The 55,347-nt window shown below is 66.6% G+C and carries 55 protein-coding genes (1 of these 55 running past the window's edge); 37 read left to right on the top strand and 18 right to left on the bottom strand.

What is annotated here, in order from left to right:
• From ACMZPQ_RS11170 to ACMZPQ_RS11130, 9 genes are all read left to right on the top strand, one after another.
• Positions 1–49: the final stretch of a hypothetical protein gene (locus ACMZPQ_RS11170; protein WP_197580922.1), read on the top strand. It extends 317 nt beyond the left edge of the window; the window shows 49 of its 366 coding nt (coding positions 318–366); its start codon lies beyond the left edge, outside the window; its stop codon occupies positions 47–49.
• A 30-nt stretch (positions 50–79) separates the two neighbouring features.
• Positions 80–880, top strand: a complete 801-nt coding sequence (atpB, locus tag ACMZPQ_RS11165) for a F0F1 ATP synthase subunit A (RefSeq protein ID WP_197580921.1) — start codon at positions 80–82, stop codon at positions 878–880.
• Positions 881–953: 73 nt separating this feature from the next.
• On the top strand, positions 954–1,259 hold the full coding sequence (gene atpE, locus ACMZPQ_RS11160) for a F0F1 ATP synthase subunit C (RefSeq protein ID WP_005411133.1): 306 nt from the start codon (positions 954–956) through the stop codon (positions 1,257–1,259).
• Positions 1,260–1,365: 106 nt separating this feature from the next.
• Positions 1,366–1,836, top strand: coding sequence for a F0F1 ATP synthase subunit B (locus ACMZPQ_RS11155; protein WP_005419512.1), 471 nt, complete (start codon positions 1,366–1,368; stop codon positions 1,834–1,836).
• Positions 1,837–1,838: 2 nt separating this feature from the next.
• Positions 1,839–2,366: a F0F1 ATP synthase subunit delta gene (locus ACMZPQ_RS11150; protein ID WP_197580920.1), complete on the top strand. Its 528-nt coding sequence runs from the start codon at positions 1,839–1,841 to the stop codon at positions 2,364–2,366.
• Between the two features lie 44 nt (positions 2,367–2,410).
• Entirely contained in the window at positions 2,411–3,958 is a 1,548-nt protein-coding gene (atpA, locus tag ACMZPQ_RS11145) for a F0F1 ATP synthase subunit alpha (protein WP_005411130.1), read from the top strand.
• 97 nt (positions 3,959–4,055) lie between these two features.
• Positions 4,056–4,919 (top strand): F0F1 ATP synthase subunit gamma, encoded by an 864-nt coding sequence (gene atpG / locus ACMZPQ_RS11140; protein WP_006471334.1) that lies wholly within the window; start codon positions 4,056–4,058, stop codon positions 4,917–4,919.
• Between the two features lie 37 nt (positions 4,920–4,956).
• Positions 4,957–6,363 (top strand): F0F1 ATP synthase subunit beta, encoded by a 1,407-nt coding sequence (gene atpD / locus ACMZPQ_RS11135; protein ID WP_010481327.1) that lies wholly within the window; start codon positions 4,957–4,959, stop codon positions 6,361–6,363.
• A gap of 113 nt (positions 6,364–6,476) precedes the next feature.
• Complete coding sequence (locus tag ACMZPQ_RS11130; protein WP_005411127.1) at positions 6,477–6,899, top strand: F0F1 ATP synthase subunit epsilon; 423 nt, start codon at positions 6,477–6,479, stop codon at positions 6,897–6,899.
• A 174-nt stretch (positions 6,900–7,073) separates the two neighbouring features.
• Here the strand turns inward: ACMZPQ_RS11130 and ACMZPQ_RS11125 are convergent, their stop codons facing one another.
• Complete coding sequence (locus ACMZPQ_RS11125; protein WP_197580919.1) at positions 7,074–7,457, bottom strand: GtrA family protein; 384 nt, start codon at positions 7,455–7,457, stop codon at positions 7,074–7,076.
• Positions 7,458–7,540: 83 nt separating this feature from the next.
• Here ACMZPQ_RS11125 and glmU point away from each other — a divergent pair, with 83 nt between their 5' ends.
• Positions 7,541–8,908, top strand: a complete 1,368-nt coding sequence (gene glmU / locus ACMZPQ_RS11120) for a bifunctional UDP-N-acetylglucosamine diphosphorylase/glucosamine-1-phosphate N-acetyltransferase GlmU (RefSeq protein ID WP_197580918.1) — start codon at positions 7,541–7,543, stop codon at positions 8,906–8,908.
• On the top strand, positions 8,877–9,410 hold the full coding sequence (locus tag ACMZPQ_RS11115; RefSeq protein ID WP_197580917.1) for a GNAT family N-acetyltransferase: 534 nt from the start codon (positions 8,877–8,879) through the stop codon (positions 9,408–9,410). The genes glmU and ACMZPQ_RS11115 overlap by 32 nt, the downstream gene beginning before the upstream one ends.
• A 56-nt stretch (positions 9,411–9,466) precedes the next feature.
• On the opposite strand, the gene ACMZPQ_RS11110 is transcribed toward ACMZPQ_RS11115, so the two are convergent.
• The 7 genes from ACMZPQ_RS11110 to ACMZPQ_RS11080 all read right to left on the bottom strand — a co-directional run bounded on the left by ACMZPQ_RS11110 (position 9,467) and on the right by ACMZPQ_RS11080 (position 17,265).
• Positions 9,467–10,819 (bottom strand): sensor histidine kinase, encoded by a 1,353-nt coding sequence (locus ACMZPQ_RS11110; RefSeq protein WP_107231937.1) that lies wholly within the window; start codon positions 10,817–10,819, stop codon positions 9,467–9,469.
• Positions 10,816–12,162 carry a sigma-54-dependent transcriptional regulator gene (locus tag ACMZPQ_RS11105; RefSeq protein WP_197580916.1) on the bottom strand — a complete coding sequence of 449 codons (1,347 nt, stop codon included), beginning with the start codon at positions 12,160–12,162 and terminating at the stop codon, positions 10,816–10,818. The genes ACMZPQ_RS11110 and ACMZPQ_RS11105 overlap by 4 nt, the downstream gene beginning before the upstream one ends.
• 123 nt (positions 12,163–12,285) lie before the next feature.
• Positions 12,286–12,681: a PDZ domain-containing protein gene (locus tag ACMZPQ_RS11100; RefSeq protein ID WP_197580915.1), complete on the bottom strand. Its 396-nt coding sequence runs from the start codon at positions 12,679–12,681 to the stop codon at positions 12,286–12,288.
• Between the two features lies 1 nt (position 12,682).
• Positions 12,683–13,900: an FtsX-like permease family protein gene (locus ACMZPQ_RS11095; protein ID WP_197580914.1), complete on the bottom strand. Its 1,218-nt coding sequence runs from the start codon at positions 13,898–13,900 to the stop codon at positions 12,683–12,685.
• 20 nt (positions 13,901–13,920) lie between these two features.
• Complete coding sequence (locus ACMZPQ_RS11090) at positions 13,921–15,219, bottom strand: ABC transporter permease (protein ID WP_197580913.1); 1,299 nt, start codon at positions 15,217–15,219, stop codon at positions 13,921–13,923.
• A gap of 10 nt (positions 15,220–15,229) precedes the next feature.
• Entirely contained in the window at positions 15,230–15,952 is a 723-nt protein-coding gene (locus ACMZPQ_RS11085) for an ABC transporter ATP-binding protein (RefSeq protein WP_197580912.1), read from the bottom strand.
• 35 nt (positions 15,953–15,987) lie between these two features.
• Complete coding sequence (locus tag ACMZPQ_RS11080; protein WP_197580911.1) at positions 15,988–17,265, bottom strand: efflux RND transporter periplasmic adaptor subunit; 1,278 nt, start codon at positions 17,263–17,265, stop codon at positions 15,988–15,990.
• Positions 17,266–17,468: 203 nt separating this feature from the next.
• On the opposite strand from ACMZPQ_RS11080, the gene glmS reads away from it, so the two are divergent.
• Positions 17,469–19,307 (top strand): glutamine--fructose-6-phosphate transaminase (isomerizing), encoded by a 1,839-nt coding sequence (gene glmS / locus ACMZPQ_RS11075; RefSeq protein ID WP_197580910.1) that lies wholly within the window; start codon positions 17,469–17,471, stop codon positions 19,305–19,307.
• Positions 19,308–19,757: 450 nt separating this feature from the next.
• Positions 19,758–20,189 carry a CBS domain-containing protein gene (locus tag ACMZPQ_RS11070; protein WP_107231946.1) on the top strand — a complete coding sequence of 144 codons (432 nt, stop codon included), beginning with the start codon at positions 19,758–19,760 and terminating at the stop codon, positions 20,187–20,189.
• Between the two features lie 67 nt (positions 20,190–20,256).
• Here the strand turns inward: ACMZPQ_RS11070 and ACMZPQ_RS11065 are convergent, their stop codons facing one another.
• Positions 20,257–20,685 carry a VOC family protein gene (locus ACMZPQ_RS11065; RefSeq protein ID WP_197580909.1) on the bottom strand — a complete coding sequence of 143 codons (429 nt, stop codon included), beginning with the start codon at positions 20,683–20,685 and terminating at the stop codon, positions 20,257–20,259.
• 124 nt (positions 20,686–20,809) lie between these two features.
• A complete protein-coding gene (gloA, locus tag ACMZPQ_RS11060; protein ID WP_197580908.1) occupies positions 20,810–21,325 on the bottom strand; it encodes a lactoylglutathione lyase in 516 nt (171 codons plus the stop codon).
• 125 nt (positions 21,326–21,450) lie between these two features.
• On the opposite strand from gloA, the gene ACMZPQ_RS11055 reads away from it, so the two are divergent.
• A complete protein-coding gene (locus ACMZPQ_RS11055) occupies positions 21,451–22,563 on the top strand; it encodes a PLP-dependent cysteine synthase family protein (protein WP_197580907.1) in 1,113 nt (370 codons plus the stop codon).
• Between the two features lie 103 nt (positions 22,564–22,666).
• Here the strand turns inward: ACMZPQ_RS11055 and ACMZPQ_RS11050 are convergent, their stop codons facing one another.
• Positions 22,667–23,071, bottom strand: coding sequence for a hypothetical protein (locus ACMZPQ_RS11050; RefSeq protein WP_197580906.1), 405 nt, complete (start codon positions 23,069–23,071; stop codon positions 22,667–22,669).
• A 170-nt stretch (positions 23,072–23,241) separates the two neighbouring features.
• Here ACMZPQ_RS11050 and ACMZPQ_RS11045 point away from each other — a divergent pair, with 170 nt between their 5' ends.
• Positions 23,242–25,272, top strand: coding sequence for a M3 family metallopeptidase (locus tag ACMZPQ_RS11045; protein ID WP_197580905.1), 2,031 nt, complete (start codon positions 23,242–23,244; stop codon positions 25,270–25,272).
• A gap of 81 nt (positions 25,273–25,353) precedes the next feature.
• Here ACMZPQ_RS11045 and ACMZPQ_RS11040 read toward each other — a convergent pair whose 3' ends face one another.
• Both ACMZPQ_RS11040 and ACMZPQ_RS11035 read right to left on the bottom strand, forming a co-directional pair.
• Positions 25,354–26,157: an SDR family oxidoreductase gene (locus tag ACMZPQ_RS11040; protein WP_197580904.1), complete on the bottom strand. Its 804-nt coding sequence runs from the start codon at positions 26,155–26,157 to the stop codon at positions 25,354–25,356.
• A complete protein-coding gene (locus ACMZPQ_RS11035; protein ID WP_197580903.1) occupies positions 26,154–26,720 on the bottom strand; it encodes a DUF1415 family protein in 567 nt (188 codons plus the stop codon). Before ACMZPQ_RS11035 ends, ACMZPQ_RS11040 begins: the two co-directional genes overlap by 4 nt.
• Positions 26,721–26,914: 194 nt before the next feature.
• Here ACMZPQ_RS11035 and ACMZPQ_RS11030 point away from each other — a divergent pair, with 194 nt between their 5' ends.
• From ACMZPQ_RS11030 to ACMZPQ_RS11020, 3 genes are all read left to right on the top strand, one after another.
• The gene (locus tag ACMZPQ_RS11030) at positions 26,915–28,381 is read left to right on the top strand and encodes a benzaldehyde dehydrogenase (protein WP_197580902.1); all 1,467 of its coding nucleotides are present in this window, start codon (positions 26,915–26,917) and stop codon (positions 28,379–28,381) included.
• A 16-nt stretch (positions 28,382–28,397) separates the two neighbouring features.
• On the top strand, positions 28,398–29,525 hold the full coding sequence (locus ACMZPQ_RS11025; RefSeq protein WP_197580901.1) for a zinc-binding dehydrogenase: 1,128 nt from the start codon (positions 28,398–28,400) through the stop codon (positions 29,523–29,525).
• Between the two features lie 164 nt (positions 29,526–29,689).
• Positions 29,690–30,787, top strand: coding sequence for a helix-turn-helix domain-containing protein (locus ACMZPQ_RS11020; protein ID WP_197580900.1), 1,098 nt, complete (start codon positions 29,690–29,692; stop codon positions 30,785–30,787).
• Positions 30,788–30,823: 36 nt separating this feature from the next.
• On the opposite strand, the gene ACMZPQ_RS11015 is transcribed toward ACMZPQ_RS11020, so the two are convergent.
• Positions 30,824–31,306, bottom strand: coding sequence for a YajQ family cyclic di-GMP-binding protein (locus ACMZPQ_RS11015; RefSeq protein WP_197580899.1), 483 nt, complete (start codon positions 31,304–31,306; stop codon positions 30,824–30,826).
• 114 nt (positions 31,307–31,420) lie between these two features.
• Between ACMZPQ_RS11015 and ACMZPQ_RS11010 the strand changes: the two genes are divergently transcribed.
• From ACMZPQ_RS11010 to ACMZPQ_RS10990, 5 genes are all read left to right on the top strand, one after another.
• Positions 31,421–32,317, top strand: coding sequence for a DMT family transporter (locus ACMZPQ_RS11010; RefSeq protein ID WP_106550936.1), 897 nt, complete (start codon positions 31,421–31,423; stop codon positions 32,315–32,317).
• Between the two features lie 215 nt (positions 32,318–32,532).
• On the top strand, positions 32,533–33,540 hold the full coding sequence (locus ACMZPQ_RS11005) for a methionine ABC transporter ATP-binding protein (RefSeq protein ID WP_197580898.1): 1,008 nt from the start codon (positions 32,533–32,535) through the stop codon (positions 33,538–33,540).
• Positions 33,537–34,226 (top strand): methionine ABC transporter permease, encoded by a 690-nt coding sequence (locus tag ACMZPQ_RS11000; protein ID WP_197580897.1) that lies wholly within the window; start codon positions 33,537–33,539, stop codon positions 34,224–34,226. Before ACMZPQ_RS11005 ends, ACMZPQ_RS11000 begins: the two co-directional genes overlap by 4 nt.
• Positions 34,227–34,425: 199 nt before the next feature.
• A complete protein-coding gene (locus ACMZPQ_RS10995) occupies positions 34,426–34,704 on the top strand; it encodes a type II toxin-antitoxin system RelE/ParE family toxin (RefSeq protein ID WP_053450845.1) in 279 nt (92 codons plus the stop codon).
• A 10-nt stretch (positions 34,705–34,714) separates the two neighbouring features.
• Complete coding sequence (locus ACMZPQ_RS10990) at positions 34,715–35,014, top strand: HigA family addiction module antitoxin (RefSeq protein ID WP_006471116.1); 300 nt, start codon at positions 34,715–34,717, stop codon at positions 35,012–35,014.
• A gap of 39 nt (positions 35,015–35,053) precedes the next feature.
• Here the strand turns inward: ACMZPQ_RS10990 and ACMZPQ_RS10985 are convergent, their stop codons facing one another.
• Positions 35,054–35,656, bottom strand: a complete 603-nt coding sequence (locus ACMZPQ_RS10985; protein ID WP_197580896.1) for a lipocalin family protein — start codon at positions 35,654–35,656, stop codon at positions 35,054–35,056.
• Between the two features lie 127 nt (positions 35,657–35,783).
• Here ACMZPQ_RS10985 and ACMZPQ_RS10980 point away from each other — a divergent pair, with 127 nt between their 5' ends.
• Positions 35,784–36,110 carry a hypothetical protein gene (locus ACMZPQ_RS10980; RefSeq protein WP_197580895.1) on the top strand — a complete coding sequence of 109 codons (327 nt, stop codon included), beginning with the start codon at positions 35,784–35,786 and terminating at the stop codon, positions 36,108–36,110.
• A gap of 69 nt (positions 36,111–36,179) precedes the next feature.
• Positions 36,180–38,276 (top strand): prolyl oligopeptidase family serine peptidase, encoded by a 2,097-nt coding sequence (locus ACMZPQ_RS10975; RefSeq protein ID WP_197580894.1) that lies wholly within the window; start codon positions 36,180–36,182, stop codon positions 38,274–38,276.
• A gap of 135 nt (positions 38,277–38,411) precedes the next feature.
• On the opposite strand, the gene ACMZPQ_RS10970 is transcribed toward ACMZPQ_RS10975, so the two are convergent.
• Positions 38,412–39,599 carry a pyridoxal phosphate-dependent aminotransferase gene (locus tag ACMZPQ_RS10970; protein ID WP_197580893.1) on the bottom strand — a complete coding sequence of 396 codons (1,188 nt, stop codon included), beginning with the start codon at positions 39,597–39,599 and terminating at the stop codon, positions 38,412–38,414.
• 183 nt (positions 39,600–39,782) lie between these two features.
• On the opposite strand from ACMZPQ_RS10970, the gene ACMZPQ_RS10965 reads away from it, so the two are divergent.
• The 9 genes from ACMZPQ_RS10965 to hslU all read left to right on the top strand — a co-directional run bounded on the left by ACMZPQ_RS10965 (position 39,783) and on the right by hslU (position 47,514).
• On the top strand, positions 39,783–41,894 hold the full coding sequence (locus ACMZPQ_RS10965; protein ID WP_197583377.1) for a prolyl oligopeptidase family serine peptidase: 2,112 nt from the start codon (positions 39,783–39,785) through the stop codon (positions 41,892–41,894).
• A 54-nt stretch (positions 41,895–41,948) separates the two neighbouring features.
• Positions 41,949–42,374, top strand: a complete 426-nt coding sequence (locus tag ACMZPQ_RS10960) for a YbaN family protein (protein ID WP_197583378.1) — start codon at positions 41,949–41,951, stop codon at positions 42,372–42,374.
• Between the two features lie 82 nt (positions 42,375–42,456).
• Positions 42,457–42,708 carry an LPS translocon maturation chaperone LptM gene (lptM, locus tag ACMZPQ_RS10955; RefSeq protein ID WP_197583379.1) on the top strand — a complete coding sequence of 84 codons (252 nt, stop codon included), beginning with the start codon at positions 42,457–42,459 and terminating at the stop codon, positions 42,706–42,708.
• On the top strand, positions 42,701–43,552 hold the full coding sequence (gene dapF, locus ACMZPQ_RS10950) for a diaminopimelate epimerase (RefSeq protein ID WP_197583380.1): 852 nt from the start codon (positions 42,701–42,703) through the stop codon (positions 43,550–43,552). The genes lptM and dapF overlap by 8 nt, the downstream gene beginning before the upstream one ends.
• A complete protein-coding gene (locus tag ACMZPQ_RS10945; protein ID WP_197583381.1) occupies positions 43,549–44,223 on the top strand; it encodes a DUF484 family protein in 675 nt (224 codons plus the stop codon). The genes dapF and ACMZPQ_RS10945 overlap by 4 nt, the downstream gene beginning before the upstream one ends.
• A 16-nt stretch (positions 44,224–44,239) precedes the next feature.
• Positions 44,240–45,130, top strand: coding sequence for a tyrosine recombinase XerC (xerC, locus tag ACMZPQ_RS10940; RefSeq protein ID WP_197583382.1), 891 nt, complete (start codon positions 44,240–44,242; stop codon positions 45,128–45,130).
• Positions 45,131–45,207: 77 nt separating this feature from the next.
• A complete protein-coding gene (locus ACMZPQ_RS10935) occupies positions 45,208–45,408 on the top strand; it encodes a DUF3079 domain-containing protein (protein ID WP_197583383.1) in 201 nt (66 codons plus the stop codon).
• 74 nt (positions 45,409–45,482) lie between these two features.
• Entirely contained in the window at positions 45,483–46,034 is a 552-nt protein-coding gene (gene hslV, locus ACMZPQ_RS10930; RefSeq protein ID WP_005411093.1) for an ATP-dependent protease subunit HslV, read from the top strand.
• A gap of 106 nt (positions 46,035–46,140) precedes the next feature.
• Entirely contained in the window at positions 46,141–47,514 is a 1,374-nt protein-coding gene (gene hslU, locus ACMZPQ_RS10925) for an ATP-dependent protease ATPase subunit HslU (protein WP_197583384.1), read from the top strand.
• A gap of 64 nt (positions 47,515–47,578) precedes the next feature.
• Here hslU and ACMZPQ_RS10920 read toward each other — a convergent pair whose 3' ends face one another.
• Positions 47,579–48,565, bottom strand: a complete 987-nt coding sequence (locus ACMZPQ_RS10920) for a Gfo/Idh/MocA family protein (protein ID WP_197583385.1) — start codon at positions 48,563–48,565, stop codon at positions 47,579–47,581.
• A gap of 44 nt (positions 48,566–48,609) precedes the next feature.
• A complete protein-coding gene (smeT, locus tag ACMZPQ_RS10915) occupies positions 48,610–49,269 on the bottom strand; it encodes an efflux transporter SmeDEF transcriptional repressor SmeT (RefSeq protein ID WP_414485972.1) in 660 nt (219 codons plus the stop codon).
• Between the two features lie 209 nt (positions 49,270–49,478).
• Between smeT and smeD the strand changes: the two genes are divergently transcribed.
• From smeD to smeF, 3 genes are all read left to right on the top strand, one after another.
• Positions 49,479–50,663, top strand: coding sequence for a multidrug efflux RND transporter periplasmic adaptor subunit SmeD (gene smeD, locus ACMZPQ_RS10910; protein WP_197583387.1), 1,185 nt, complete (start codon positions 49,479–49,481; stop codon positions 50,661–50,663).
• Between the two features lie 12 nt (positions 50,664–50,675).
• Positions 50,676–53,798: a multidrug efflux RND transporter permease subunit SmeE gene (gene smeE / locus ACMZPQ_RS10905; protein ID WP_197583388.1), complete on the top strand. Its 3,123-nt coding sequence runs from the start codon at positions 50,676–50,678 to the stop codon at positions 53,796–53,798.
• 91 nt (positions 53,799–53,889) lie between these two features.
• A complete protein-coding gene (smeF, locus tag ACMZPQ_RS10900; RefSeq protein ID WP_197583389.1) occupies positions 53,890–55,290 on the top strand; it encodes an efflux transporter outer membrane subunit in 1,401 nt (466 codons plus the stop codon).
• The last annotated feature ends 57 nt before the right edge of the window (positions 55,291–55,347 follow it).

Here is a 55,347-nt window from a genome sequence, read left to right as displayed (position 1 = left end):
TATCGCCGTCGGCTTGATGTTCCAGGTCCTGGCCATGGCCAGGCGTTGACAGAATTCAATTAACTAAGGTTCCGGACACATGGCGGGCGAGGCTCTAACCCCTACCAGCTACATCCAGCATCACTTGCAGAACCTGACCGCACCGGTCGGCAAGGGCGAGGGGATGTTCTGGCATATCCACGTCGATACCTTCCTCACCGCGGTCCTGATGGGCCTGGTGATCGTGGTCGCGTTCTGGCTGGGTACCCGCAAGGCCACCGCCGGCGTGCCGGGCAAGTGGCAGGCCTTCGTCGAGATCTGCCTGGAGTTCGTCGACCGCCAGGCCAAGGACACTTACCACGGCAAGAGCAAGCTGGTCACGCCGATCGCCATCACGATCTTCTTCTGGATTCTGCTGATGAATCTGCTGAAGATGATCCCGGCCGATTTCATCGCCAAGCCGCTGGAATGGGCGGGCGTGCACTACTGGAAGCCGGTGCCGACCGCTGACGTCAATGCCACCCTGGGCATGGCCATCAGCGTGTTCTTCCTGATGCTGTTCTTCGCGCTCAAGTCCAAGGGCCTGGGCGGCTTCATCAAGGAATTCCTGACGGCGCCGTTCGGCAAGTGGATGATGCCGTTCAACCTGATTCTCAACATCGTCGAGTGGCTGAGCAAGCCGATCTCGCTGGCGATGCGACTGTTCGGCAACATGTTCGGCGGCGAAATCGTGTTCCTGCTGATCTGGGTGCTGGGTGGTGCCGGTTTCTTCGGTGCCATTGCCGGTGGTGCGTTCGGCCTTGGCTGGATGCTGTTCCACCTGCTGGTGATCCCGCTGCAGGCCTTCATCTTCATGATGCTGTCGATCGTGTACCTGAGCCTGTCGGAAGACGCTCACTGAGTTTCAAGCTTCAACGCGTTTCAACCTTCATCCGTTTCATCACCCTTAGCAACTTAAGTTCCTGGAGATAACCATGTACTTCGCCGTCCTGACCAACTTCGCGCAGATTCAGAGCTCCACCGCCCTTGCCGTCGGCATCATGATCGGCCTGGCCGCGCTGGGCGCCGGTCTGGGTCTGGCCATCATGGCTGGTAAGTTCCTGGAGTCGGCCGCCCGCCAGCCGGAACTGATCCCGGTCCTGCAGGTCCGCATGTTCATCACCGCCGGCCTGATCGACGCCGCGTTCATCATCTCGGTCGCCGTCGGCCTGCTGCTGGCCTTCGCCAACCCGCTGTCGGCTGCCTTCGCTGGCGCCGTCACCAAGGCTCTGGCCGGCTGATACAGCGGTTTGAGACGACCGGGTGCTGATGCACCCGGTTTCGGATGAAGGCCGGATGTGCCGCTTCGGCGGCACGTCCACCCCGAAACCAGCGATCGAGCTAACCATGAATATCAATTTCACCCTTCTCGCGCAGGCGCTCGCCTTCGCTGGTCTGATCTGGATCATCGCGACCAAGATCTGGCCGCCGCTGATGAACGCGATCGAAGAGCGCCAGCAGAAGATTGCTGAAGGCCTCGCTGCTGCCGACCGCAGCCAGAAAGATCTGGCCCAGGCGCAGGAGAAGGTCAACGAAGCGCTGAAAGAAGCACGCACCAAGGCCAACGAGATCATCGACCAGGCCCACGCGCGCGCCAACCAGATCGTTGATGCTGCCCGTAACGAAGCGATCACCGAAGCCACCCGTCAGAAGGAACTGGCCCAGGCTGAAATCGACGCCGCCGCCAACCGTGCCCGTGAAGATCTGCGCAAGCAGGTGTCCGCGCTGGCCGTGACCGGTGCCGAAAAGCTGCTCAAGCGCGAAATCGACGCCAACGCCCACAAGGCGCTGCTCGACGAGCTGGCCTCGGAGATCTAAGGATGAGCCAGGCCCTCACGCTTGCCCGCCCGTACGCCCGCGCCGCGTTCGCGACCGCGCGCGACGAAGGCGCGTTCGCGCCGTGGTCGGACGCCCTGGCGTTCTCCGCCCACGTCGCCGCCGACCCGCGCGTGGCGGCCCTGCTCGCCAACCCGGAGCTGGGTCGCGACGCTGCCGTCGCACTGCTGGCGCCGGAAACCCACGGTGAGACCTACTCGCGTTTCCTGGCCGTGCTGGCCGACTCGCATCGTCTGCCGCTGCTGCCGGAAATCGCTGGCATGTTCGACGCCCTGCGCGCCGAAGCCGAGCACGTGGTCAAGGCCACGGTGACCTCGGCGGCCGAACTGTCGGCCGGTGAGCTGGATGCGATCAAGGTCGCGCTGCGCAAGCGCTTCAACCGCGAGGTCGACGTGACCACCGCGGTCGATGCCTCGCTGATCGGCGGCGCCGTGATCGACGCCGGCGACGTGGTCATCGATGGTTCGCTGAAGGGCAAGCTGGCCCGTCTGCAGACCGCGCTCGCTAACTGAATTCATTTAACGTCCGGCCCCGCTGCCGGCACTAGGACTTGACGATGGCAACCACGCTCAACCCCTCCGAAATCAGCGAACTGATCAAGAACCGCATCGAGAAGGTCAAGCTGGCCGCGGAATCGCGCAACGAAGGCACCGTGACCAGCGTGTCCGACGGCATCGTGCGCATCTTCGGTCTGGCCGACGTGATGCAGGGCGAAATGATCGAACTGCCGAACAACACCTTCGCCCTGGCCCTGAACCTGGAGCGCGACTCGGTCGGCGCCGTGGTGCTGGGTGACTACGAGCACCTGCGCGAAGGCGACGTCGCCAAGACCACCGGCCGCATCCTGGAAGTGCCGGTCGGTCCGGAACTGCTGGGCCGCGTCGTGAACGCGCTGGGCGAGCCGATCGACGGCAAGGGCCCGCTGGGCACCGACCTGACCGCTCCGGTGGAGCGCGTTGCTCCGGGCGTGATCTGGCGCAAGTCGGTCGACCAGCCGGTGCAGACCGGTTACAAGTCGGTCGACTCGATGATCCCGATCGGCCGTGGCCAGCGCGAGCTGATCATCGGTGACCGCCAGACCGGCAAAACCGCGATGGCGATCGATGCGGTGATCAACCAGAAGGGCACCGGCATCAAGTGCGTGTACGTTGCGATCGGCCAGAAGGCTTCGACCATCGCCAACATCGTGCGCAAGCTGGAAGAGAACGGCGCGCTGGCCCACACCATCGTGGTGGCCGCGACCGCTTCCGAATCGGCTGCCATGCAGTACATCAGCGCCTACTCGGGCTGCACCATGGGTGAGTACTTCATGGACCGCGGCGAAGACGCGCTGATCGTGTACGACGATCTGTCCAAGCAGGCCGTGGCCTACCGCCAGATCTCGCTGCTGCTGAAGCGCCCGCCGGGCCGTGAAGCCTACCCGGGTGACGTGTTCTACCTGCACTCCCGCCTGCTCGAGCGCGCAGCCCGCGTGTCCGAGGAGTACGTCGAGAAGTTCACCGAAGGCAAGGTCACCGGCAAGACCGGTTCGCTGACCGCGCTGCCGATCATCGAAACCCAGGCCGGCGACGTGTCCGCCTTCGTTCCGACCAACGTGATCTCGATCACCGACGGCCAGATCTTCCTGGAAACCGACCTGTTCAACGCCGGCATCCGCCCGGCCGTGAACGCCGGTATCTCGGTGTCGCGCGTCGGTGGCTCGGCCCAGACCAAGATCATCAAGAAGCTGTCGGGCGGCATCCGTATCTCGCTGGCCCAGTACCGTGAGCTGGCGGCGTTCGCGCAGTTCGCCTCGGACCTGGACGAAGCGACCCGCAAGCAGCTGGAGCGTGGCCAGCGCGTCACCGAGCTGATGAAGCAGAAGCAGTACGCGCCGATGTCGATCGCCAACCAGGCACTGTCGATCTACGCCGTCAACGAGGGCTACCTCGACGACGTGCCGGTCAACAAGCTGCTGGCGTTCGAAGAAGGCCTGCACGCCCACTTCGCCAACACCCAGGGCGAGCTGGTCAGCAAGGTCAACGCCACCGGCGGTTGGGACAACGACATCGAAGGTGCCTTCAAGAAGGGCATCGCCGAGTTCAAGACCACCGGCAGCTGGTAATCGCGGTCCTGTAGAGCGGAGCCGCTGGCTCCGCTGGACCAGATGACAAACGGTTGAACAACGCGGGGCAGCAGCCCCGCGCCACGGGAAACAAGAGATGGCAAGCGGACGCGAAATCAAAACCAAGATCAAGAGCGTGCAGAACACCCGCAAGGTGACGCGCGCCCTGGAAATGGTCTCGGCCTCCAAGATCCGCAAGGCGCAGGATCGGATGAAGACCTCGCGTCCGTACGCGCAGGCGATGAAGCAGGTGATCGGCCACCTGGCCCAGGCCAGCACCGACTACCAGCATCCGTTCCTGGTCGAGCGCGAGCAGGTCAAGCGGGTCGGGTTCATCGTGATCTCCTCCGATCGCGGCCTGGCCGGCGGCCTCAACAACAACCTGTTCCGCAAGATGCTGGGCGAAGCCAAGGCATGGCAGGACAAGGGTGCCGAAGTGGACCTGGTGACCATCGGCCAGAAGGCATCGACCTTCTTCCGCCGCGTGAAGGTCAACATGGTCGGCAGCGTGACCCACATCGGCGACGTGCCGAAGCTGGAATCGCTGATCGGTGTGATCAAGGTCATGCTCGACGCCTTCACCGAAGGCAAGGTCGACCGCGTGTACCTGGTCTACAACCGCTTCGTGAACACCATGACGCAGAAGGCCAGCTTCGATCAGCTGCTGCCGCTGCCGCCGGCTGAGAAGCAGGTCGCTCACCACGACTGGGATTACCTGTACGAACCCGATGCCGCGACCGTGCTGGAGCACGTGATGACGCGTTACATCGAGTCGCTGGTGTACCAGGCACTGCTGGAAAACGTCGCCTCCGAGCATGCGGCACGCATGGTTGCGATGAAGGCGGCGAGCGACAACGCCAACAAGCTGATCGGCACCCTGCAGCTCGTCTACAACAAGGCGCGCCAGGCAGCGATCACCCAGGAAATCTCCGAAATCGTCGGCGGCGCGGCAGCAGTCTGACCGCGTTCGTTCAAAGCACACATTAGAGGATGCAGCAATGAGTCAGGGCAAGATCGTTCAGATCATCGGCGCGGTCGTCGACGTCGAATTCCCGCGTGAGTCGGTGCCGAAGGTGTACGACGCACTGAAGGTCGACAACACCGAAATCACCCTCGAAGTCCAGCAGCAGCTGGGTGACGGCGTGGTGCGTACCATCGCCCTCGGTTCCACCGACGGCCTGAAGCGCAACCTGGTCGCCACCAACACCAACCGCGGCATCTCCGTGCCGGTCGGTGCTGGCACCCTGGGCCGCATCATGGACGTGCTCGGCCGTCCGATCGACGAAGCCGGCCCGGTGGCCGCCAGCGACAGCTGGGAAATCCACCGTGCGGCCCCGTCGTACGAAGACCAGTCCCCGGCCACCGAACTGCTGGAAACCGGCATCAAGGTCATCGACCTGATGTGCCCGTTCGCCAAGGGCGGCAAGGTCGGCCTGTTCGGCGGCGCCGGCGTCGGCAAGACCGTCAACATGATGGAACTGATCAACAACATCGCCAAGGCGCACAGCGGTCTGTCCGTGTTCGCCGGCGTGGGTGAGCGTACCCGTGAGGGCAACGACTTCTACCACGAAATGAAGGACTCCAACGTCCTCGACAAGGTGGCGATGGTGTACGGCCAGATGAACGAGCCGCCGGGCAACCGTCTGCGCGTCGCCCTGACCGGCCTGACCATGGCCGAGTACTTCCGCGATGAGAAGGACGAAAACGGCAAGGGTAAGGACGTCCTGCTGTTCGTCGACAACATCTACCGCTACACCCTGGCCGGTACCGAAGTGTCGGCACTGCTGGGCCGTATGCCGTCGGCCGTGGGTTACCAGCCGACCCTGGCCGAGGAAATGGGCGTCCTGCAGGAACGCATCACCTCGACCAAGAACGGTTCGATCACCTCGATCCAGGCCGTCTACGTTCCCGCGGACGACCTGACCGACCCGTCGCCGGCGACCACCTTCGCCCACCTGGACTCGACCGTGACCCTGTCGCGTTCGATCGCCTCGCTGGGTATCTACCCGGCCGTCGATCCGCTGGACTCCACCAGCCGCCAGATGGACCCGCTGGTCATCGGCCACGAGCACTACGACACCGCCCAGCGCGTCCAGCAGACCCTGCAGAAGTACAAGGAACTGAAGGACATCATCGCGATCCTGGGCATGGACGAGCTGTCCGAAGAGGACAAGCAGGCCGTGTCGCGCGCCCGTAAGATCGAGCGCTTCTTCAGCCAGCCGTTCCACGTGGCCGAAGTGTTCACCGGTTCGCCGGGCAAGTACGTGCCGCTGAAGGACACCATCCGTGGCTTCAAGGCCATCGTCGATGGCGAGTACGACCACCTGCCGGAGCAGGCGTTCTACATGGTCGGCGGCATCGAAGAAGCGGTCGAGAAGGCCAAGAAGATGGCCGAGAAGGCCTGATCCGGGACGGGCGGGAGCAATCCTGCCCGACCTGACGCCGGTGTCGGGCAACCGCCCGCACCGGTGGACTCCCACGGTGGCATTGCGCCGCCGCGAACAGCGAAGAGATTTGCATGAGCACGATCCGTTGCGACATCGTCAGCGCCGAGCAGGAAATCTTCCGTGGCGAAGCGACCCTGGTCGTGGCCACCGGTGAGCTGGGCGAACTGGGCATCGCGCCCAAGCACGCGCCGCTGATCACCCGCCTGAAGCCGGGCAAGGTGGTGGTGACCACGCCGAACGGCGAGCAGCTGGATTTCGCCATTTCCGGCGGCATCCTGGAAGTGCAGCCGCAGGTAGTGACCGTGCTGGCCGACACCGCGATCCGCGCGCAGGACATCGACGAAGCCTCGGTCCGCAAGGCCAAGGAAGAAGCCGAGCGCATCCTGGCCAACCGCGGTGAAGCGATGGAAGTGGCCGAAGCCCAGCAGAAGCTGGCCGAAGCCGTTGTCCAGCTGCAGGCCCTGGAACGCCTGCGCAAGACCCTCAAGCACTGAGGTTCACGCGCTGCATCCACGAAAACGCCGGCCCAGTGCCGGCGTTTTTGTTTGGCTGGGTAGAGTCGACTGTTAGTCGACTATCGCGCGCAGCGCGGGATTCTCGCGGTCTGAAGGAAGAGCAGTCGACCAGCGGTCGACGCTACCGATCCCGATCCCGATCCTGGCGCTGTATCAGCGATACACCACATAGCGCATCAACAGGAACGAGACACAGGCCAGTCCGCCCTCCACCAGGGGTTTGGCCAGCCACGCGTACTGCAGGCCCAGTGCGTGGTCGACCAGGCTCACCAGCAGCGTGCTTGCCGCGGTCATCAGCAGCCACAGTACGAAGAAGCGTCCGAAGCGTTTCCAGCCAAGCCGGTGGCTGCCGGCCTCGGCAAAGGTGTAGCGGCCGTTGAGCCAGAAGCCGAGCAGCATGCCGGCCAGGCGCCCGGCAACGTTGGCCGGGGCCACCGGCAATCCCAGCGCCGTGGCCACCACGAACACCAGCCAGTCGACCAGCAGCTGCACGAGCCCGATGACGAGGTAGGCACTTCCCTGGCGAACGAGGCTCATCGGCATGGTGAAGGGAGAGGGATGCCCATGTTAACGGCCCACGCTCTAGAATCATCGGCATCGAACCACGGACTGCCGTTGCCATGAGCCAACCCCTGCACGTCATCATCCTCGCCGCCGGCGCCGGCAAGCGCATGAAGTCGGTGCTGCCGAAGGTGCTGCAGCCGATCGCCGGCGAGCCGATGCTGGCACACGTGATTGCCGCAGCACGCGAGCTGGAACCGGCGGCGATCCACGTGGTCTACGGCCATGGCGGCGAAGCCGTGCGGCAGTACTTCGCCGGCCAGCAGGACCTGCAATGGGCCGAACAGGCACAGCAGCTCGGCACCGGCCATGCGGTCGCGCAGGCCATGCCGCAGGTGCCCGATGCCGCACAGGTGCTGGTGCTGTATGGCGATGTGCCGCTGATCCGCGCGCAGACCCTGCGCGACCTGCTGGCGCAGCCAGGCCGGCTGGCGGTGCTGGTGGCCGAGGTGGACGACCCGACCGGCTATGGCCGCGTGCTGCGCGACGCCGAAGGCAAGGTGGGTGCGATCGTCGAGCAGAAGGATGCCAGCGACGAGCAGCTGCGCGTGCGCATCATCAACACCGGCATCATCGCCGCGGAATCCACCGCGCTGCGCCGCTGGCTGTCGCAGCTGTCCAACAGCAACGCGCAGGGCGAGTACTACCTGACCGACGTGTTCGCCTTCGCCGCACACGAGTACACCCCGGCCGAGATGGCGCTGGTGGCCGACGCGCAGGAAGCCGAAGGAGCGAACGATCCTTGGCAGCTGTCGCAGCTGGAGCGTGCCTGGCAGCGTCGTGCGGTACGTGCATTGTGCGCGCAGGGCGCGCGCGTGCGTGATCCGGCGCGGCTGGACATCCGCGGTACCGTCACCGTCGGCAGCGACGTGCTGATCGACGTCGACGTGGTGCTGGAAGGCAACATCGTGCTCGGTGACGGCGTCACTGTTGGTCCGTTCAACCGGCTGAAGGATGTCAACCTCGGGCCGGGCACCGAAGTGCGCGCGCATTGCGACCTGGAAGGCGTGGTCACCGAGGGCGCGGCGCAGATCGGCCCGTTCGCGCGCCTGCGCCCAGGCACCGTGCTGGCCGATGGTGTGCACGTCGGCAACTTCGTTGAGACCAAGAAGGTCACGCTGGGTGTGGGCAGCAAGGCCAACCACCTGACCTATCTGGGCGATGCCGTGATTGGCAGCAAGGTGAACATCGGTGCCGGCACCATCACCTGCAACTACGACGGGGTGAACAAGTCGACCACCACCATCGGCGACAACGCCTTCATCGGCTCCAACAGTTCGCTGGTGGCGCCGGTGACCATCGGCGACGGCGCGACCATCGCCGCCGGTTCGGTCATCACCCGCAATGCGCCGGACGGCAAGCTGACACTGGCACGTGCACGACAGGAAACCATCGATGGCTGGAAGCGCCCGCTCAGGAAGTCCTGAGCCCCGCATTCCGCACGCCGATGAACTCGGCGTGCTGCCGGGCATCGAGCAGCGCGCCGGCGAGGTGTTGAAGGGCCATGAGGCCTATCCGGTGTTCGCCGGCCATGGGCTGGACCTGCAGACGCTGCAGGACGGCCTTGAACGCCGGCAACTGTGGGTGGTGGATGCGGCTGACGGCAGCATCGCCGGCTATCTGCTTGCCGGCGAGCTGGCCGGTGAGTTCCACGTAGTGCAGATGGATGTGGACCCGGCGCATGCGCGTCGTGGCCATGGCCGCGCGTTGCTGCGGCATGCATTGGCAGACGCCCGCGCGGGGGGCTACCGCTCCGCTGTGCTGACCACCTTGTCCGATGTGCCGTGGAATGCAGCCTTCTATGCCAGCGAAGGATTCGTCATCGTGCCGGAAGTGGAGTGGGGCGCGGGTCTGCAGGCAGTGATGGCCGAAGAGGCCGCCCTGGGGTTTCCTATGCATCTGCGCGTGGCAATGCGGCAGATCTGGTAGGTGCCGACCTTGGTCGGCACATCCACGCATGGCGTGGATCTACCCCATCGGCCTACTCAACCCACCGGCAACAGGATCGACACGCACAACCCGCCATCACCGCGATTCTGCAGTGACACGCGTCCGCCGTGCGCCTCCACGATCTCGCGCGTCAGCGCCAGCCCCAACCCGGTGCCATTGCGCTTGGTCGAATAGAACGGCATCAGCGCGTTCTGCAGCACCTGCTCGTTCATGCCCTTGCCGCGATCCAGCACATCCAGGCGCAGCCACTGCGGCAGCCGCGTCAGCTGCACCTGCACATCGTCGTTGGGCGGATCGGCTTCGGCGCAGGCTTCGTGCGCATTCTTCAGCAGGTTCAGCAGCGCCTGGCCGAACTGCGCGATGTCGATGCGGCTGCTCAGTTCTTCGTCCGGCTCGCGATCCATGGTGAACGGAATCTGCTGGCGCAGGCTGGACAGGAACGGTGCCCAGTGCACGGTCTGCAGCTGCGGCTGTGGCAGCTTGGCAAAACGCGCATAGCCGCGGATGAAGCCTTCCAGATGGCGCGCGCGGTCTTCGATGGTGGTGAAGATCTCCGGCAGCCGGTCGAAGCGCTCGCGCTGTACCAGAACGCCGCCGGAATGGGCCAGCGAGGCAATCGGTGCCAGCGAATTGTTCAGTTCGTGGCTGATCACCCGGATCACCTTCTTCCAGGTCTGCACTTCCTGCCGCCGCAGTTCGGCAGTCAGCAGGCGCACCAGCAGCAGGTCATGCGGGCGACCGTTGAGCTGGAACGCGCGGCGCGAGAGGTGGTAGACCTGCTCGTCATCTTCATCACCGTCCTCGCCTTCGGCATGCACCGCGAACAGGCTGTCGCCGCCCCGGGCGATGGCATCGCGCAGCTCCACCGGCACCTGCTCCAGCACGTCCTCCAAACGCTGGCCTTCCAGCTTCCAGCCGCCGTGCAGCAGCTTGCGCGCGGCCAGGTTGGAGAACACCACGCGGGCGATGCCATCGCCGCCGGAAGCGATCAGCAGCATCGCCACCGGCGTGTTCTGCACCATGGTGTCCAGCAGCAGTTCGCGCTGCACCAGGCCCTGCCGCTGCGCACGCAGCACGTCGCCCAGTTCACGGTGGGCCTGCACCAGGTCGCCCAGTTCATCATTGCCCGGCCAATGCACGCCGAAGTTGTACTCGCCATCGCGGTAGCTGCTGGTGGTGCCGGACAGGGCGCGCATCAGCGAACGCACCGGTGCCGTCGCGCGGCGCAGCGTCCACCACATCAGCGACAGCAGGATCAGCGCCGATACCGTGGTCACCACCCAGCCATGGTCCATCCAGTAGGCCAGCAGCCACGGCAACGCGGCGGCCAGCGCCAGCACCGGCAGCAGGCGCAGGAACAGGCGGAAGGTGAAGGAGCGCCGCTTCATTCGCGTGGAATACCGTGGCGGTCCATGCGCCGGTACAGCGCCTGGCGGCTCAGGCCGAGTTCGGCAGCGGCCTGTGCGATGACGCCATGGTTGCGCGACAGCACGTCCTCGATGCGTGCACGGTCGGGATCATTGCCGGTGCTGGGCGCAGGCCGCGGCGCGGCCGTGGCGCGGGGCAGGTTGAGGTCGGCAACGTCGATGTGGTTGCCGGTGGCCAGCAGCTCGGCGCGCTGGATCACATTGCGCAGTTCGCGCACGTTGCCCGGCCAGGTGTGCCGCTGCAGGGCGGTGACTGCAGTGCCGCTCAGCGGCTTGCCTGCGCTCAGGAAGCGCTCGGCCAGCGGCACGATGTCACCGGGGCGCTCGGCCAGCGGTGGCAGCACCAGCTCGACGGTGTTGAGGCGGTAGTAGAGGTCTTCGCGGAACGTGCCGTCGCGGATCATCGCCGGCAGGTCGGCATTGGTCGCGCTGACCACGCGTACCTTGACCTGGCGTTCGCGGTTGGAGCCAAGGCGTTCAAAGCGGCCGGTCTCCAGTACACGCAGCAGCTTCATCTGCCCGCCCAGTGACAGGTTGCCGATCTCATCGAGGAAAAGAGTGCCGCCGTCGGCAGCTTCGAACTTGCCTTCGCGGGCCTTGGTCGCGCCGGTGTAAGCGCCGGCCTCGGCACCGAACAGCTCGGCTTCGATCAGTTCGGAGGGCAGGGCACCGCAGTTGACCGCCACGAACGCGCCCCTCGCGACCAGCGAATTGGCCTGGATGATCTGCGCGATCTTTTCCTTGCCGGCACCGTTGGGGCCGGTGATCAGCACCGGCAGTTCCGAGCGCGCGACCTGGCAGGCCAGGGTGACCACACGCTCGCTGGCCGGATCGGCGACCACCGCACCGCACAGGTCGTACTTCTCTTCCAGCGCGTTGCGCTGGCGCAGTTCGCGCGCGCGCCGGCGGTCCAGCTCGCGGCGTGCCTCGGAAAGTTCCAGCAGGTTGTTGACCGTGGTCATCAGCTTGCGGTCGTCCCACGGCTTGGCCAGGTAGTCGGCAGCACCGGCCTTGACCAGGTCCACTGCGCTGCTCAGGTGGGTCCAGGCCGTGAGCAGGATCACCGGCAGGTCGGGGTGGCGTGCGCGGATCTGCGCGAAGAGCGCTTCGCCTTCCTCACCGGAGGTGGTGTCCTCGCTGAAATTCATATCCTGGATGACCAGGTCGATCGGCTGTGATTCGAGCAGCGCCAGCCCGTCGGCGGGCGTCTGCGCCTGCAGCGTGTCGATGTCGTGCAGGGAGAACAGCACGTCCAGCGCGGTGGCCACGCTGGCGTTGTCGTCGATGATCAGGATCGCAGGCATCAAGCGGTTCTGCAGAAAGGGATGGGCGGCGCCGATGGAGCCGTTCGTGTCCACGCACCGGGAGAGCCCGGCGCCACCCATCAAGCATAGCCAAACCCGTGGCTGTGCAGGAGCGGCGGCCGCTCAGCGCCGGGGCCGGGCCGGGGGTGCCGGCGGCGCAGGCGGCGGTGGCGCGTCCAGCGCCTGGCGCCATGCCGCCGCGTCGACGGCCACCGTCAGTTCGCGCTTGTCGCGGCGCAGCAACAGATAGGCAGTGGACGCGTAGGAATGGCGCAGGGCCACGGCCAGATGTTCAACCCGGCGCACCGCCGTGTCGTCCACGCGCAGGATGCGGTCGCCGCTGCGCACGCCGAAGCGCGCTTCGGGGCTGGCGGCGTCCACATGCACCTGGCCCTCGGTCGAGCGCAGTGACAACCGCGCTCCCTCCTGACGCCATTCCAGCGTCTGCGCGCTGCCAGCGCCGGCCAGCGCCGGCAGTGGCAACAACAGCAGGCCTAGAAGCGCTTCGCAGGCGCGCATCTCACGCGCCCCGCGTGGCGACCGCAGGCGGTACCGCCGCGGCACGCCGCGCCGGCCCGAACACGGCGATCTGGCCCAGCACCCACAGCAGCAGCGCACCCAGCGGCAGGTAGTACAGGGGCATGCGCGGCAGCTCGTACAGGTTCATCAGGGCCAGGTTGATGGCGTAGGCCGCCAGCATGCCCAGCACGATGCCCAGCGTGGCCAGCAGGAAGTTCTCGGTCTGGAAGTAGCGCAGGATCTGCCCGCGGGTAGCGCCGAGTGCGCGGCGGATGCCGATCTGCTTGCTGCGCTGCTGCACCCAGAAGCTGGCCAGGCCGATGATGCCCAGCGCGGTGACCACCAGCAGCGAGATGCTGACGGTGATCAGCAGGCCGACCATCGCGCGGTCGTTCTTGAAGAAGTCCTTGCGCTGGTCTTCATAGGTCAGCTTGTCGCGCATCAGCCGGTTGGGATCGTTGCGCTCCAGCGCGGCGGCACCGGCGTCGAGCACGTCCTGGCGGCGTTCCGGCGCAGTCCGCAGCACGTACGTGCCCCCCTTGTCGAAGGTGGTGCGGACCGGCAGCAGCATCGAGTTGGTCCAGTTGTCGCTCCAGCCATTGGGCGTGCTGAGGGTATCGACGATACCGACCACATGCAGCGACTGCTTGCCCATGTAGTAGGTCTTGCCCAGTGCGCTGCCGTTGGGTTCCATCTTGGCGGCAGTGGCCTGGGTGAAGATGACCGGGATGGCCTTTTCCTTGGGGCCGCCCTTGCTGACGTCTTCGAAGTTCTGGTACTCGTCGGGCAGGAAATCACGGCCTGCGATCAGGTTGATGCCCATCGTGGCCAGCCCGTTCTCGGACAGGATGTACATCGAGGCGTTGGTGGTTGGCCGTTCCTGGTCGATCACGCGCGAGATGCTGCTGCTGGAGGAGCCGTTGCGGAAGGGGACCTGGTTGATGATGGTGACGTTGCTGACGCCGGGAATGGCGCGCAGCGATGCCAGGTCTTCGCGGGTGCGGGCCAGTGCGTCGGTCTGCTTGCCGATGCCACTGACGCGCAGCATCACCAGTTCGTTCTCGGCGATGCCGCTGGGCATGCTGATCTTCTCCACGCGCTGGCTGACCAGGAACAGCGCGTTGCAGACGATGGCGCAGGTCAGTGCGACTTCCAGCACGATCAGGGCAGCGGCGGTCTTGTGCCGGCGCAGCGTGCTGAGGATGGGGCGGATGTCCATGGGAGTCCTCGTTCGGATGCTTACTGCGACTTGAGCTGGATGGCCGGGGTGACCTGCATGGCGCGCCAGGCGGGCAGGAAACCGGCGGCGAGGCTGGCGAACAGGGTCAGGCCCAGTGCGAGCAGCAGCATGTTGCCGTCCAGGTGGGCGAGCTTGGCGTACTCCACTGGTTGCTGGCGCACCGCGAACAGGCCGAGCAGGGCCAGGCCGATGCCCAGCACGCCGCCGACCACGCCGACCGCGCCGGCTTCCACCAGGCACTGCAGGAAGATCTGGCCGCGGCTGGCGCCGAGCGCACGACGCACGCCGATCTCACCGCTGCGGCGCAGGAACTTGGCCAGCAGCAGGCCCACCGTGTTGACCAGGCAGACCCCGAGGAAGCCCAGCGCCAGCCACAGCTGCAGGCGCACGTCGCTGGGGACCGCACCATTGAAGTCCAGCCATTCCATCACGGTGCGCAGGCGCACGTTCGGCGGATGCTTGAAGCGGCCGGCCTCGCGCTGCTGGGTCGAATAGTTCTCCAGGTAGCGGCGGTAGTCGCCAGCCTTGGCCGGGTCGATCTCCACCCAGTACTGCAGCCACGCGCACGGCGCATTGAGCGAGTAGCTGTTGCCGTCGGGATTTTCGCCGAAGCAGTTCATGTTGCCGTTGTTGCCGAGCTTCAGGTCGAACGAGGTGGAGATCGGCAGCAGCAGGTCTTCGTTCTTGCCGTAGCTGCCGGTGGTCAGGTCATAGAAGTGCGGCTCCGGGCTCCATTCCTTCATCACGCCGACGATGCGGTAGCTCTGGCCTTCCATGCGCAGGTCGCGGCCCACGCTGTTGGCGCCCTGGTACAGCTTGTCGTTGAGCGCCTTGGAGATGACCACCACGCGTGCGCGGCCTTCATCGTCCTCCCGCGTCCACGGCCGGCCGTACTGCATGGGCACCTCGAACATCGGGAAGAAGTCGGCCGAGGTCCAGCGGGTGTCGATGCTGAAGGGCTTGAGGGTGCTGTTGTCCGGCTCGATGGTGCCGCCGCCGCCACTCATCAGCGCCTGGCGTTCGCCCTTGGCTTCGCGCAGCAGCGCTTCACCGTCGAAGCGGGTCAGCTGGGTTTCCGGCTCTTCGCCGGCAACGTAGGCGCCGGTCGCGGCATCGAGCTGCACGTAGAACAGGCGGTCGCTCTTGCCGGGAATCGGGTCACCGGACAGCACGTGGAACACGGTCAGCGTGGTCATCGAGGCGCCGATGCCGAGCGCGATGGCGATCACCATCAGCGCGGTCAGGACCTTGTTGCGGCGGAAACTGCGCGCCGCCAATCGGGCGTAGTAGGCGAACATGGTCGGGCCCTCACTCGTTGACGGCGACGATGTGGCGCGGCGTGGCCAGCACCGGCTCACGCACCAGGTCGGTCACCTGGCCGTCGACGATGTGCACGTTGCGCTGCGCGCGCGCGGCCAGTTCCGGGTCGTGGGTGACCATCACGATGGTGGTGCCAGCGGCATTGATCTCCTCCAGCAGCTCCATCACGCCACGCGCCATCTGCGTATCCAGGTTGCCGGTCGGTTCGTCGGCCAGCAGCAGGCGCGGGCTGCCGGCCAGGGCGCGCGCGATCGCCGCACGCTGCTGCTGGCCACCGGACAGCTCGTTCGGATAGTGCTTCATGCGCGAGCCGAGACCGACCTGGGTCAGCGCCTTCTCGATGCGTTCGCGGCGCTCGTTGGCGCTCATCTTGCGGTAGCGCAGCGGCACGTCGACGTTGTCGAACAGGTTGAGGTCGGGGATCAGGTTGAAGCCCTGGAAGATGAAGCCGATCTTCTGGTTGCGCAGGCGGCTGCGGGCGTCGTCGCCCAGCGTGCTCACGTCCTGGCCGTCGAGCATGTAGGTGCCGCTGGTGAAGGTTTCCAGCAGGCCGGCAATGTTGAGGAAGGTGGTCTTGCCGGAGCCGGACGGGCCGGTGACGGCGACGAACTCGCCTTCCCTGACCTGCAGTTCCAGCGAGCGCAGTGCGTGGGTTTCCACCTGTTCGGTGCGGAAGACCTTGGCGACCGAACGCATTTCGAGCATGTACATGGGGTGTCCTCTCTCCAGGATTCAGGGTTCAGGTATCAGTTGACGGAGACGCGTTCGGCGTCCTTGAACAGGTCGCTGCCGGAGACCACGATGCGGTCACCCGGTTGCACACCCGACTTGATTTCGACTTCGCCCAGGCTGCTGACGCCCAGTTCCACCGGACGGCGCACGGCGGTGCGGCCATCCATCACGTAGGCCATGCCGTTGCCCTGTTCGACGAACGGGCCGCGCTCGACCTTCAGCACGTTCTTGCGGGTATCGAGCAGCACGCGCACCGACATCCGCTGGCTCTGGCGCAGGCCTTCCGGCTGCGCGCTGGCAAAGCGCACGCGGGCGTTGACTTCGCCGTTGACCACCTCCGGCGACACCGCGCTGATCTCGCCCGGGAACGGCTGGCCGTTGCCGCCGGTCAGCTGCGCCGGCATGCCGATCGCCAGGTCGCGGGCGAAGCTTTCCGGCACCTTGATCTCGACTTCGAACTTGGACAGGTCGACCACGCCCAGCACCGGCGCGTTGGCGGCCAGGTTGGTGGACTGCACCGCCTGCACCTGGCCGACCTGGCCATCGAACGGAGCGCGCAGCGTCAGTGCATCGACCTGGCGCTGCACTTCGGCCACCACGGCCTTCTGGCGATCGGCCAGCAGCCGCTTGTTGCGCGCATCCAGGTCGGCGCCCTGGCTCTGCAGGCGCGCATCGGTGGTGGCGTTGGCCAGGGTGATGTCGGCCTTCTTCAGCGAGTCCTTGGCCTTGGCCAGGTCGATCTGCGGCACCGCACCGCCGTCGTAGCCGCGCTGGTAGCGCTGCAGATCGCGGTCGGCGGCCTGCCGTTCAATGGTGGCCTGGTCGGTTTCCTTGCGCGACTTGGCGCGGGCCAGGGTCGCATCCAGCGCGGCGCGGCTGGCCTCGGCTTCCAGGCCGGCCAGGGTGGCCTGTTCCTGGGCCAGCTTGCTGCGCAGTTCCGGGCTGTCGATGATCGCCAGTTCCTGGCCCTTCTTGACCACGTCGCCGGCGACCACCTTCAGGTCCACGGTGCCGGCCGAGATCGCATACAGGATCGGGCTGTTGGCGGCGATCACCCGGCCGTCGGCCGCGATGTCACGCACCAGGTCGCCACGCTTCACTTCGGCGATGCGCACGCGGCTGCTGTCGTAGGAACGGCTGGCATTGGACCAGGCGTGCACCGCCCAGCCGATGCCAGCGAGCAGGGCAATGGCGCCCAGCGCCGGCCAGCGGTAGCGATGCCAGTGGGCGCGCGGCGCGCTGGCCGGGGTGGAGGAAACGATCTGGTCCTGTGCGGAAGTGTCGCGGATCATCGGGAGCGTGCCTGACGGTGGTAGCCAGTACCAAGCACGTAGCGTGCCAACTTTATTTCCTTTCCCATCAATGGGTTGGGTAAGTGGTTGCAGTGTCCGGGTGTCCGCGGACACCTTTCCGGACACTTTCATTAAGCGGACAGGAGGGGGAAGCCGGACACGCAGGCTAGAATGCGCCGAACGTCTTCAAGGAAACGCGTGACATGTGTGGAATCGTGGGTGCGATCGCTGATCGCGACGTAGTGCCGGTGCTGATCGAAGGCCTGAAGCGGCTGGAGTACCGTGGTTACGATTCCTCCGGCATCGCGGTGATCGACCAGGCCGAGCGCTCCGAGGTGCGCCGCGTGCGTCGTACCGGTCGCGTGTCGGAAATGGCGATGGCGGCCGAGGCCGAGGGCTTCAACGCGGTGCTGGGCATCGGCCACACCCGCTGGGCCACCCATGGCGGCGTCACTGAAGCCAATGCGCATCCGCACATCAGCCAGGGCGTGGCGCTGGTGCACAACGGCATCATCGAGAACCACGAAGAACAGCGCGAGAAGCTGATCGCACTGGGCTACACCTTCGAATCGCAGACCGATACCGAAGTCATCGCGCACCTGATGCACCATCACCTGAAGAGTGGCGATGACCTGCTGGTGGCGCTGCAGCACACGGTGAAGGAACTGACCGGTGCCTACGCGCTGGCCGTGGTCAGCCGCGCCGAGCCGGAACGTTTCGTCTGCGCACGCATGGGCTGCCCGCTGCTGATCGGCCTGGGCGAGGGCGAGAACTTCGTCGCCTCCGATGTCTCGGCCGTGATCTCGGCCACCCGCAAGGTGATCTTCCTGGAAGAGGGCGACACCGCCGAGATCCGCCGCGACGGCGTGCGCATCTTCGACGAGCACGACCAGCCGGTCGAGCGCGACGTGCATCTGTCCGATGTGTCGCTGGCCTCGCTGGAACTGGGCCCGTATCGCCACTTCATGCAGAAGGAAATCCACGAGCAGCCGCGCGCGCTGGGCGACACCATCGAGGCGGCAATCGACGCCGGTGGTTTCCCGGCCGAGCTGTTCGGCAAGAACGCCGAAGCGGTGCTGTCGGGCATCGAAGGCGTGCAGATCATCGCCTGTGGCACCAGCTACTACTCCGGCCTGACCGCGCGCTACTGGATCGAGGCCATTGCTGGCCTGCCGTGCAGCGTGGAAATCGCCAGCGAGTACCGCTACCGCGCCGCGTATGCCAACCCGAAGCATCTCATCGTCACCATTTCCCAGTCCGGCGAAACGCTGGATACGATGGAAGCACTGAAGTACGCCAAGTCGCTGGGCCACAAGCACACGCTGTCGATCTGCAACGTGCCCGAAAGCGCGATTCCGCGCGCCAGTGAACTGGTCTGCTATACCCGGGCCGGCGCCGAGATCGGCGTGGCCTCGACCAAGGCGTTCACCACCCAGCTGGCCGCGCTGTTCCAGCTGACCGTGGTGCTGGGCAAGCTGAAGGGCCGCATCGATGCGGCACAGGAAGCGGACTACCTGGAGCAGCTCCGCTTCCTGCCGGGCAGCGTGCAGCACGCACTGAACATGGAGCCGCAGATCGCGGCCTGGGCCGAGCGTTTCGCGCGCAAGAGCAGCGCGTTGTTCCTCGGCCGCGGCCTGCACTACCCGATCGCGCTGGAAGGCTCGCTCAAGCTCAAGGAAATCTCCTACATCCACGCCGAAGCCTACCCGGCCGGTGAGCTGAAGCATGGCCCGCTGGCACTGGTGGACGAGGACATGCCGGTGGTGGTGATCGCGCCCAACGACAGCCTGCTGGAGAAGGTGAAGTCGAACATGCAGGAAGTGCGCGCCCGTGGCGGCGAGCTGTTCGTGTTCGCCGACCAGGACAGCAATTTCAACGAGTCCGAAGGCGTGCATGTGATCCGCACGCCGCGCCATGCCGGCGTGCTCAGCCCGATCGTGCACACCATCCCGGTGCAGCTGCTGGCGTACCACACCGCACTGGCGCGCGGCACCGACGTGGACAAGCCGCGCAACCTGGCCAAGAGCGTGACGGTGGAGTAAGGCCGTCTGCGCCAAGGGTGGGATGCTGCAAGCGAAGGGGCCCCGTGTGGGCCCCTTTCGTTTGCGCCGGTGACCGTGGCAAGTGGGACAGCCGTCGGCTGTTCTGTCCGCCGTCGGCAGGCCGCGATCAATCTTTAATGCGCAATGCCGCCTGTATTCAGCGGCGGTTTCAGCCGCGGTGCCATTCTCTGGATCGTCGCTTGGTTCCCACGACGAACTGTCCTATCGATGCCGGTAGTGACCGAAGGTCGCAGTCGTAGAATCGATTTGACCGAGGCATGGGCTGAGCGGTTGAACCCGCCTCGTTCGCGTTGCAGCACGTCGTCTGCCGATTTTTTTCCAGCGGCAGGCGGGTGCGCCAGACGTGCGCTGAAAGGTCTGTTCCCGGGGAGGGGGCGTATCGGAAGAGCACACTTTTTTGACTTCAGTGACCTGCACCAGGAAACAAGAATGAACGTCCGCGAACTCCTGCAATCCAAGAAAGAAGCTGTCATCACCATCGACGCCGAAGACACCATCGGTGCCGCCGCCCACAAGATGAGCGCGAACAAGATCGCTGCGCTGGTGGTGATGAAGGACGATGCCCCGGTCGGCATCATTTCCGAGAAGGACATCGTGCGCACCCTGGCCGACGACGGCCCGCAGGCCGGTCGCCGGGTGATTTCCAGCGTGCCGACCACCGGCCTGGAAGGCATCGCGCCGGAGGCCACGCTGAAGCAGGCCATGTCGTTGATGACGTACTCGCGGCGCCGTCATCTGATGGTCACCGACGGCACCCGCCTGGTCGGCATCCTCAGCCTGGGCGACATCGTGAAGAACCTGTTGGGCGAGCTGGAGCTGGAAAAGGCGGTGCTTCAGGACATCTACATGGCGGCGCACTGAAGGTTGCAGTGCTGGAAGCAGAGAAGCCGGGCATTGCCCGGCTTCTTCGTTCACGGCATCGGTGAAATCAGAACGTGACCTTCACCGAATCGGCGCTGTAGTTCGCCGGGCCGTGATAGACCACTTCGATGTTGTTGCCGTCCGGGTCGAGCACGAAGGCGCCGTAATAGCCCGGATGGTAGGGGCGTTCGCCCGGCGCGCCGTTGTCGGTACCGCCAGCAGCGATTGCGGCGGCGTGGAAGGCATCGACGGTGGCGCTGTCGCGCGCCTGGAAGGCCAGGTGGTGGCGGCCGGTCAGCTGGCCGGCGGCGGCCTCGCTGCTGGCACTGGAAATGAACAGCTCGTCGGCCCAGAAGTAATCATCGCCTTCACCGGCCACCGGGATGCCGATGGTGTCGAACACCGCCTGGTAGAAGCGGCGGCTGGCCGCCAGGTCACGCACCACCAGCTGGATGTGGTCGATCAGGCGGCCACGGTGCAGTTCCATCGTTTCCATACGAGCCTCGCAAAAAAGGGGACGGAGGGGATCAAGTCGCTTCCGGCCCCATCGTGCCATGAATGTTGGAGGAGGGCCGCCGGGCATGGCCCGGCGTTACCGGAACGGCGCCGCTTTTTGTGGGTCAGTTGGCGATGATCTCGACCCAGTAGCCGTCCGGGTCCTTGATGAAGGCCAGGTTCTTCATGCGGCCGTCGGTCAGGCGCTTCTGGAAGGTCACGCCCAGGTCTTCAAAACGTTGGCAGGCGGCCTCGATGTCCGGCACCGACACGCAGATGTGGCCGAAGCCGCGCGGGTCGCTGTTGCCGTCGTGGTAGACCGCGCCGTCCTGGGTCTCGGTGCCGTGGTTGTGGGTCAGCTCCAGCACGCCCGGCAGGCCGGCCATCCACAGGCGGCGCTGGGCATCGTCTTCCGGCACCACCGCGCCGGCCGGCACGTAGGCCAGGAAGTACAGGCTGAACTGGGCTTCCGGGAAATCGCGCTTGTCGATCAGCTGGTAGCCCAGTACGCGGGTGTAGAAGTCCAGCGAAGCGGTGATGTCCTTGACCCGCAGCATGGTGTGGTTGAACACGAAGCCGGTGGTCTCGGCCGGGGCCTGGGCGGCGACGCCGGGGACATCGCGCAGGGCGGGAATGGTCATGGGGGAGGTCCTTCAGACAGGGCCGTTGCCGGCCGGATGGTGCCATTCTACCGGCCAGCACCTGACGGCACCGCGACGTACAATGGCCGGATCGCACCGTTCCGTCCTCACAACGATTGACCGCCATGTCGCAGCGTGAATGGGTGGCCGCCGCCATCCGCAAGATCGAAGCCGATTTCAACCGCTCTGCGGACACCCACCTGATCCCGCTGGCGCTGCCCGGGTTCAAGGGCATCGACCTGTACCTGAAGGACGAATCGAGCCATCCCACCGGCAGCCTCAAGCACCGCTTGGCGCGCTCGCTGTTCCTGTACGCGCTGACCAATGGCTGGCTGCGCGAAGGGCGGCCGGTGATCGAGGCCTCCAGCGGTTCGACGGCGGTGTCCGAGGCCTACTTCGCGCGCCTGTTGGGCGTGCCGTTCATCGCGGTGATTCCGGCCACGACCTCGCCGGAGAAGATCGCGGCGATCGAATTCCATGGTGGCCGCTGCCACCTGGTCGAGCGCGCCTGCGACCTCAACTGCGACTCGGAAAAGCTGGCCCGCGAAACCGGCGGCCACTTCATGGACCAGTTCACCTATGCCGAGCGCGCGACCGACTGGCGTGCCAACAACAACATCGCCGAATCCATCTTCAAGCAGATGGCCGAGGAGCCCAGCCCGGTTCCGGAATGGATCGTATGCAGCCCCGGCACCGGCGGCACCGCGGCGACGCTGGGCCGCTATGTCAGTTACCGCCGGCACGACACCCGCATCCTGTGCGCGGACCCGGAAGTGTCGGTGTTCTTCGATGGCTACCAGGCGGCCGTGGCCGGCGATCAGGACTGGCGCGGCCTGACCTGCAGCGGCGGCTCGCGCGTGGAAGGCATTGGCCGGCCGCGGGTGGAGCCGAGCTTCATCCCGACCAGTGTCGATGCGATGGTGAAGGTGCCCGACGCGCTGAGCCTGGCCGCGATGCGCCATGTCAGCCGCCAGCTCGGCCGCCGCGTCGGTGGTTCCACCGGCACCAACTTCATCGGCGTACTGCAGGCCGCACAGTGGATGCGCGAGGCCGGTCACCACGGCAGCATCGTCAGCATCCTGTGCGACAGCGGCGAGCGTTACGCGCAGAGCTATTACGACCCGGCGTGGTACGTGCGGCAGGGCATTGATGTCGAGCGCGCCGATGCGCAGCTGGCGGCAGCGGTGGCCGGGCAGGGCTTGCCCGAACTGCCGTGGAGCAGCCTGGAAGCGCTGTAGCGCTTGCGTAGCGTCGAGCCATGCTCGACTGCTTCTGGCCTCTTGCTGCCGGGGTCATGAATCCGGAACGGAGAGCCGTCGAGCATGGCTCGACGCTACATACTCAGTATCCCGCCGCGGTGAACGCATCCAGCACCGCATCACGCAAGGCATCGGGCAACGCCTCGATGTCCATCGCGCGATCATCCAGGTGCAGGCTCGGGTCCAGGCCGCTGGCGCGGCCCTGGGCCAGTGCCTGCAGCCACAGCAGCACGCAGATCACGAACTCGCGCTCATGGCCCAGCTGAAGCTGGCTGGCACCACGTTCGATCACCTCGAACGGATACCACTCCTGCGTGTCGTTGAAGGTGCCACCCTGCTGAAGCACGGCCTGCAATTGCTGCAGGTGGCGTGGCGCGTCATCGCCGGCATCGCACAGTGCGGCGATCCAGGTCAGCTCGGCGGCGCTGGCGGACAGCGCCAACGACCCGGCGATTGGGGCGGATGCAACTGCAGCCAGACCTTCCATGTGGGGCCTCGTTCGGTACCTACCGCTGCGGACTCCCCCGCAACCAGAGCTTCGGCGGCGGACCGTAAGGCCGACGTGAATGCTGGCCCATGCCCCCTTGTCAGCCACGCCCGCCAGCGCCATATGTACAAGGCTGCCCGCTTGCCGGGCCCGTACCCTGGAGATCTGCCGTGACCGTTGCCAACCCCCTGCTCGATTTCTCCGGCCTGCCGCGTTTCGAGGCGATCCGCCCCGAGCACGTGGCGCCGGCGCTGGATGTGCTGCTGGCCGAGGCCGAAGCGGCCGTCAGCGCCGCCGAGCAGGTGCAGCCGGTGCGCTGGGAGACCTTCGTCGCCCCGCTGGACGACGCCACCGAGCGCCTGTGGCGCGCCTGGGGCCTGGTCGGCCACCTGCAGGGCGTGGTCAACACCCCGGAACTGCGTGAGGCCTACAACAGCAACCTGCCGCGGGTGACCCGCTTCGCCAGCGCGCTGGGCCAGAACCTGGCGCTGTACCGCCAATACCAGGCGCTGGCTGCCAGCCCGGAGGCCGCAGGTTTCGACGAGGCCCAGCGCAAGGTGCTGGACAACACCCTGCGTGATTTTCGCCTGGGCGGTGCCGAGCTGGCACCCGAGGCGCAGCAGCGCTTCGCAGAGATCAAGGAGGAACTGTCGGCACTGTCGGCGAAGTTCTCGCAGAACGTGCTCGACGCCACCGATGCGTGGTCGTTGATCATCGAGGATGAGGCACGCCTGGCTGGCGTGCCGGACGACGTGAAGGCGGCCGCGCATGCGGCAGCGGAAAAAGACGGCAACAAGGGCTGGAAGCTGACCCTGCAGATGCCGTGCTACCTGCCGGTGCAGACCTGGGGCGAAGACCGCGATCTGCGCGAGATCCTGTATCGCGCCAGTGCGCAGCGTGCCTCCGAATTCGGCGACGACGCGCTGGACAACAGCGGCAACATCGACCGCATCCTGGCCCTGCGCGCTGAACTGGCCGCGTTGCTCGGCTTCGGTTCCTATGGCGACTATTCGGTGACGACCAAGATGGCGCAGGACCCGGCCGAAGTGCTGGGTTTCCTGCGCGACCTGGCCGCACGTGCCAGGCCGTTCGCGGCAAAGGACCGTGCCGAGCTGGAGCAGTTCGCCCGCGAACAGTTGGGCATCGAGCAGCTGCAGGCCTGGGACCTGGCCTTCGCCGCCGACCGCCTGAAGCAGGCGCGCTACAGCTATTCCGAGCAGGAAGTGAAGCAGTACTTCACTGAGCCGAAAGTGCTGGGTGGCTTGTTCTCGGTGATCGAGCAGCTGTACGGCCTGCGCGTGCAGCCGGACAGCGCGCCGGTGTGGCACGAGGACGTGCGCTTCTTCCGCCTGGTCGATGCGCAGGGTGCGCTGGTCGGCCAGTTCTACCTGGACCTGTATGCGCGCGAAGGCAAGCGCGGTGGCGCGTGGATGGATGATTGCCGCAACCGTCGTGCGCGTGCCGATGGCAGCGTGCAGACGCCGCTGGTCTACCTGGTGTGCAACTTCGGCCGTGGTGCCAACGGCAAGCCGGCCACTTTCAGCCACAACGAAGTGACCACGCTGTTCCATGAAATGGGCCATGGCCTGCACCAGTTGTTGACCCGCATCGGCGAACTGGGCGTGGCCGGCATCAATGGCGTGGAATGGGATGCGGTGGAACTGCCCAGCCAGTTCATGGAGAACTTCTGCTGGGAGTGGGACCACCTGCAGGGCATGACCGCGCACGTGGACAGCGGCGAGCCGCTGCCGCGCGCGCTGTATGAGCGCATGCTGGCCGCGCGCAATTTCCACAGCGGCATGGCGACCGTGCGCCAGCTGGAGTTCGGTCTGTTCGACATGCTGCTGCACAGCCAGTTCGAACCGGCGCAGGACAGCGTGCTGGCGCTGCTTGATCGCGTGCGCGCGGAAGTGGCGGTGAATCATCCGCCGGCCTGGAACCGCTTCCCGCACCAGTTCAGCCATATCTTCGCTGGCGGCTATGCGGCCGGTTACTACAGCTACAAGTGGGCCGAGGTGCTCAGCGCCGATGCCTATGCGGCGTTCGAGGAAGCACCGCAGGAACTGGCTGAAACCGGTGCGCGCTTCCGCGATGAGATCCTGTCACGCGGCGGCAGCCGCCCGGCGGCGGAGAACTTCAAGGCCTTCCGTGGCCGCGCACCGCAGATCGACGCGCTGCTGCGCCATTCGGGTATGGCGTAACGCCTTGGTAGGTGCCAACCTTGGTTGGCACTTGCTGGCAATGGTGCGGACCGAGGTCCGCACCCACCGAAGAGCGGTGCTCTATTCGGCGTAGATCATCTTCCGGGTCATGCCACCGTCCACGATGAAGTCCTGGCCGGTGGTGAAGCCGGACAGCGACGACAGCAGGTACACCGCCAGCGCGCCGATGTCCTCGGGGCGACCAACACGGCCGACCGGGTGCTGGGCGTGATCGGTGGCCGCGTAGTCGGGTTCGTGGCGCCGCGACGGCGCCTGCCAGGCCGTGGTACCGATCCAGCCCGGGCTGATGCTGTTGACCCGCACCGCCGGGCCGGCGCTGATCGCCAGCGCGTGGGTGAAGGCGACCAGCCCACCCTTTGCCGCGGCATAGGCCTCACTGTGCGCTTCGGATTGCCAGGCGCGGGTGGAGGCGATGTTGATGATGGCCCCCGCCGTGCTGGCCGACAGTGCCGGCAGCGCATGCTTGCTGCACAGGAATGCACCGTGCAGCGAGGACAGGCGGCGCTGCCACTCGTCCCAGCCCATGTCCTGCAGCAGGGTGCCGTGCGGGCCGGCGATGCCCGCATTGTTGACCAGTCCGTCGATACGACCGAAACGCTGCAGGGCCACGGCGATGAAGTCGCGCACGCTGGCTTCGTCGGTGATGTCCAGGCGCTGGAAGGCGGCGTCATCGCCGCGCTGCCATTCGTCGAGGCAGGCCTGTCCCGCCTCCATGTCCAGGTCGCCGATCAGCACGCGTCCCCCGGCACCGAGCACGGCCTGGGCGATGCCGCGGCCGATGCCGTTGGCACCCCCGGTGACCAGCACCCCCTTTCCCGACAGCGGCGCGGCCGGCCAGGCAGCAATGGGCGGCACGCGGCTCATGACAGGTCGTCGCCACGCAGGCGGCGGTACCAGCCGTCCACGCCGATGCGGTCCAGCGTCTGGATGTTGCGCTCGACGATCACGTCCGGGTCTGGATAGACGTCCACCGCGCGTGCCACGCTGTCTTCGCGCAGCAGGTGCAGGGTCGGGAATGGTGCGCGGTTGGTGTAGTTGCTGGCGTCGTCCGCAGCCACGCCTTCGAACTGGTAGTCCGGATGGAAGCTGGCGACCTGCAGGATGCCCTGCAGGTCCAGCGCTTCGATCGCCGCATCGGCGTTGTCGAGGAAGTCGTTGTAGTCGAGGAAGTCGGTCAGCACCTGCGGGTGCACGATCAGCGTGGTGTCGATCTGCTCGGCCGGCGTGTCACGCAGCAGCACCAGCTCCTCGGCCAGCTGCTCGACCAGGGCTTCGGCTGTGGTCGCATCGCTGAGCACGAAACGGACCTGGTCCTTCACGTACACCGCCTTGGCGAACGGGCACAGGTTCAGGCCGATGACGATGCGCTCCAGCCATAGCCGGGTAGCGGCGATCGGGTCATCGGTGGGCAGGTGGGCATCGGTCATGGCGGGCACGTCGGCTGGCGGGGGCGGACATTGTAGGCAGTGTGCCGCTGCTGCGCTGTTCACTGTGCAGGAACTGGACAGTCGCCATGCTCGAAACTCCCGCCGATTCAATCGCTTGCGGGCCATCGATGGATGGCCGATTGCCTGCCGCGGGCGGCGGGCGTGGAATGGGCACACGACACAGGAGGACACCCATGACTGCATCTTCCCCGTGGCTGCCGGACGCCCTTTGGGCCGGCGCCATCTTCGATGGCCACTGGCAGGCGGCCACGCAACGGCAGCCGGTGATCGAGCCCGCCACCGGCCACGCGCTCGGCGAGATCGGCCTGGCCGATCCGGCGCAGGTGGCGCGCTCGGCGGCGGCCGCTGCGCAGGCGCAACAGGCGTGGGCGGCGGCGGCGTACGAGCAGCGCGCGGAGGTGCTGCGCAAGGCGGCACGCCTGGCCGAAGAAAACATCGACACCCTGGTCGAGTGGCTGGTGCGCGAAAGCGGCTCGACCCGGCTCAAGGCGGGCTTCGAGGCCAAGGTCACCATCAAGGCCCTGCACGAGGCGGCGGCGCTGCCTTCACGCAGTACCGGCGAGATCCTGCCGTCCGAGCCCGGCCGGTTGAACCTGGCGCGGCGCCGGCCCCTGGGCGTGGTCGGGGTCATCTCGCCCTTCAACTTCCCGCTGTACCTGGCCATGCGCGCGGTGGCGCCAGCGATCGCGCTGGGCAACGCGGTGGTACTCAAGCCGGACCCACGCACGGCGGTATGTGGCGGGGCGGTGATCGCACGGTTGTTCGAGCAGGCCGGCCTGCCAGCAGGGGTACTGCACATGCTGCCCGGTGATGGCGCGGCCGGTGCCGCGCTGACCAGCGATCCGCACGTGGCCATGATCCAGTTCACCGGCTCCACGGCGGCCGGGCGCAAGGTCGGCGAAGCGGCGGGCAAGCACCTGAAGAAAGTCTCGCTGGAGCTGGGCGGCAAGAACGCGCTGATCATCCTCGACGATGCCGATCTTGACCTGGCGGTGGCCAATACCGCGTGGGGCGTCTACCTGCATCAGGGCCAGATCTGCATGGCGACCGGCCGCGTGCTGGTGCACCGGAAGATCCACGCCGCGTTCCTGCAGAAGCTGGTGGCCAAGGCCAACTCGCTGAAGGTGGGCGATCCGGCGCGCGAAGACGTGGCGATCGGCCCGCTGATCAATGCCGGCCAGCGTGACCACGCTGCGCGCGTGGTCGAGCAGGCGGTGCAGGCCGGTGCCTCGCTGGAAGCCGGCGGCACGCATCGCGATCTGTTCTTTGCGCCGACCGTGCTTGGCAACGTCTCTGCCGACAATCCTGCATTCAACGAAGAGATCTTCGCGCCGGTGGCGGTGGTGGTGCCGTTCGACGATGACGACCAAGCCGTGCGCCTGGCCAATGACAGCGAGTACGGCCTGTCGATGGCCATCGTCTCCAGCAACGTCGGGCGCGCGCTGAAGCTCGGTGAGCGGCTGCGCACCGGCCTGCTGCATATCAACGACCAGACCGTGAACGACGAAGTGATCAATCCCTTCGGTGGCGTCGGTGCATCCGGCAACGGCACCAGCATCGGCGGCCCCGCCAACGTGGAAGAGTTCACCCAATGGCAGTGGTTGACCGTCAAGGGCGAAGCGCCCGCTTACCCGATCTGATCGAAGGAGCAATGCGATGAGCAGCAGCACGACAACACGCGAGATCACCGCTGCCGTGGTCCGCGGCAAGGAACAGCCCTTCGTCATCGAGCAGGCGCAGCTGCGCGGCCCGCAGGACGATGAGGTGGTGGTGAAGGTGATCGCCACCGGCCTGTGCCACACCGATCTGATCGTGCGCGATCAGTACTACCCGGTGCCGTTGCCAGCGGTACTGGGCCACGAAGGTGCCGGCATCGTGGAAGCGGTCGGCCCCAACGTGAAGGAACTGAAGGTCGGTGATCACGTGGTGCTGACCTATGGCGCCTGCGGTCACTGCAATCCGTGCCGGGGCGGTCATGGCGCCTACTGCAAGGACTTCTTCGCGCTGAACTTCGGCGGCGATGACGGTCACGGCCATACCGCCATCACCGATGCGCAGGGCCAGCCGCTGCACGATCACTTTTTCGCGCAGTCGTCGTTCGCGACCCATGCGCTGGCGCGCGAGATCAATGCGATCAAGGTGCCCGACGATGCACCGCTGGAACTGCTGGGCCCACTGGGCTGCGGTATCCAGACCGGTGCTGGCGCGGTACTCAACTCGCTGCAGGTACGCTCGGGCAGCAGTTTCGCCAGCTACGGTGCCGGCGCGGTCGGCTTGAGCGCGGTGATGGCGGCCAAGGTGGCCGGTGCCACCACCATCATCGCCATCGATGTGGTGCCGTCGCGGCTGGACCTGGCGCTGGAGTTGGGCGCCACCCACGTGGTCAACAGCCGCGAGACCGATGTGGTCGAGGCCGTGCGTGCGATCACCGGCGGGGGTGCTGATTTTGCGCTGGAATCGACCGGTCGCCCGGAGGTGCTCTCTGCCGGTATCGAAGCACTGGCAGGCTTGGGCATGATGGGCGTGGTCGGCGCACCAAAGCTGGGCACCACCGCCAGTTTCGATGTGAACAACCTGTTGCTGGGCGGCCGCAGCATCCGCGGCATCGTGGAGGGTGACAGCGTGCCGCAGGTGTTCATTCCGCAGCTGGTGACGCTGTTCCAGCAGGGCCGCTTCCCGTTCGACAAGCTGGTGAAGTTCTACCCGCTGGAGCAGATCAACCAGGCGGCCGAGGACAGCACGAAGGGCATCACCCTGAAGCCGATCCTGCGCATCGCAGCGTAACGGGCATCGGTAGTGCCGGCCGCTGGCCGGCAAACCTTACGCGATGGGGTCGGATCCGTTTTCCAAAGGAAAACGGCTCTGACCCCGTGTTTGAACCGCCGGCGGAAACGTTCCGTTGCCCAGACGTAACGTGGCGTTGCCGCTGGCGGGTGTACGCTGCCTCCATGATCGCCACGACCGTCGGGCAACAGCAGCTGGTAGCGGCACGCGCGGCCTTCGCCGAGGGCGATGCGCGTTCCTTGAGCGTGTTGCCGTTGCCGTTGCAGCAGTCGTGGCTGCGTTCGCGCGCGGCCGGCCTGCAACCCGGGCAGGAGCCGGTCTACCGGCCACTGCAGGGCGATGGCCGGCATCTGTCAGAGCGCGACGACCGTCGCCTGGCACGCTGCGTGCAACCGGAGCTGGAGCAGCTGTGGGCCGCCTTTGGCGGACGCGGCTGGACCATGTTCTGCGCCAACCGCGAGGGCATGGTGATCGCGCAGCAGGCCCATGGCCTGGAAGACGCACCGCTGCTGCGGCCGATCCAGGTCGGGCGGCGGTTGGGCGAGAGCGAGATCGGCACCACCGCGCCGGCGGTCAGCCTGGCCGATGACCTGCCTGCGCTGGTGCGCGGCAACGAGCATTACCTCCAGCGTTTCGCGCCGGTGTTCTGTCTCAGCGAGCCTTTGCACGATCTCGACGGGCAGGTCTGCGGCGTGATCGATATCACCGGGCTGGGCGAGCGCGATCCCTCATTGCTGCAGGGCTATTTTCGGCAGGCCGCACTGGCCAGCGAGAACCGGCTGTTCCACACGCTTGCCGATGTGCACCTGCTGGCGCTGCAGCACGATCCGCGCTGGCTGGGGTCCCCGTTACAAGGGTTGCTGGCAGTGCAGGAGGACGGCCAGCTGCGCGCGGCCAACCGTGTTGCCCGCCGCCTGCTGGGCCTGCCGCGGCGCGGGCCCTTGCCGTTGCTGAGCCTGGAGGCGGTGTTTGCCGGCGCCAGTGCCGCACAGCGGCGACGCCTGCTGCAGCCGGGGGCGCCGCATCGGGTCCGGCTGGGCGAGGGCAGTGCGGTCTACCTGCAGCATCTGCAGGCACCGCGAAAAGTTGCCGGTCGCAGCGCGCAACGGCCTTCACCGGCGACGCTGTCGGCCCCGCTGCTGCGCGACCAGCAGCGGGAGGCGGCGCGCCGTGCGGCGCAGGCAGCGGACGGCAATCTCAGCCTGGCCGCTCGCCAGCTGGGCATCTCACGCACCACGCTGTACAAGCTGCTGCGCGGTTGATCGGGCGGGACGCCGGGGCGTGCCCGGCGGCGTTGATCAATCGCGGAAATTGTTGAACTGCAGCGGCAGGTCGAACTTGCCAGCTTTCAGCACGGCGATCGCGTCCTGCAGATCGTCGCGCTTCTTGCCCTGCACACGCAGCTTGTCGCCGTTGATCTGGCTTTCCACCTTCAGCTTGGCGTCCTTCAGCGCAGCGGCGATCTTCTTGGCGATCTTCTGCTCGATGCCCTGCTTGACGGTGATCTTCTGCCGGGCCTGGGCCAGGTTGGTCTCGATGTCGCCAAACTCCAGGCTCAGCACGTCGATGCCGCGCGCAGCCAGGCGGGCACGCAGGATGTCGTTCATCTGCTTGAGCTGGAACTCGGTCGGCGCGGTCTGGTTGATGACCTCGCCGTCGCGTTCGAACTTGGCGTCCACGCCCTTGAAGTCGAAACGGGTGGCCAGCTCACGGTTGGCCTGGTCGATGGCGTTGGTCAGTTCGTGGGTGTCGACTTCGGACACGACGTCGAAGGAAGGCATGGGCGCGGCTCCGCAGGATTCAGTGAGGGCCATTCTATCGTGCCGACCTGCCAGCTTTTTGTAGCGTCGAGCTTGCTCGGCCCAACAATCCGGCGCGGTCGGCGATAATGGGCCATGAACGTGCAACGCTCCCCCTCGCGCGCGGTGGCCTGGATGGTCGCCGCGGTCGCCTGTTTCTCGCTGATGGACGCTGGCATGAAGCAGCTGTCGGCCAGCTACCCGACCCTGGAAGTGACCTTCCTGCGCGGCGCGGCCTCGCTGCCATTCGTGCTGGTCTGGGTGCTGGTCAGTGCCGGGCCGCGGTCGCTGGTGCCACGGCGCTGGGGCCTGCACCTGCTGCGCGGTGCATTGGGCATGGCGATGATCGGCTGCTTCGTGTTCGCCCTGCGCGACCTGCCACTGTCCACCGCCTACACCATCTATTTCGTGGCTCCGCTGCTGATCGCCGCCCTGTCGGTGCCGCTGCTGGGTGAGCGGGTCGGGCCGCGGCGCTGGGTCGCCATCGGCATCGGCTTGGTCGGCGTACTGGTGGTGCTGCGGCCGGGCGTGGACGGCTTCATTTCGGTGCCGGGGTTGATGGTGCTGGCCGCGGCCACCGCCTACGCCGTGGCCGCGATCACGGTCAGCCTGCTGACCCGCACGGATACCTCGCAGTCGATGGTGGTCTGGTTCCTGGTGATCATGGCGATCGGTGCGGGCCTGCTGGCCCTTCCCGGCTGGGTGCCGCTGCAGCTGGCGCACGCGCCGCTGATCGCCGGCATGGGCCTGGCCGGGGCGCTGGGCCAGATTGCCCTGACCAAGGCCTTCCAGCTGGGTGAGGCCTCGATGATCGCACCGCTGGAGTACAGCGGCCTGGTCTGGGTGATCGGCTGGGATCTGGCCTTCTGGGGCCAGTTGCCGGATGCCTACACCTGGGTGGGCGCGGCGATTATCGTCGCTTCTGGCCTGTACCTGCTGCACCGTGAGCGGGTGAACCGGCAGGAGCCGCCAAAGCCGCTGGATCATCCCTGAACCCCGGGGGGGGAGTGCCGGCCGCTGGCCGGCAACTCCTCACGCTGGAGGGATCCGTTGCGGTTGCCGGCCAGCGGCCGGCGCTACGGGTGCGAGGCTTCACGGGCGGCTTAGAACCAAAAGGAATAACATTCTGGCTCATGGCGCGGGCGCGCGACCGCCGGCGCTGGTAGGCTGCACGCCCCCTTCCGTCACCCAGCCGGTGAGCCACGCCTGTGATCGAGTTCCAGCGCCTGCACAAATCCTATGCCGTTGCCGGCCGCGAAGTCAGCGCGCTGCAACCGCTGGACCTGACCATCGAGGCCGGTGAGGTCTTCGGCATCATCGGCCATTCCGGCGCGGGCAAGTCGACCCTGATCCGCATGATCAACCGCCTGGAAGAACCCAGTGGCGGCCGCTTGCTGATCGGTGGCGAGGATGTCACCGCACTGGACGCCGATGGCCTGCGCGCGCTGCGTCGGCGCATCGGCATGATCTTCCAGCACTTCAACCTGCTGTCGTCGCGTACGGTGGCCGGCAATGTCGCCTTCCCGCTGGAGCTGGCCGGCGCGCCGAAGACCGAGATCGATGCGCGCGTGGCCGAGCTGCTGCAGACCGTGGGCCTGGAGGCGCACGCGCAGAAGTACCCGGCGCAGCTTTCCGGCGGCCAGAAGCAGCGCGTGGGTATTGCACGTGCGCTGGCGACCCGCCCGCAGATCCTGCTGTGCGACGAAGCCACCAGTGCGCTCGATCCGCAGACCACCGCCTCGGTGCTGTCGCTGCTGTCGAAGATCAACCGCGAGCTGGGCCTGACCATCGTGCTGATCACCCACGAGATGGATGTGATCCGTCGCGTCTGCGACCGCGTCGCGGTGCTCGACGCCGGGCAGATGGTCGAGACCGGACCGGTCACCCGGGTGTTCCTGCACCCGCAGCACCCGACCACCCGCCGATTCGTCAGCGAATCGGAGCATGTGGACGAAGGCGCGCTGCATCGCGATTTCGACGTGGTGGGCGGACGCATCGTGCGCCTGACCTTCCTCGGTGGCGACACCTACGAGCCCCTGCTGGGCAGCGTCGCGCGCCAGACCGGCGTCGATTACAACATCCTGTCCGGCCGTATCGACCGGATCAAGGACACCCCGTATGGCCAGCTGGTGGTCGCCCTGGTGGGCGGTGACCAGTCCGCCGCGCAGGCCGCGTTCGTGGCTGCCGGCGTGCACGTTGAGGAACTGCGTCGATGATCATCGCCACTGCCGGCGGCTTCTTCCGCCACCTGGATGCGGGCAAGTGGGCCGATATCGGCCAAGCCACCGTCGACACCCTGCTGATGCTGCTCGGTTCGCTGCCGCTGACCCTGGCCATCGGCCTGCCGCTGGGCGTGCTGCTGTACCTGTTCGGTGCGCCGCAGATGAAGCGCCGGCCATTCGCCTACGGCGTGCTGGCGCTGGTGGTGAACCTGCTGCGTTCGGTGCCCTTCATCATCCTGATGATCGTGCTGATTCCGGTCACCCTGTTCCTGATGGGCACGTCACTGGGCGTACGCGGTGCGATCGTGCCGCTGGTCATTGGTGCTGCGCCGTTCTATGCGCGCCTGGTCGAGACCGCGCTGCGCGAGGTGGATCGCGGCGTGATCGAAGCGACCCAGGCGATGGGCGCCACCACCTGGCAGCTGGTCACCCGCGTGCTGTTGCCGGAAGCGCGGCCCGGCCTGATCGCCGGTGCCACGGTCACCACCGTGGCCCTGATCGGTTTCACCGCGATGGGCGGTGCGATCGGTTCCGGCGGCCTGGGCGACCTGGCCTTCCGCGACGGCTACCAGCGTTCGCACACCGACGTGGCCCTGGTCACCGTGGTCCTGCTGCTGGTGCTGGTGCAGCTGCTGCAGATGCTCGGCGACCGCCTGGTCGCGCATTACAGCCGCAAGTAACGGGGTGCCGGGCGGCCCCCGCCATCGCTCGGGTAGTGCCGGCCGCTGGCCGGCAACCTGCAGAACGTCGATGTTGGGCTTGTCATAGCGCGGGACTCTGGAAGCCGCCACGCCCATCAGGAATCGATATCGCCAGACTGGGACTGGCAGCACAGCGCCTTCCTTGGTATGTTCCGTTCAACGTAATACGTTGAACGGAATGATCCGTTCATTCCGCTGCAAGCAGACCCGCGCCCTGTTTGAAGGAACCTGCCCCCGCGCCTGGCGTCCAATCCGGCGCGTGGCAGAACGCAAACTGCAACTGCTCGATTCGGCACAGACGTTGGCCTTCCTCCGCAGCCCGCCCGGGAACCGCCTCGAGGCGCTGTCAGGCGATCGGAGAGGGCAATACAGCCTTCGTATCAACGATCAGTGGCGGCTCTGCTTTACCTGGACCGACAGCGGCGCCGACGCCGTGGAAATTGTTGACTATCACTGAGGTGCCCGCCATGAAGCGTCCCCACAACGGCATGCGCGCCATCCATCCTGGCGAGATCCTGCGCGAAGAGTTCCTGCTGCCCCTGGCGCTGAGCGTGAATGCGCTGGCGAAGGCCTTGGATGTGCCCGCAACGCGACTGCACGCCATCGTGCACGGCCAACGCAGCATTTCGGCGGATACAGCGGCGCGGCTGGCGCGGCATTTCGGTGGGGATGCCGCGTCCTGGCTCGCGATGCAGGCGGCCTACGATCTGAAGACCTTGCCAACACGCAGCGAAATCGAACGCCGGGTGCAGCCACGCGCGGCGTGAAGCCGGTCGCACGGACCCGGCTCCGCAGCCACGACCCGATCAACGCACGTTCGGTACTTCGTAGCCCAGCTTCCCGACCTGCTCAGGGTGCTGCGGCACGCGCTTGAGCTTGTCGGTATTCACGCCGTACTCGTCGCGCAGGCGCTCGGCCAGCTCCTTGTACAGCGCCTTGTCCATGTCCGGGGTGCGCGAGAAGATCCAGGCCATCTCACGGCCCGGGTAGCCGATCAGTGCCCAGGAATAATCCGGTGCGACTTCCAGCACCCGCGAATGGGTCGGGACGACGCGGTAGAACCAGGTGCGCCAGCCGTGGTTGCCGCTGTCCGGATCGACGCTGGCGCGTGCACGCACTTCCTGCAGCGGTTCGCCGAAGCCATCGCGGTAACGGTAGGTGATGCCGACCTTGTGCTCGTCGCGCAGTTCGTACTCGTTGACGCTGGCGACGTGGCCACGTTCGATGAAGTTCGGTACGCGGCCGATCACATACCAGGTCCCCATGAAGCGCTTGAGGTCGATCGGCGCGTCCAGGGCGGCCGCACGCGGGGCGCCGGCACGGGGCGAGGGCGGCTCGCTGGCGGCCACGGCGGGGCCCGCCAGGGACAAGGCCAACAGCACGGCGCAGAGCGGGCGGATCGAAGTCATGCGGGAGCGGGCTCCAGTGGGCTTGCACGCGCATGGTCGACTGTGTGCACGCGATCCGTCAATGGTGTCGCAACCTGTGAGAAGGGCCTTGCCCAAGCTGTGTTGCATTGTCCACCGGAGAAGCCGCATGAACACACGTTCCGTCCGCCGCCCCGCAACTGAACGCGTCAGCTTGGAGCGCGCCGACCCACGCCTGCTGCGCAGCGTGCAGCAACTGGCCCTGGCCGGCGTGGCGCTGGTGCTGGTCTGGCCGGCCGCACGCGGCAGCCATGCCTGGCTGGGCTGGCTGCCGATGTGGCTGGTGGGCATGCCGCTGGTGGCGTGGTGGGCGCTGCTGCGCTTTCCGCTGCCACGCCTGTCGTGGTTGCGGCTGGCGCGACGTACCGGTGGACAGGCACGTCGCCGCAGCCGTGGCGCGGTCCGTGGCCGCCGTGGCTCGACGGCGGCGGCCTGACCTTCGACACGGGGGCGACCGTCGCGATCCGTGCTAGCGTTCCTCGGCTTATGACTGCCTGGAGCTGCAATGTCACGACTCGCTTCCGCCTGCCTGTTGGCCGGCATGATGACCGCTGCCTCGGTGGGGACCGCCGTGGCCGCTGAAGACACCGATCGCTACGCCTGGCTCGAGGACGTCACCGGCGACAAGCCGCTGTCCTGGGTCAAGGAACAGAACGCCAAGTCCGAGGCGCGCCTGGCGCAGACCCCGGCCTTCAAGCAGATGGAGACCAGCATCCGCGAGGTGCTCGACTCCGACGCCAAGATTCCCGCCGTGCAGAAGATCGGCGACTACTACTACAACTTCTGGAAGGACCAGCAGCACGAGCGCGGTCTGTGGCGGCGTACCACCCTGGCCGAGTACCGCAAGGCCTCGCCGCAGTGGGAAACCGTGCTCGATCTGGATGCGCTGAACAAGACCGAGGGTGAGAACTGGGTCTGGCACGGCGCCGACTGCCTGCGCCCGGACTACAGCCGCTGCCTGATCGCGCTGTCGCGCGGTGGTGCCGATGCCGACGTCACCCGCGAGTTCGACCTGGCCAACAAGACCTGGATCAAGGACGGTTTCTTCCGCCCGGAATCGAAGGGTGGCCTCAACTGGATCGATCGCGACACGGTCTTCGTCTACACCGACTTCGGTGCCGGCACGATGACCACCTCCGGTTACCCGCGCGTGGCCAAGCTGTGGAAGCGCGGCACGCCGATGACCTCGGCCAGCGTGGTCTATGAAGGCAAGCCGGAAGACATGTACATCGCGGCGATGCACGATGACACCCCGGGCTTCGAACGCAACCTGGTCAGCCGCACGCTGGCGTTCTACAACAACGAGATCTACCTGCGTGGCGACGATGGCACGCTGACCAAGATCGACGCGCCGAACTCGGCCGAGAAGGGCCTGCACAAGCAGTGGCTGACCCTGGAGCTGCGTGATCCGTGGACCGTCGGTGGCAAGACCTATGCGTCCGGTTCACTGCTGGCGACCAAGCTGGACGACTTCCTGGCCGGCAAGCGCGAATTCGACGTGCTGTTCACCCCGACCGCGACCACCTCGCTGGCCAGCGCCACCTGGACCAAGAGCCATCTGGTGCTGAACGTGCTGGATGACGTCAAGAACCGCCTGTCGGTGCTGACCCCGGGTGCCAATGGCTGGCAGACCAGCCGCTTCGTCGGTGCGCCGGCCTTCGGCACGCTGGGCGTGGCCGCCGTGGACAGCAACGACAGTGACGCGGTGTGGCTGACCGCCACCGATTACCTGACCCCGACCACGCTGGCCCTGGCCGAGATCGGCCAGCCGCCGGAAACGCTGAAGACCATGCCGGCCTTCTTCGATGCCAAGGGCAAGGTGATCGAGCAGCACTTCGCCACCAGCAAGGATGGCACCCGCGTGCCGTACTTCGTGGTGCACGACAAGGCGATGAAGCTCGACGGCTCCAATCCGACCCTGCTGTACGGCTACGGTGGCTTCGAGATCTCGCTGACCCCGAGCTATTCGGGCGGCATGGGCCGCGCCTGGCTGGACAAGGGCGGCGTGTACGTGGTCGCCAACATCCGCGGCGGTGGCGAGTATGGCCCGCGCTGGCACCAGGCGGCGTTGAAGCAGAACCGCCACAAGGCCTATGAAGACATGGCCGCGGTGGCACGCGATCTGGTCAAGCGCAAGATCACCACTGCCAAGCACCTGGGCGTGCAGGGCGGCAGCAACGGTGGCCTGCTGACCGGCAACATGCTCACCCAGTACCCGGAACTGTTCGGTGCGGTGGTGGTGCAGGTGCCGCTGCTGGACATGAAGCGCTACAGCCACCTGCTGGCCGGTGCCTCGTGGATGGCCGAGTACGGCAACCCGGACACCAGCGACTGGGAGTTCATCAAGACCTTCTCGCCGTACCACCTGTTCGACGCGAAGAAGAACTACCCGCCGGTGTTGTTCACCACCTCCACCCGCGATGACCGCGTGCACCCGGGCCATGCCCGCAAGATGGCGGCCAAGATGATCGACGCCGGCAAGGACGTGACCTACTACGAGAACATCGAAGGTGGCCACGGCGGCGCAGCCAACAACGCGCAGGCCGCACACATGTCGGCGCTGGCCTACAGCTTCCTGTGGGAGCGGTTGGGCGGTAAGTGATGGAATGAAAAACGCCGCCCTCGGGCGGCGTTTTTCGTTGGGTCCCCGCATCCACGTATGGCGTCGATCTACCCATGCACCGTGCGTCGGACCCGTAGATCCACGCCATGCGTGGATGCCGTTCGCGCCGGGCGATCAGGCGCCCCAGCGTTTCAACCCGCGCGCAATCCGCGCCACCGCTTCCTGCAACCGCGGCACTTCCTGCGTATACGCCAGCCGCACGTGCTGGTTGGCGCGATGGAAGCCAAAGTCCAGGCCCGGGGTGAATGCCACGTGCTCGGTTTCCAGGAAGTGGGCACAGAACGCCTGCGCGTCGTCGGTGAACGCACTGACGTCGGCGTACAGGTAGAACGCGCCCTGCGGCTCGACTTCGATACGGAAGCCCAGCTCACGCAACGCGGGCAGCAGGAAGTCACGGCGCTGGCGGAACGCTTCGCGGCGCTGCTCGAAGATCGCCATCGATTCCTCGCTGAAGCAGGCCAGCGCGGCATGCTGGGCAATGCTCGATGCGCTGATGTACAGGTTCTGCGCCAGCTTCTCCAGATCAGGCACGGCCGCCGGCGGCGCCACCAGCCAGCCCAGCCGCCAGCCAGTCATGCCGAAGTACTTGGAAAAGCTGTTCAGCACGAACGCGCTGTCGTCCACCTGCAGCACGCTGGGTGCGTCCAGGCCGTAGGTGAGGCCGTGGTAGATCTCATCGACCACCAGATGGCCACCGCGCGCGTGCAGGCTCTGCGACAGTGCCGCCAGTTCATCAGTGGACAGCACGGTGCCGGTGGGATTGGCCGGCGAAGCCACCAGCGCGCCGACGCTGTCGGCATTCCAGTGCTGTTCCACCAGCGAAGGGGTCAGCTGATAGGCGGTATCCGGCCCGACCGGCACCAGCTGTGCGCCGCCTTCGACCAGGCGCAGGAAGTGGCGGTTGCACGGGTAGCCGGGGTCGGCCAGCAGCCAGTGGCGGCCCGGATCGACCAGCAGGCTGCTGGCCAGCAGCAGCGCACCGGAACCCCCCGGGGTGACCAGGATGCGCTCGGGGTCGATGTCCAGCGCGTAGTGGCTGCGATAGAAGCCGCTGATCGCCTGGCGCAGGGCGGGCAGGCCGCGTGCGGCGGTGTAGCGGGTATGGCCGGCGGCCAGTGCGGCCTGGCCCGCGCGTACCACGGGTTCGGCGGTGGTGAAGTCCGGTTCGCCGATCTCCAGGTGGATCACATCGTGGCCGGCCTGTTCCAGCGCCTGCGCGCGGGCCAGCAGGGACATCACGTGGAACGGGGCGATTTCATGGCTGCGCCGGCTGTAGCCCGGCGTGTGGGGCAGGGTACTCATGCGCCCATGGTACGCCGCGTGCCGGGGTAGTGCCGGCCGCTGGCCGGCATTACGGCCCGCTTCGGAGTTCATGAGGTTGCCGGCCAGCGGCCGGCACTACCGGCAGGGTTGCCGGCAGTCCTTCCGCGACCCAGACTCAGGCACAAGGACGCCATTGCATTGCCGCTCAAGGAGCCCTATCTCATGAAATCCACCCTCTGCCTGTTGCTTGCCAGCCTGATGACCACCACCGCTACTGCTGCCACTCCGCCCGTTCCGCCGGATGCCGCCAAGCATCCGCACGTGGTCAAGGCGCCGTTCGGCGCGACCCGCAACGATGACTATTACTGGCTGCGCGACGACAAGCGCGAGAACAAGGACATGCTGGCCTACCTGCAGGCCGAGAATGCCTACGCCGACCAGCTGCTGGCACCGCTGAAGCCGCTGGAAGACACCCTGTACAAGGAGATCGTCGGCCGCATCAAGCAGGACGATTCCAGCGTGCCGGCGCGCGAGCGCGGGTACTGGTACTACAGCCGCTACGAGACCGGCCAGGACTACCCGATCCACGCGCGCCGCAAGGGCAGCATGGAGGCGGCCGAGGAAGTCCTGCTGGACGTCAACGCGATGGCGGCCGGCAAGGGCTACTTCAGCGTCGGCTCGATGGAAGTGAGCCAGGACAACCAGCTGCTGGCCTGGGCCGATGATGACGTCGGCCGCCGCCAGTACACGATCCGCTTCAAGGACCTGGCCACCGGCAAGGTGCTGCCCGATGTGATCACCGGCAGCTCCGGCGACCTGGTGTGGGCCGACGACAACCGCACCGTGCTGTACGTCGAGAACGATCCGGAAACCCTGCTGACCGTGCGCGTCAAAAAGCACGTGCTGGGCACCCCGGCCAGCGCCGACACCGTCGTCTACGAAGAGAAGGATGACAGCTTCTACATGGGCATCGGCCGCACCCGCGACGATCGCTTCATCACCATCGGCGTGCACAGCACCGTGTCCTCGGAAGAGCGCTACGCACCGGCCAGCGACCCGACCACCTTCACCGTGCTGGCGCCACGCCAGCGTGACGTCGAGTACGACGCCGATCATTACGACGGCCGCTGGGTGATCCGCACCAACGACGGTGCGAAGAACTTCAAGCTGGTCACCGCGCCGACCGACGCCACCTCCCGCGCGCAGTGGAAGGACTGGATCGCACACGACGATGCGGTGTTCATCGAAGGCTTCGAGCTGTTCGACAGCTATACCGCCATCGCAGAACGTTCCGAGGGCCTGGAGCGCATCCGCCTGCTGTTCAAGGACGGCCGCAGCGACTACGTGAAGGCCGACGAGCCGGCGTATTCGATGGGCTTGGGCGACAACACCGAGGCCGACACGCCGTGGCTGCGGTACATCTACACCTCGATGACCACCCCGACCACCGTATTCGAGCTGAACACCGCTACCGGCGAGCGCCGTCAGTTGAAGGTGCAGCCGGTGATCGGCTATGACGCCTCGAAGTACGAAACCGATCGCGTCTGGATCACCGCGCGCGATGGCGTGAAGGTGCCGGTGTCGCTGGTCTACCGCAAGGGCTACCAGAAGGACGGCAAGGGTGCGCTGTTCCAGTACGCCTACGGCAGCTACGGCATGTCGATGGACCCGTACTTCAACCAGACCGCGGTGAGCCTGCTCGATCGTGGCGTGGTGTATGCCATCGCCCACATCCGCGGCGGCCAGGAGATGGGCCGCGACTGGTACGAGAACGGCAAGCTGCTGCACAAGCAGAACACCTTCAACGACTTCATCGACGTCACCCGCGGCCTGGTCGCGCAGGGCTGGGCGGCCAAGGATCGCGTCGCCGCGTCCGGTGGCAGCGCCGGTGGCCTGCTGATGGGCGCGGTGGCCAACCAGGCGCCGCAGGACTATCGGGTGATGGTGGCGCAGGTGCCGTTCGTCGACGTGGTCACCACCATGCTCGACCCGACCATTCCGCTGACCACCAACGAATACGACGAGTGGGGCAACCCCGAGCAGAAGCAGTATTACGACTACATGCTGTCCTACTCGCCCTACGACAACGTGAAGCAGCAGGCCTACCCGGCGCTGTTCGTGGGCACCGGCCTGTGGGATTCGCAGGTGCAGTACTGGGAGCCGGCCAAGTGGGTGGCCAAGCTGCGTGACGACAACACCGGCCACTACCCGATCCTGTTCCGCACCAACATGGAAGCCGGCCACGGCGGCAAGTCGGGGCGCTTCCAGCGCTACCGCGAGCTGTCCGAGTCGTACGCGTTCGTGCTGCAGCAGCTGGGCATCGCCCAGCCCTGACGGCGAAGGGGTGCCGGGCGTTGCCGGGCACCCCGAACCGTTATCCTTGCGGCCATGAGCCTGCCCGAGCCCCCCGCATCCCGCGATACCGCCACGCCACCGCGCGTGGTGCGTTTCCGCTGGGCGTGGTGGCTGCTGGCCTACGCCAGCCTGGGCACCGGCATCGTCGGCATCTTCGTGCCGGGGTTGCCGACCACCGTATTCATCCTGATCTCTGCCTGGGCCGCCTCGCGCGGGTCCGAGCGCCTGCACAGCTGGCTGCTGCAGCATCCGCGCTTCGGCCCGGCCATCGCCAACTGGCAGGCGCATGGCGCGGTCAGCCGCTACGGTAAATGGATGGCCACGATCACCATGGCGGTGTGCGCCGGCATCATGCTGTGGTGCGTGCCGATCGCCTGGGTGAAGTGGTTCTCGATCGGCAGCATGACCGTGGTGGCGATCTGGCTGTGGACGCGGCCGCTGCCGCCACCTGTGGATTGAGCGGCTGCGGTAGTGCCGGCCGCTGGCCGGCAACCCGATCCCCTGTACCTACCGCTCAGCCGCCAATGGCTATACTCGGGGCATGAAGATCCCCCATCGAAACGCCATCCTGATTCCGCTGGCAGCGGCCTCGCTGCTGTTCCTTGCCGCCTGCGGCAACAAGGGCCCGCTGGTACTGCCGCAGAAGCCGGTGCCGGTGGAAGAGACCGTCGAACCGGCAGCTGCACCTGAAGCGGCCCCGGCGGCCACGCCGGCCGCGACCCAGCCGACCAGCGACGGCAGCCCCTCGGTCACCCCGGACCCGATCAAGCCGGTGGACGGCGGGAATGAGTAAGGCCGGTTCCACGGCCCTGCGCTTCAGCAAGATGCACGGCGCGGGCAATGATTTCGTAGTGATCGACCTGCGTGATGGCACTGCGCCGCCCACGCCCGAGCTGGCCGCGCGCCTGGCAGACCGTCATACCGGCGTGGGCTGTGATCAGATCCTGACCCTCGAAGCGCCGCGTGTGGAAGGCTCGGTGGCGTCGTACCGGATCTGGAATGCCGACGGTTCCAACTCCGAGCAGTGCGGCAACGGTGCGCGCTGCATTGCCGCGTGGCTGGTGCGCGAGGGCAGTGCGCAGGGCGATGTGTTCGTCATCGACAGCCCGCTGGCCAGCCATGAAGTGAAGGTGCTGGGCGATGGCCAGTTCGCGGTGACCATGGGTGTGCCCGCGTTCGAGCCGGCCAATGTGCCGCTGGTGGGCTTTGCCCACCCGCGCGAGGAATACCTGCTGCCGCTGCAGGGCGAGAGCGTGCGGTTCGCCGCGGTGTCGATGGGCAACCCGCATGCGGTGATCGAAGTGGGCCTGATCGATGCGGCACCGGTCGAGCGCGTCGGTGCGCTGCTGCAACAGCATGCGTCGTTCCCGCGCTCGGTGAACGTGGGGTTTGCCCAGGTGATGGGCCCGGACCATGCGCGCCTGCGCGTGTTCGAGCGTGGCGTCGGCGAAACCCTGGCCTGCGGCAGTGGCGCCTGTGCCGCCGCCGTCACCCTGATGCAGCGCGGCCGGCTGCAGCGTGATGCACGCATCAGCCTGCCCGGTGGCGACCTGCGCATCCAGTGGCCGGGCGATGGCCAGCCGGTGGTGATGGCGGGTCCGACCGCATTCGTCTTCGAAGGGGAGTGGATCGCATGACCGAAACCGTCGACAAGCTCGGGGCCCACGAAGTTGCCGCCTGGTTGCGGCGGCATCCGGGCTTCCTCAAGCAGTTCCCGGATCTGGCCCTGACCCTGGTGGTGCCGCGTGACGACGGCCCGACCGCGTCGCTGGCCAGCTACCAGCTGGAAGTGCTGCGCGAGAAGAACCGCGAGCTGGCACGACGGTTGGCCGACCTGGGCGCGACCGCCCAGGTCAACGAGCGCCTGGCGGTACGCACGCACCAGCTGACCCTGGCGCTGATGAAGCAGGACAACGCCGCCGACACCCTGCGCGCGATGGCCGCTTCATTGCAGGAGGACTTCGCTGGCGACCTGGTACGGCTGGTGGTGCACACGCCCGTGGCCGGGCTGGAGCAGGCTGATTGGCTGCAGGTGATCGCGGCGGATGATCCGCAGCTCGGCCCGTTCCGCGATTGCCTGAAGGACGGCGAGCCGATCTGTGGCCGCCTGCAGCCGGAAAAAAACGCCGTGCTGTATGGCGTGCGCAGCGAGGAAGTGCAGACCACCGCATTGTTGCCGCAGCCGGGCGTGGGCCTGATCGCGGTCGGCAGCCATGATCCGAATCGGTTCTACCCGGGCATGGGCACGTTGTTCCTGCGCATGATGGGCGAGGCGTTGGCGACGGCCCTCAAGCGCTTCGAGGACTGAGCAGGACACGCCGGCGATGAGTGCCGTACAGGCCTTTCTGCAGCACCTGCAGGTGGAGCGGCGGATGTCGGCGCACACGCTCGACGCCTACCGCCGCGACCTCGACGCGTTGTCGGTCTGGGCCGAACCGCGCGGCGTGGCGGTGGAGGCGCTGGAGACCGACGCGGTGCGCCAGTTCGTTGCCGATGAACACCGGCGCGGTCTCTCGGCCAAGAGCCTGCAGCGCCGCTTGTCCGCCTGCCGCAGCTTCTACGCGTGGCTGCTCAAGCACGGGCGCATCGAAGCAAGTCCCGCCGCAACCCTGAAGGCACCCCGTGCGCCGCGGCGGTTGCCGCAGGTGCTCGATGCCGATGAAGCCGTGCAGCTGGTCGAGCTGGAACCGGAAGGTGAGCTCGGCCGCCGCGACCGCGCGCTGCTGGAGCTGTTCTATTCCTCGGGCCTGCGCCTGAGCGAAGTCTGCGCGCTGACCTGGCGCGACCTGGACTTCGCCAGCGGCCTGGTCAACGTGATGGGCAAGGGCAATCGCCAGCGCCGCGTACCGTTCGGCCGGCCGGCGCGTGAGGCGCTGCAAGCGTGGCGAGCGGAAAGCGGGGGCGGCCCGGCATCGCCGGTGTTCCCCGGCCGCAATGGGCCGATCAGCCAGCGTGCAGTGCAGATCCGCATCCGCCAGCTGGCGCAGCGCCAGGGCCTGTTCAAGCACGTGCATCCGCACATGCTGCGGCACAGTTTCGCCAGCCATATCCTGGAATCGTCCGGTGACCTGCGTGGCGTGCAGGAACTGCTCGGCCATGCCGACATCGCCACCACCCAGATCTATACCCACCTCGATTTCCAGCACCTGGCCAAGGTGTACGACGCTGCGCACCCGCGCGCCAAGCGCCGCAGCAAGGACGACAAGGCTGAATAGCCCGCCCTTGATCTGGATCAGGGCAGGTCGAATGCAACCGGCGCACCGTGGCCGCAGGCCACGAGGACACCGCCGCCATGGCGAAGCCCATTCCGTTGCATCCCAAACACCCCGAGCGCATCTGCTGGGGCTGCGACCGTTACTGCGCCGCCGACGCCCTGGCTTGCGGCAACGGCTCCGGCCGCACCCAGCACCCGATCGAGACGCAGGGCGAAGACTGGTACCTCGCCTGGGGGATCGAGCCGAATCCGGAGCGGCCTTCGCACGCCAAGCGCTGAACGGCAGCCATCGGCGCAGGCTTGATCGCACCCGGCGCTGTCCCCATGTCCCGTGAACAGCTATCGGAGGCCGCATGGACCCCAGTCAGAACCCCAACGTTTTCCACGCCACCACCATCGTCTGCGTCCGTCGCGGCGAGCACGTGGCCATTGCCGGCGACGGCCAGGTCACGCTGGGCCACACCGTGATGAAGGGCAATGCGCGCAAGGTGCGCCGCCTCGGCCGCGACGGCCAGGTGCTGGCCGGCTTCGCCGGTGCCGCCGCCGATGCCTTCACCCTGTTCGAGCTGTTCGAGGCCAAGCTGGAAAAGCACGGCCAGCTGCAGCGCGCGGCGGTCGAGCTGGCCAAGGATTGGCGCACCGAGCGCCGCCTGGGCAAGCTGGAAGCCCTGCTGGCGGTGGCCGACAAGGAAACCTCGCTGATCATCAGCGGCACCGGCGATGTGATCGAGCCGGAGGACGGCATCATCGCCATCGGTTCCGGTGGCTCCTACGCGTTGTCGGCCGCCCGCGCGCTGATGGCGCACACCGAACTGGATGCACGCACCATTGCCAGCGAAGCAATCGGCATCGCCGGCGACATCTGCATCTACACCAACCGCAACGTAGTGGTCGAGGAGCTGTGACGGGGAACCCGTCGCAGACATTCCAGATTCGCCGGGCATGGCCCGGCGCTACCGTCCGGGGCCGTTCGGTTCCGGCATCGTAGACAACGAATTCGTGAGCACATCCATGTCGAAGATCGAAGTTTCCTCCGCCACCATGACCCCGCGCGAGATCGTGCAGGAACTGGACCGGCACATCGTCGGCCAGCACGACGCCAAGCGCGCGGTGGCCATCGCCCTGCGCAACCGCTGGCGCCGCATGCAGCTGGTGCCCGAGCTGCGCAATGAAGTGATGCCGAAGAACATCCTGATGATCGGCCCGACCGGCGTCGGCAAGACCGAGATCGCGCGCCGCCTGGCCACGCTGGCCAACGCGCCGTTCGTCAAGGTCGAAGCGACCCGCTTCACCGAAGTGGGCTACGTTGGCAAGGACGTCGAGCAGATCATCCGCGACCTGGCCGATACCGCAGTGAAGCTGTACCGCGAGCAGGCCAAGGTGCGCGTGCGTACGCAGGCCGAAGAGCGTGCCGAAGACCGCATTCTCGATGCGCTGTTGCCGCGTCGCAGCGGCGGCATCGGTTTCGATCCGGACGTGGCCCGCAATGAACCGTCGGCGCAGGACAACGAGACCCGCATCAAGTTCCGCAAGATGCTGCGCAATGGCGAACTGGACGAGCGCGAGATCGAACTCGACCTGGCCGCCAATGTCAGCATGGACATCATGACCCCGCCGGGCATGGAGGAGATGGGGCAGCAGCTGAAGTCGATGTTCGCCAACCTTGGTGGCGGCGCCAAGGCGCACAAGCGCACGCTGACCATCAAGGCCGCGCGCCCGCTGCTGGTGGAAGAAGAGGCCGGCAAGCTGGTCAACGAGGACGATATCCGCACCGCGGCGATCGAAGCCTGCGAACAGCACGGCATCGTCTTCATCGACGAGATCGACAAGGTCGCCAAGCGTGGTGACAACGTCGGTGGTGGCGACGTGTCGCGCGAAGGCGTGCAGCGCGACCTGCTGCCGCTGGTGGAAGGCTCCAACGTGTCCACCAAGTACGGCACGATCAAGACCGACCATATCCTGTTCATCGCGTCGGGCGCGTTCCACCTGGCCAAGCCCAGCGACCTGATTCCGGAGCTGCAGGGTCGCTTCCCGATCCGCGTGGAGCTGGGCGCGCTGAGCAAGAACGATTTCGTGCGCATCCTGACCGAGCCGAAGGCCGCGCTGACCAAGCAGTACGAAGCGCTGTTGGCCACCGAGGGCGTCAAGGTCAGCTTTACCGCCGATGCCATCGAGCGCCTGGCCGAGATCGCCTTCCAGGTGAACGAGCGCCAGGAAAATATCGGTGCCCGTCGCCTGCACACCGTGCTGGAGCGCCTGCTGGATTCGCTCAGCTACGAGGCGCCGGATCGCGACGGCGAGACGCTGGCCATCGACAGTGCCTACGTCGATGCCCACCTGGGCGAGCTGGTGCAGGACCCGGACCTGAGCCGCTACATCCTGTAATGCACAAGGCCGCCGAAAGGCGGCCTTTTTTTTGGCGCGAAGGGCATCCACGCATGGCGTGGATTCACTGTCTGGCCCGGTAGGCCCGCAGTACCTGGTCGATCACCGCGTTGGTGCGGGCGGCACTGAGGCCAGTCGAGGGCGAGCGTCCGTGGCCGCGTAGTTCATCCACGAGGGTGGCAATCAACGGCTGCTGGATCGATGGCGGGTTCGGGATCTCGAACGTCTGCACGCCGGATTCGGTTTCCAGCAGCACCGGAACATCCTCGAAGGTGGCAAAACGCAGCTGCCCACGGTCGCCGGTGATGTCGATCTCATCCTGGCGGCGGAACGCACAGAAACTCCACTGTGCGATGCCGTGCGCACCGGTTCCGGTGCGGAAGCACATCGAGACGCTGTCCTCGGCGGCATACGCGCCTGCCTGCGAACTGGCCAGGCCGCTGACATCGCCCAGCGGGCCCAGCAGATGGTCGAGCAGGTCCAGGGTGTGCGAGCCGAGATCGACGAACAGGCCGCCGCCCGCGATCGCCGGGTTGGTGCGCCAGAAGTCCGGCGACGTGGCATGCGCCGAGTGTGGCCGATGCAGGGTTGCGCGCACGCTGCGCGGCGAACCGATCGCGCCGCTGTCCAGCAACTGCTTGACCTTCGCGAAGCGGGGCAGGGCGCGGCGGTAATAGGCCACGAACACCGGGATGCCGCTGCGTGCGCTGGCCTCCAGGATGCACTCGCACTCGCCAAGGTCCATCGCCATGGGCTTTTCAATATAGACCGGCTTGCCGGCCGCAATCGCCTGCAACGCGTACTGCATGTGGGTGGAGGGCGGCGTGGCGACGTAGATCGCGTTCACCTCCGGATCGGCGATGAGCGCATCGGCATCGGCATACCAGCGCGGAATCGCATGGCGCCGTGCGTAATCCTCGGCCAGTGCCGCATTGCGGCGCATCACTGCAGCCACCCGTGACCCGGGCGTGTTGGCCAGCGCGGGACCGCTCTTCTTCTCGGTGACGCTGCCGCAACCGATGAAGCCCCAGGCCACGTTGTCCAGGATCATCGGTCTGTCCTCTCATGGGTGACGCGAGGGCGGCAGCGACCCACTCACGCCTCGGGCAGCGGCTCGGGCACGGTGCCCGGCACGAACACACCATCCTTCACGTAGGCGGCCAGGGTCATGTCCAGCGCGAGCATGCCGTCGCGCTTGAGGTCCATCAGGTCCGGTTCGACCATCGCACCGTGCAGCACGCCCAGGATGGTCGCGTGCAGCATGCGTGCGGCGATCTTCGGGTCGGCACCGTCGCGCAGCTGGCCCAGGTCGCCGGCCCGGCGCAGGGCGCGCTCCATCCGGTCCAGCGCATCGCGGAAGCCGGCCTGCTGCAGTTCGGTCAACACCTTGGTATCGGCCGAGGCATCGCTGCGCAGCATGATTTCCATGGTCTTGCGCAGGCGCTCGTCCTCGGACAACTCGATGAACGAGTGGATCATCACCGCGCGCAGGTCGTGCACCGGCGTGTCGCGCTGGTCGGTGGAGGTGCGCTCCAGTTCCTGCATGAAAGGCAGATGCACGCGCTCGACGATCGCGGCCAGCACCTCGCCCTTGTTCTTGAAATGCCAGTAGACCGCGCCACGGGTGTACCCGGCGCGGGCACCGATCATCTCCAGCGTGGTACGGGCCACGCCGTGTTCATGGAAGCAGGATTCGGCGGCGTCAAGGATGCCTTCCCGGGTTGCCTGGGTGTCCTCTTTGGTCTTGCGGGCCATGGATGGGTACGAGTGCAGGTGAAACGTGGCTGAATTGTACCGGTTTACAAACAAACAAGCATGTATGTATATTTCGCTCCCATCATTCCCGCCGTGTGCGTGGCAGGCCGTTCCTGCCCACCACTCCACGCCGGTTTGCGTTGTCTGCTGGCGCTTTCGGCCCGTATCAGCGCTTTTTGAGATTCCTCCCCCTTAAGAGCCTTTCCGTCATGTTGCTGAGCCGAATCCGACCCATTGCGCTGTCGCTGGCGATCGCCGCGACCGTGGCTGCCTGCGGCGGCCGACCCCAGGCCCCCGAGCAGGGCCCGGGCGACGTCACCGTGGTCACGCTGAAGTCCGAGACCGTGGGCCTGACCCGCGAACTGCCGGGCCGCACCAATGCCTTCCTGGTCGCCGAGGTGCGTCCGCAGGTCAGCGGCATCGTCGCCAAGCGCCTGTTCACCGAAGGCAGCATGGTCAAGGCCGGCGAACCGCTGTACCAGATCGAGGACGCCAGCTATCGCGCCCAGGCCAACAGCGCCCGCGCCCAGCTGGCGCGCGCCGAGGCCACTGCCAACGCCGCCCGCCTGAGCGCCAAGCGCATCACCGAGCTGGCCAAGGTCGATGCGGTCAGCCAGCAGGACCTGGAAAACGCCGTGGCCGCGCAGAAGCAGGCCGAGGCCGACGTCGGTGCGGCCAAGGCCTCGCTGGACGCGGCCAATGTCACCCTCGGCTACGCCCGCATCACCGCGCCGATCAGCGGCCGCATCGGCAAGTCCAGCGTCACCCAGGGTGCGCTGGTCAGCGCCGGCCAGGCCAACGCGCTGGCCACCGTGCAGCAGCTGGACCCGATCTATGTCGACCTGACCCAGTCCTCGGCCGAGCTGCTGCAGCTTCGCCGCGAACTGGCCGCCGGCCGCCTGCAGGACAACCAGACCCTGCCGGTCAGCATCCTGATGGAAGACGGCAGCACCTTCGAGCACAAGGGCACGCTGGAGTTCTCCGAAGTCAGCGTCGATCCGGCCACCGGCAGCTTCAGCCTGCGCGTGAAGGTGGACAACCCCGATGGCCTGCTGATGCCGGGCATGTACGTGCGTGCGGTGATCGGCGGCGGCGTGCGCAGCGATGCCGTGCTGGTGCCGATGCAGGGCATCGCCCGTGATCCGAAGGGCGACACCACGGCGATGGTGGTCGACAAGGACAACAAGGTCGAAGTGCGCCCGGTCAAGGTCAGCCGCACGGTCGGCGACAAGTGGCTGGTCGATGACGGCCTGAAGGCCGGCGACAAGGTCATTGTCGAAGGCCTGCAGAAGATCGGCCCCGGCATGCCGGTCAAGGCCACCGAGAAGGGCGCTGCACCGGCCAAGCCGGCGGCAGCCGCCCAGCCTGCCGCCCCGGCCGGCGACGCGAAGTAAGCGGAGAACCCCATGGCACGCTTTTTCATCGATCGACCCATCTTCGCGTGGGTCATCGCCATCATCATCATGCTCGCCGGCGGCCTGGCCCTGTTCAAGCTGCCGGTCTCGATGTACCCCAACGTCGCGCCGCCGGCAGTGGAAATCAGCGCCACCTATCCGGGTGCATCGGCCAAGGTGGTCGAGGACTCGGTGACGCAGATCATCGAGCAGAACATGAAGGGCCTTGATGGCCTGATCTACTTCTCCTCCAACAGCTCGTCCAACGGCCAGGCCACCATCACCCTGACCTTCGAGAGCGGCACCAACCCGGACATTGCCCAGGTGCAGGTGCAGAACAAGCTGCAGCTGGCCATGCCGCTGCTGCCGCAGGAAGTGCAGCGGCAGGGCATCAACGTGGCCAAGTCCAGCTCGGGCTTCCTGAACGTCATCGCGTTCGTGTCCGAGAACGGCAGCATGGACGCCAACGACATCGCCGACTACGTCGGTTCCAACGTCGTCGATCGCCTGAGCCGCGTGCCGGGCGTGGGCAACATCCAGGTGTTCGGTGGCAAGTACGCCATGCGCATCTGGCTGGACCCGAACAAGCTGCACACCTATGGCCTGTCGGTTGCCGAAGTGACCGCAGCGGTGAAGGCACAGAACGCCCAGGTGGCCATCGGCCAGCTCGGCGGTGCGCCGTCGGTGAAGGGCCAGCAGCTCAACGCCACCATCAACGCGCAGTCGCGCCTGCAGACCCCGGAGCAGTTCCGCAACATCATCGTGCGCGGTGCGCAGGACGGTGCCGAGCTGCGCCTGGGTGATGTCGCCCGCGTCGAACTGGGTGCCGAGTCCTACGACTTCGTCACCCGCTACAACGGCCAGCCGGCCAGCGGCCTGGCGGTCACCCTGGCCACCGGCGCCAACGCGCTGGACACCGCCGCCGGCGTGGATGCCGCGCTGCAGGACATGAAGAGCTTCTTCCCGGCCGGCCTGAAGGCCGAGATCCCGTACGACACCACCCCGTTCGTGCGCGTGTCGATCAAGGGTGTGGTGCAGACCCTGATCGAAGCGATCGTGCTGGTGTTCGTGGTGATGTACCTGTTCCTGCAGAACTTCCGCGCCACCCTGATTCCGACCATCGCCGTGCCGGTGGTGCTGCTGGGTACCTTCGGCGTGCTGGCGATGCTGGGCTTCTCGGTGAACATGCTGACCATGTTCGCGATGGTGCTGGCCATCGGCCTGCTGGTGGACGATGCCATCGTGGTGGTGGAGAACGTCGAGCGCATCATGTCCGAGGAAGGACTGTCGCCACTGGAGGCCACCCGCAAGTCGATGGGCCAGATCACCGGTGCGCTGGTGGGTATCGGCCTGGTGCTGTCGGCGGTGTTCGTGCCGATGGCCTTCATGAGCGGCTCCACCGGCGTGATCTACCGCCAGTTCTCGGCCACGATCGTCTCGGCGATGGCATTGTCGGTGCTGGTGGCGATCGTGCTGACCCCGGCGCTGTGCGCGACCATGCTCAAGCCGCTGAAGAAGGGTGAGCACCACGTCGCCCATCGCGGCCTGGCCGGTCGCTTCTTCAATGGCTTCAACCGTGGTTTCGACCGCACCAGCGAAAGCTACCAGCGCGGCGTGCGCGGCATCATCCACCGTCCGTGGCGTTTCATGGGCATCGTGGCGGCGCTCTTCGTGCTGATGGGCGTGCTGTTCGTGCGCCTGCCCAGTTCGTTCCTGCCCAACGAAGACCAGGGCGTGCTGATGGCGCTGGTGCAGGCACCGGTCGGTGCCACCCAGGAGCGTACGCTGGAGTCGATCCAGGCACTGGAAAACCACTTCCTGCAGAACGAAAAGGATGCAGTGGAGTCGGTATTCTCGGTGCAGGGCTTCAGCTTCGCCGGCATGGGCCAGAACGCGGGCATGGCCTTCGTCAAGCTGAAGGACTGGAGCGAGCGTGACGCCGACAATGGCGTGATGCCGATCACCGGACGCGCGATGGCGGCCCTGGGCCAGATCAAGGATGCCTTCATCTTCGCCTTCCCGCCGCCGGCCATTCCGGAACTGGGTACCGCCTCGGGCTACACCTTCTTCCTGAAGGACAACAGTGGCCAGGGCCACGAGGCCCTGGTGGCCGCGCGCAACCAGCTGCTCGGCCTCGCTGCCGGCAGCAAGAAGCTGGCCAACGTGCGTCCGAACGGCCAGGAAGACACGCCGCAGTTCCGCATCGACATCGATGCGGCCAAGGCGACCTCGCTGGGGCTGTCGATCGACCAGATCAACGGCACCCTGGCCGCCGCGTGGGGCAGTTCGTACATCGATGACTTCGTCGATCGCGGCCGCGTCAAGCGCGTGTTCGTGCAGGCCGACCAGCCGTTCCGCATGGTGCCGGAGGACTTCGACCTCTGGTCGGTGAAGAACGACAAGGGCGAGATGGTGCCGTTCAGCGCGTTCGCCACCAAGCATTGGGACTACGGCTCACCGCGCCTGGAGCGCTACAACGGTGTGTCGGCGATGGAAATCCAGGGCGAACCGGCCCCGGGTGTCGCTTCGGGCGATGCCATGGCCGAGATCGAACAGCTGGCCAAGCAGCTGCCGGCAGGCTTCGGCATCGAGTGGACGGCGATGTCCTACCAGGAACGCCAGGCTGGCTCGCAGACGCCGTTGCTGTACACGCTGTCGCTGATGATCGTGTTCCTGTGCCTGGCGGCGATGTATGAAAGCTGGAGCGTGCCGACCGCGGTGCTGTTGGCCGCCCCGCTGGGTATCCTCGGCGCGGTGCTGGCCAACACGTTCAAGGGCCTGGAGCGCGACATCTACTTCCAGGTGGCGATGCTGACCACGGTGGGCCTGACCAGCAAGAACGCGATCCTGATCGTCGAGTTCGCCAAGGAAAACCTGGAGAAGGGCGTGGGGCTTATCGAGTCGATCATGCATGCCGTGCGCGACCGCCTGCGCCCGATCGTGATGACCTCGCTGGCCTTCGGCATGGGCGTGGTGCCGCTGGCGATCTCCACCGGTGCCGGCTCCGGCGCCAAGCAGGCGATCGGCACCGGCGTGCTCGGCGGCATGATCGTTGGCACTGCGCTTGGCGTGTTCTTCGTGCCGCTGTTCTTCGTGGTGGTGCAGCGCGTGTTCAAGCGCAAATCCGCGACGTAAGCGAAATGGTCGCGCCGGCCCCAGGCTGGCGTTATCGAAGCGGTAGTGCCGGCCGCTGGCCGGCATCACCTCCTGCCTTCCGGCAGTACCGATGGAAGTCATCCCCATGAAAAGTGCATCCCTGTTCCTTTCCATCGCCGCCGTGCTCGCGCTGGGCGGCTGCTCCACCCTGGCCCCGAAGGACACCGCGGTCGCTCCGGCGATACCGGCGCAGTGGCCGGCAGAAGCCACGCAGGGCCAGGTGGCCGATGTCGCCGCCGTCGGTTGGCGCGACTTCTTCACCGATGCGCGCCTGCAGCAGGTGATCGACCAGTCGCTGCAGAACAACCGCGACCTGCGCGTGGCCGTGCTCAATGTCGAGCGCGCGCGTGGCCAGTACCGCGTGCAGCGTGCCGATCGTGTTCCCGGCGTGGCCGTGACTGGCCAGATGCAGCGCCAGGGCACCGATGCCGGTGTCACCGAGCAGTTCAGCGCCGGTGTCGGCGTGGCCGAGTTCGAACTGGACCTGTTCGGCCGCGTGCGCAATCTCAGTGAGGCGGCGCTGCAGCAGTACTTTGCCGTAGCCGCCAACCGCCGCAATGCGCAGCTGAGCCTGGTGGCCGAGACCGCCACCGCATGGCTGACCTACGGCGCCGATGCGCAGCGGCTTAAGATTGCCGATGCAACGCTGAAGACCTACGAGGATTCGCTGCGCCTGGCCGAAGCCCGCCACGAGCGCGGCGGCAGTTCGGCACTGGAACTGAGCCAGACCCGCACGCTGGTGGAAACCGCGCGCACTGACGCTGCACGCCTGCGTGGCCAACTGGCCCAGGACCGCAATGCGCTGGCCTTGCTGGCCGGTGGCCAGCTCGATGCGGGGCTGCTGCCGGACAGCGTCGAACCGCAGCTGCTGGCACTGGCGCCGCCGCCGGCAGGCCTGCCCAGCGATGTGCTGCTGCAACGCCCGGACATCATGGCGGCCGAACACCAGCTGCTGGCCGCCAACGCCAACATCGGCGCGGCACGCGCAGCGTTCTTCCCGAGCATCTCGCTGACCGGCAGCATCGGCAGTGGGTCGACCGAACTGTCCAACCTGTTCGACAGCGGCACCCGCGTGTGGAGCTTCCTGCCCAAGATCACCCTGCCGATCTTCCAGGGCGGCAAGCTGCGCGCCAACCTGGCCATTGCCAATGCCGACCGCGATATCGCACTGGCGCAGTATGAGAAGTCGATCCAGGTCGGCTTCCGCGAAACCGCCGACGCGCTGGCGCTGAATGCCAGCCTGGATGAACAGGTGAGCGCGCAGCAACGCCTGGTGGATGCGGCCGAGCAGGCCAACCGCCTGTCGCAGGCGCGCTACGACGCGGGACTGGACAGCTTTGTCACCCTGCTCGATGCACGTCGCACCGCCTACACCGCGCAGCAGACCCGCGTGCAGGCCGAACTGGCGCAGCAGGCCAACCGCATCACCCTGTACAAGGTGCTGGGCGGCGGCTGGCACGAGCGCAGCTGAGAGAAGCCGGCCAGCGGCCGGCGCTACCTGGATGATCGGTGGTAGTGCCGGCCGCTG

The organism is Stenotrophomonas maltophilia, from assembly GCF_047497515.2.
GTDB lineage: Bacteria > Pseudomonadota > Gammaproteobacteria > Xanthomonadales > Xanthomonadaceae > Stenotrophomonas.
Note: the sequence above shows the minus strand (reverse complement) of the source record. Positions and strands in the feature narration are given on the sequence as shown.

Coding starts and splice junctions, on each gene's coding strand:
- atpB (WP_197580921.1), top strand. CDS start 80: ATGGCGGGCGAGGCTCTAACCCCTACCAGCTACATCCAGCATCACTTG.
- atpE (WP_005411133.1), top strand. CDS start 954: ATGTACTTCGCCGTCCTGACCAACTTCGCGCAGATTCAGAGCTCCACC.
- ACMZPQ_RS11155 (WP_005419512.1), top strand. CDS start 1,366: ATGAATATCAATTTCACCCTTCTCGCGCAGGCGCTCGCCTTCGCTGGT.
- ACMZPQ_RS11150 (WP_197580920.1), top strand. CDS start 1,839: ATGAGCCAGGCCCTCACGCTTGCCCGCCCGTACGCCCGCGCCGCGTTC.
- atpA (WP_005411130.1), top strand. CDS start 2,411: ATGGCAACCACGCTCAACCCCTCCGAAATCAGCGAACTGATCAAGAAC.
- atpG (WP_006471334.1), top strand. CDS start 4,056: ATGGCAAGCGGACGCGAAATCAAAACCAAGATCAAGAGCGTGCAGAAC.
- atpD (WP_010481327.1), top strand. CDS start 4,957: ATGAGTCAGGGCAAGATCGTTCAGATCATCGGCGCGGTCGTCGACGTC.
- ACMZPQ_RS11130 (WP_005411127.1), top strand. CDS start 6,477: ATGAGCACGATCCGTTGCGACATCGTCAGCGCCGAGCAGGAAATCTTC.
- ACMZPQ_RS11125 (WP_197580919.1), bottom strand. CDS start 7,457: ATGAGCCTCGTTCGCCAGGGAAGTGCCTACCTCGTCATCGGGCTCGTG.
- glmU (WP_197580918.1), top strand. CDS start 7,541: ATGAGCCAACCCCTGCACGTCATCATCCTCGCCGCCGGCGCCGGCAAG.
- ACMZPQ_RS11115 (WP_197580917.1), top strand. CDS start 8,877: ATGGCTGGAAGCGCCCGCTCAGGAAGTCCTGAGCCCCGCATTCCGCAC.
- ACMZPQ_RS11110 (WP_107231937.1), bottom strand. CDS start 10,819: ATGAAGCGGCGCTCCTTCACCTTCCGCCTGTTCCTGCGCCTGCTGCCG.
- ACMZPQ_RS11105 (WP_197580916.1), bottom strand. CDS start 12,162: ATGCCTGCGATCCTGATCATCGACGACAACGCCAGCGTGGCCACCGCG.
- ACMZPQ_RS11100 (WP_197580915.1), bottom strand. CDS start 12,681: ATGCGCGCCTGCGAAGCGCTTCTAGGCCTGCTGTTGTTGCCACTGCCG.
- ACMZPQ_RS11095 (WP_197580914.1), bottom strand. CDS start 13,900: ATGGACATCCGCCCCATCCTCAGCACGCTGCGCCGGCACAAGACCGCC.
- ACMZPQ_RS11090 (WP_197580913.1), bottom strand. CDS start 15,219: ATGTTCGCCTACTACGCCCGATTGGCGGCGCGCAGTTTCCGCCGCAAC.
- ACMZPQ_RS11085 (WP_197580912.1), bottom strand. CDS start 15,952: ATGTACATGCTCGAAATGCGTTCGGTCGCCAAGGTCTTCCGCACCGAA.
- ACMZPQ_RS11080 (WP_197580911.1), bottom strand. CDS start 17,265: ATGATCCGCGACACTTCCGCACAGGACCAGATCGTTTCCTCCACCCCG.
- glmS (WP_197580910.1), top strand. CDS start 17,469: ATGTGTGGAATCGTGGGTGCGATCGCTGATCGCGACGTAGTGCCGGTG.
- ACMZPQ_RS11070 (WP_107231946.1), top strand. CDS start 19,758: ATGAACGTCCGCGAACTCCTGCAATCCAAGAAAGAAGCTGTCATCACC.
- ACMZPQ_RS11065 (WP_197580909.1), bottom strand. CDS start 20,685: ATGGAAACGATGGAACTGCACCGTGGCCGCCTGATCGACCACATCCAG.
- gloA (WP_197580908.1), bottom strand. CDS start 21,325: ATGACCATTCCCGCCCTGCGCGATGTCCCCGGCGTCGCCGCCCAGGCC.
- ACMZPQ_RS11055 (WP_197580907.1), top strand. CDS start 21,451: ATGTCGCAGCGTGAATGGGTGGCCGCCGCCATCCGCAAGATCGAAGCC.
- ACMZPQ_RS11050 (WP_197580906.1), bottom strand. CDS start 23,071: ATGGAAGGTCTGGCTGCAGTTGCATCCGCCCCAATCGCCGGGTCGTTG.
- ACMZPQ_RS11040 (WP_197580904.1), bottom strand. CDS start 26,157: ATGAGCCGCGTGCCGCCCATTGCTGCCTGGCCGGCCGCGCCGCTGTCG.
- ACMZPQ_RS11035 (WP_197580903.1), bottom strand. CDS start 26,720: ATGACCGATGCCCACCTGCCCACCGATGACCCGATCGCCGCTACCCGG.
- ACMZPQ_RS11030 (WP_197580902.1), top strand. CDS start 26,915: ATGACTGCATCTTCCCCGTGGCTGCCGGACGCCCTTTGGGCCGGCGCC.
- ACMZPQ_RS11025 (WP_197580901.1), top strand. CDS start 28,398: ATGAGCAGCAGCACGACAACACGCGAGATCACCGCTGCCGTGGTCCGC.
- ACMZPQ_RS11020 (WP_197580900.1), top strand. CDS start 29,690: ATGATCGCCACGACCGTCGGGCAACAGCAGCTGGTAGCGGCACGCGCG.
- ACMZPQ_RS11015 (WP_197580899.1), bottom strand. CDS start 31,306: ATGCCTTCCTTCGACGTCGTGTCCGAAGTCGACACCCACGAACTGACC.
- ACMZPQ_RS11010 (WP_106550936.1), top strand. CDS start 31,421: ATGAACGTGCAACGCTCCCCCTCGCGCGCGGTGGCCTGGATGGTCGCC.
- ACMZPQ_RS11000 (WP_197580897.1), top strand. CDS start 33,537: ATGATCATCGCCACTGCCGGCGGCTTCTTCCGCCACCTGGATGCGGGC.
- ACMZPQ_RS10995 (WP_053450845.1), top strand. CDS start 34,426: ATGATCCGTTCATTCCGCTGCAAGCAGACCCGCGCCCTGTTTGAAGGA.
- ACMZPQ_RS10990 (WP_006471116.1), top strand. CDS start 34,715: ATGAAGCGTCCCCACAACGGCATGCGCGCCATCCATCCTGGCGAGATC.
- ACMZPQ_RS10985 (WP_197580896.1), bottom strand. CDS start 35,656: ATGACTTCGATCCGCCCGCTCTGCGCCGTGCTGTTGGCCTTGTCCCTG.
- ACMZPQ_RS10980 (WP_197580895.1), top strand. CDS start 35,784: ATGAACACACGTTCCGTCCGCCGCCCCGCAACTGAACGCGTCAGCTTG.
- ACMZPQ_RS10975 (WP_197580894.1), top strand. CDS start 36,180: ATGTCACGACTCGCTTCCGCCTGCCTGTTGGCCGGCATGATGACCGCT.
- ACMZPQ_RS10970 (WP_197580893.1), bottom strand. CDS start 39,599: ATGAGTACCCTGCCCCACACGCCGGGCTACAGCCGGCGCAGCCATGAA.
- ACMZPQ_RS10965 (WP_197583377.1), top strand. CDS start 39,783: ATGAAATCCACCCTCTGCCTGTTGCTTGCCAGCCTGATGACCACCACC.
- ACMZPQ_RS10960 (WP_197583378.1), top strand. CDS start 41,949: ATGAGCCTGCCCGAGCCCCCCGCATCCCGCGATACCGCCACGCCACCG.
- lptM (WP_197583379.1), top strand. CDS start 42,457: ATGAAGATCCCCCATCGAAACGCCATCCTGATTCCGCTGGCAGCGGCC.
- dapF (WP_197583380.1), top strand. CDS start 42,701: ATGAGTAAGGCCGGTTCCACGGCCCTGCGCTTCAGCAAGATGCACGGC.
- ACMZPQ_RS10945 (WP_197583381.1), top strand. CDS start 43,549: ATGACCGAAACCGTCGACAAGCTCGGGGCCCACGAAGTTGCCGCCTGG.
- xerC (WP_197583382.1), top strand. CDS start 44,240: ATGAGTGCCGTACAGGCCTTTCTGCAGCACCTGCAGGTGGAGCGGCGG.
- ACMZPQ_RS10935 (WP_197583383.1), top strand. CDS start 45,208: ATGGCGAAGCCCATTCCGTTGCATCCCAAACACCCCGAGCGCATCTGC.
- hslV (WP_005411093.1), top strand. CDS start 45,483: ATGGACCCCAGTCAGAACCCCAACGTTTTCCACGCCACCACCATCGTC.
- hslU (WP_197583384.1), top strand. CDS start 46,141: ATGTCGAAGATCGAAGTTTCCTCCGCCACCATGACCCCGCGCGAGATC.
- ACMZPQ_RS10920 (WP_197583385.1), bottom strand. CDS start 48,565: ATGATCCTGGACAACGTGGCCTGGGGCTTCATCGGTTGCGGCAGCGTC.
- smeT (WP_414485972.1), bottom strand. CDS start 49,269: ATGGCCCGCAAGACCAAAGAGGACACCCAGGCAACCCGGGAAGGCATC.
- smeD (WP_197583387.1), top strand. CDS start 49,479: ATGTTGCTGAGCCGAATCCGACCCATTGCGCTGTCGCTGGCGATCGCC.
- smeE (WP_197583388.1), top strand. CDS start 50,676: ATGGCACGCTTTTTCATCGATCGACCCATCTTCGCGTGGGTCATCGCC.
- smeF (WP_197583389.1), top strand. CDS start 53,890: ATGGAAGTCATCCCCATGAAAAGTGCATCCCTGTTCCTTTCCATCGCC.